The sequence below is a fragment of the Streptomyces sp. NPDC001599 genome, from assembly GCF_042893535.1.
Lineage (GTDB): Bacteria > Actinomycetota > Actinomycetes > Streptomycetales > Streptomycetaceae > Streptomyces.
The window spans coordinates 1-54,465 of the sequence record NZ_JBIAVA010000010.1; the positions used below are offsets into that span (position 1 = coordinate 1).

Sequence of the window (54,465 nt, forward strand, 5' to 3'; positions counted from 1 at the left end):
CCGAGCAGGCGGGTGTGGCACTCGCGCCGAGTCCGAGTGCCACTCCGGAGACCCTGCCCAGCAGCGCCGAGTCCGCGCCCGTCGAGCAGCCGCAGGCGCAGCAGCCGCCGGCCACCCAGGAGTCGGAGAAGGGCGAGGGCGGCGACGGCGGCGACAAGGGCGGAGGTGGGGAGGCCAAGAAGCCCGCCAAGCCGGCCGCGAAGCCGGTGGTCCCCGCCCAGAACATCCTGCTGCGGAACACCACCAGTCACATGTGCGCCGAACTCCCCGGACGGGAGAAGGGCGAGCTCGACGGTCCCGTCCAGCAGGCGGTCTGCGACGACACCGACGGGGACAACCAGATCTGGAACCTCGAGGTGAAGTACGCGAAGGCCGGCCCCGGCGGGGCGGACCTCTTCCAGATCCGGAACATCAAGGATCAGTACTGCATGGACCTGCCCAACCACGGTGCGGTTGCCGTGGGGACGCCCGTCACCGAGTTCAAGTGCGACAGCACCGGCGCGACGGACAACCAGTTCTGGTGGGTCGACAAGCAGGAGAGCGGGGCCTACTGGATCCGCAACTTCTCCAGCAACCAGAAGTGCCTCGGCGTCGAGGGCGCGAACGGCGGCGCCCTCTTCTCCAAGATGGTGCTCGACAACTGCAGCAGCGTCGACGACCAGGAGTGGGAGATCATCCACCCGAAGAAGGGCTGACGGCCGGAGGGGGCCCGGCGGCCGTCACCAGCCGCCTTCCCCCGGGACCAGCCTCCCGGCCTTGCGGTACTCGCGGCGGGCGCCCTCCAGGAGGTCGTCCGCCGTCACCATGTCGTCGCGTCCGGCGGCCAGGTACGCGGCCGTGACGACCGCGCTGCGGATCGAGCCGCCGGCCAGCTCGAAGTCCCGGGCCAGCACGCCCGGGTCGATGCCGTCGGAGGACGGGACCCGCGACAGGCTGTGCCGCCACAGCGCCAGGCGCTGCTCGACGTCCGGGAACGGGAAGTCGACGACCAGGTCGAGGCGCCGGGTGAACGCCTCGTCGATGTTGGCGCGCAGGTTGGTGGTGAGCAGGGCGATGCCGTCGAAGGACTCCAGCCGCTGGAGCAGGTAGGCGCTCTCCATGTTGGCGTACTTGTCGTGGGCGTCCTTGACCTCGGAGCGCTTGCCGAAGACGGCGTCGGCCTCGTCGAAGAGGAGTACGGCGTCCGTGCGGTCGGCCTCCGTGAAGATCCGCTCCAGGTTCTTCTCGGTCTCGCCGACGTACTTGTCGACGACCGACGACAACTGGACCACGTACAGGTCGAGCCCCAGGTCGGCGGCGACGACCTCGGCCGACAGCGTCTTGCCGGTGCCGGACTCGCCCGCGAACAGGCCGAGGACGCCCCGGCCCCGGCCACCGCCGGCGCTGAGCCGCCAGTCGCCGAGGACCCGGTCGCGGTGACGGGCGCGCAGGGCCAGCTCGCGGAGCTGGACCAGGGGTTTGTGGGGCAGTACCAGGTCCTGCCAGTCCACGTCGGGACGGATCCGGCGGGCGTGGCTCTCCAGCCCGGAGGCCGACTGACGCCGGGCGGCGAGCCGGACGTGCTCGGCCGCGACCGGGGTGCCGTCGAAGGCGGCGAGGGCCTGGGCGGTGTGCGCGGCCCGCTGGATGCGGTCGCCGCCGAGCCGGTACGGGGCGACGGCCGTGGCCAGGTCGAAGCCGTCGGCGTCGGCTCCCAGCGCGGCCCGCCAGACGGCCACACCACCGGCCCGGCGGCCCGGGGCGTCCAGGACGAGCGGGTCGGCCGGGGCCCAGTGGGGGTCGTAGGGGCGCGGGTCCGTCATGAGTACGGTCACGTCGGTCGCGGCGGTCAGCGCCCGCACGAACGGGCCCGGCTTCTCGGGCAGGCCGGACACCACGATCGCCCGGCCGCCGAGGCGGGCCTCGCGCAGCAACTCGGGTACGTGGTCCTCGGGGGCGGTGCAGCGCAACGCGTCGATACCCGCGGCTTCCAGGACGGTGGACAGGACGGCCAGGCCGTCGCCCTCGCGCGGTTCACGCAGATAGGCGGTGAGCGGGCCGTCCTTCAGCCGGGCGGCCAGGCGCCGGACGAAGACGTCGGCGTCGCCGCCCGCGGCGGGCAGCGGGTCCGGCAGCGGGAGCAGCAGGCCGAGGAGCGCGGCGTCCGGGGTGTCGTCGCCGAGGAGGTGGCCGATGAGCCGGTCCGGGACGCGCAGCGAACGGGTCAGGAACGGGCGCTCGGGTTCCTCGACCTCCAGCAGGCCCAGGGCGCGCAGCGGGGCCGAGGCGTGGAAGCGGGCCCGGGCCGTGGCCACGTGCGCGGGCACCCCGCACAGGTCGAGGGCGAGGCCCACGGTGGCGCGCCGGCGGCTCACGTCGTTGTTGAGGTAGCCGTAGAGCGGCTCGAACGTGCGGTCGACGTCGGGGGCGAGGGCGACGAGCAGGGCGCCGGTGTCCAGCTCCGTCAGCCGTGCCTGCTCGGCCAGCCGGGCCAGCCGGTCCCCGAGGCCGGCCGGAGCGCGGGCGGGGACGGACTCCACGGGCACGCCCACGCCCGCGGGCTCGGCGTCGGCGGACGGCCAGGTGCGCAGCAGGTGATGGACGGCCTCGTCGGGGAGGTACAGACCGCGCAGCGGATCGTCGGCCGTGGGGTCGTCGGTGGTGCGGTGCTCGACCAGCGCGGCCACCCGCTCCCGCAGGACCTCGAGCCGGGAGAGCAGCGCCCGGCCGGGACCGCCGGGGCCGGGCGGAGCGGCGGCCGGTGTGCCGGTGGTGGAGGCGGTGGCGGGGGTGCGGGTGTCGGCGGTCGTCACTGTCGTCACTGTCGTTTCGTGCGGCCGTCCGTTACGGCCTTGCGGGCCGCGCGGGCCGCCACCACCTGGTGCGGCCGGTGCGAGCGGCCCTCGGACATGGGCGGGTCGCCGTCGACGCCGCCGACCCGGACCGTCGCGCCCTCGGTGACCGGGGGCCCGGCGTCGTACTCGGGGTAGGCCGGGAAGGGCGCGGTCACCACCAGGTCGAGGGACGGCTTCAGCTCGCCGCCCAGGGCGGACCAGATCTCGGCGAGGGAACGGGACTCGGTCTGGACACCGGCCACCGACATCGGCACCGGGAGATTCATCGCGCCGAGCGCGCCGGGGAGTTCGTAGGGCGGCAGCTGCTCGCGGGGCAGCAGCGTCGCCAGTACGGCGGACAGCAGCCGGTGTTCGTCCTGCGGGGTCTTCGTCCAGGCGGTCACCAGGTACGACAGCCGGAACCAGCGGGGCGGCTGACGGCGCTTGACGACGATGTCGTCCTGGTCGCGCACCGCCACCTGACCGCGGTGCCGACGGCCCACGTCCTCGCGGATGTCGTACAAGTAGGCGTTGACCACGGGGGCGTTGCGCCGGGCCGCCCAGTCACGGGTGGGTGCCTCGAAGGCCACGTCGATGCCCGAGTCCGTCAACGCCCCACCCTTGAGGAGGGCCTTGAGGACCTCGTCCACCTCGTGGATCACGCTAGCGCTCCCGCCCTGCCCGCACTCGAGTCCGCGCGGCCCGCCCGCTGCCGCCGGTCACCGGTGCCTGCCACCGATGCTCTCACCGATCGTTCCTCCGGCCCGTCCCGCCCGCACGCGCCCCGGGGACGACGGACGGGCAGGATGCCGTGCCCGCGCGGACCGGTGGGTCCGCTCTCGATTGCCCGTTCGGTCAGATGTAGCCTTCCCGGAGGGCATAGGCCACGGCGTGGGCGCGGTTGCGCAGATGCAGCCGCGTGGTGAGTCCGTGCATCACGTTCTTGACGGTGCGTTCGGAGTAGGACAACTTGCCGGCGATCTCTCCGGTGTCGAGACCCTCGGCGACCAGCCGCAGGACGTCCACCTCTCGGGGTGCGAGGCCCAGCGAGGGGGCGCCGGGGCGGCCCGCCGCGCCTCGGTGCAGCGTGCCCACCTGGCTGATGAGCCGGCCCAGCAGGTCCGCGGGCAGGTCGCCGTCGCCGCGCGAGGCGGCCAGTACGGCCTGCACCAGCCGGTGGGCGGTGGCCTCGTGCCGCCAGACGATGGCGCCGACACCGCACTCGACGACGTCGAGCAGTTCGCTCTCGCGGATCGCACCGACCACGAGCACGGCGCGCGCGCCCTCGCTGCGCACGATCCGGCGCAGCCGGGTGAGCGCAGCGTCGTCCAGCGCGTCCTCGATGAGCAGGGCCACCGTGCCGGGCCCCGACTCCTCGCGCAGGTCGATCTCCGGGTGCCGGCGCAACTGGCTGACGGCGCCCTCGCGGCTGATCGGGTCCGGAGCGGACACCGCCACCGGGACCCGCCGGTCGATGCCGCCGACCGCTTTGCCCGGCCCGTGCGCGGACGTCGTGGATGTGGCGGATGTGATGGATGTGGTGGTGTTCCGGGGTGAGTTGAGCAACCGTTTCCCCCCTGTTCACGTGCCCGCACTCCGGCACAGGCCGGTAGCGGATGTGCGTGTTCCACACTTATGGGACTGCTGGGACTTCGCAATCGTGGAGCACCACGAGGCACACCACGAGACCAGCGCGCCGACCGTCACGAACGGCCGTCGCGCGGGTGTTCCGGCAGGTCACAGGGGGCCCCGCAAGGACGCGGGGCCCGTGGAGCCGGCCGCGGACCACCGTGACCCGCGCCACTTCGCACCACCGTTCACCGCAGTCGTTCGTCTCACACACCGGGGGAGCACCATCCACCACAGGAGGCACCGATGACCGGACCGCTCCGTGAACGCGACGACGCCCACGCGCTGTTGGCCGCCGAGATCGAGCGAGCACGGGCCGGCACCGGCCGCCTCGTCCTGCTGCGCGGCGCCAGCGGCACCGGACGCACCGCCGTACTGGACACCGCCGCCCGGCACGCCGAGGACCTCGGCCTGCGGGTGCTGCACGTGCGCTGCTCGCCCGAGGACACCGCGGTGCCCTTCGCCATGGTCCTCCACCTCCTCGGCCCGGTACCGGAATTCACGGACACGGCGCCCGGCGGCGACGACCGGGGCAGCGCCGCCCGGCTGTGGCGGCTGCTGCGCTCCTACGCGGCCGAGGGCCCGGTGCTGGTGGCCGTCGACGACGTCCACCTCGCCGACGAATCCTCGCGCCGCTGGCTGACGGAGGCGGCCCGGCACGTCGACCGATTACCGGTACTGCTGGTCGCCACCGAGCGCAGCCAGTACGACATCGACCCGCGGCCCGCCGGACTCACCCAGGCGCTGTCGCCGTCCCTGGTGCGCACCCACACCCTCGCCCCGCTCAGCGACTCGGCGGCGGCCGGGCTGGTCCGCGACGCCTTCCCGGACGCGTCCGCGCGCTGGACCGAGGAGTGCGTACGGGCCGGTGCGGGCAGCCCGCTGCTGCTGCACGCCCTGCTGGACGACCTCGGCGGCACCCCGCACCCCGACGGCGTCCCGTCCGTGCCGGACAGCTGCGCCGCGCTGTACCCCGGGTCCTACCCGGCCGCCGTCTCCTGGTGGCTGAACAGCGCGGGCCCCGCGACGGCCGACGTGGCGCGCTGCCTCGCGGCCCTGGAACAGGCCTGGCCCACGGGCCCGCCGGACCACCGGGCCGCACTCCGGCATGCCCTCCCACACCCGCAGGCGTCCCCGCCGGATGCCGCGTACCGGCAGGCACCGCCGTCGGACGGCGTGTACCGGGAGGCGTGGCCGTTGGCCGGCGCGGGCCGACAGGCGTCTCCGTCGGGTGCCGCGCACCCGCAGGCGTCCCCGTCGGGTGCCGTGTACCGGCAGGCTGCGCCGTCGGACGGTGTGTACCGGGAGGCGTGGCCGTTGGGCGGTGCGGACGGGCAGGCGTCTGCGTCGGGCGGCGCGTACGGGCAGGCATCTTCGTGGGACGGCGCGGACGGGGAGGCGTCCCCGTCGGGTGCCGTGTACCGGCAGGCTCCGCCGTTGGCCGGTGCGTACGGGCAGGCGTCGCCATTCGGTGCCGCTTACCCGCAGGCCCCGGCGTCGGACGGCGCGTACCCGCAGGCCCCGGCGTCGGACGGCGCGTACCCGCAGGCCTCGCCGTTGGACGGTGCGTACCGGCAGGGCTCGGTGTTCGGCGCCGTGCGTCGGCACACCCATGAGACGCCGACGGCGCGGACGCGTCGGCCCCGGGACGTCGCGCCGGGCTGCCGGGACGTGTGGAGCGCGGGCCCGGGGGGCGGCGGCGCGGATCCGCGGACACCGCTGCCAGGCGGTCCCGGCCCCGGAGCGGAGCTCCCGGAGCACGGCCCCTACCCGCACCCCGACGAGCCCGCCGACGGGTCGCCGTACCCGGCGTACCCGGCGTACCCGGTCCACGGGCCGTACGACGGACGACCGGAGTCAGCGCCCGGCGCCGCCCACGGCCGCACCGGACCGCCCGCCCACGCGCCGCACCGGACGACGCTGTGGCGCACCCCCTCCCCGCCCCCGGCGCGGGGGTCGGCCGGGGACCCGGTCGACGTGCTCGCCGAGGCGGCCGGGGCCGATCCCGCGCGGATCGAGGGCTGGCTCGCCGCCATGACGCGGCTCGGTCTGCTGCGCCCCGACGCGGGCGGCCGCCCCCGCTACGCCCACCCGCTGCTGCGCGACGCCGTACTGACCGGCTGGCCGAGGCCGCGCCGCGAGGCCGTGCACCGGTCGGCGGCGGAGGCGATGCTGCGCCGCGGTGACCGCGTCGAGGCGGTCGCCCGGCACCTGCTGCGCACCCCGGCCGTCGGTCTGTCCTGGGCGCTGCGCGTCCTGCGCGACGCCGTGACCGTCGCCGTGCACGACGCCCGTCCCGCCGACGCCGTCGGCTATCTGCGCCGGGCGCTGGACGAGCCGGTGTCCGACGATCTCAGGCAGCGGCTGCTGACCGAACTGGGCTCCCTGGAGTACGCGTCGGCCGACACCCCGGCCGCCATCGCCCGGCTCGCCGAGGCCCAGCACCTGCCGGCCGAGCCGCGCAACCGGGTGCGTACGGCCGTCGCCCTCGGCACCGCCCTGGCCGGCCGCGGCGAGATCCGTACGGCGATGGAGGTACTGCGCCGCACCGAGGGCAGGCTGTCCGGCCACCCGGGCCTGGCCCGCACCGTGCAGACCGCCACCGCGCTGCTGTCCGACGAGGACCTGGCGACCCGGCAGGAGGTGTACCGGTGGCTGTCCGAGACCGGCCGGCACTCCCCGGAACTGGTCGGCACCGCGGGGCTGGCCCTGCTGGTGCGGTACGCGGCGACGGCCGCGCTGATCTCCGCCGACGAGGCGATGGTCCGGGTGCGGGACCTGCTCGCCCAGCCCACCGACCCGCTCGCCGAACCCTTCCTCCTCGGCACGGCCGCCGCGGTCGCCCAGTGGGCCGACGAACTCGACGAGGCCGAACGGCTCGTGGAACGCGGCCTGGCCGGACAGCACCCCGCCCTGCTGCACCCGATGCAGCACGCGCTGCTCAACACCCGCGCCGACATCGTTGCCTCCCGCGGCGACCACGCCCGGCTGCTCGCCCTCGCCGCCGACCGCGGGCCCGGACGCAGCTCGGGTCCCACCAACCGGGACGCCCACGCCCTGATGGCGCTGGTGCACACCGGCCGCACCGACGAGGCCCTGCACCACGCCGCACGCTTCGACCTGCGCGAGGTGCCGGAGAACTGGGAGCTGAACCGCTACCTGTACGCGCGGGGCGTGCTGCGGGCCGCCACCGGCGATCCGGCGGGCGCCCTGCACGACTTCCTGGAGTGCGGGCGCCGCCAGGCGGCCCGGGAGGTGATCAGCCCGGTCGTCACTCCGTGGCGGACGGCCGTGGCGGAGTGCCGGCTGGCGCTGGGCGGCGGCCCGGAGGCGCTGGCCCTGGCGACGGAGGAACTGCGGCTGGCCCGGGTGTGGGGCACCCCGCGCACCGTGGGCCGCGCCCTGCGCGTGCTGGGCACCGCGACCGGCGGCCGCCGCGGCCTGGAGCTGGCCGAGGAGGCTGTACGGACCCTGCGGGACGCGCCCGCCGACACCGACATGGAGCTGATCCCCGCGCTGCTCGCCCAGGGCCGCCAGCTCCTCGACGCGGGTGAGCGCGGACGCGCCCGCGCCCGGCTGCGCGAGGCGGCGGAACTGGCCGAACGCAAGGGCGCCCTGCGCTGGCTCACCCTCGCCGGGCAGGCCCTGCGCGAGGGCGGCGCCCGCGGCCCGGTGGCGTCCCGCACCGGGGCCGGCGCACTGACCGGCAGCGAGCGCCGGATCGCCGAACTGGCCGCCGACGGCCGCACCAACACCGAGATCGCAGAGCTGCTGCACCTCGCCCGGCGCACCGTGGAGACCCACCTGACCAGCACCTACCGCAAGCTGCGGATACGGCGCAGGACGGAACTGCCGGCCGCCCTGGAGCGCGGCGGGCGCCGGGAGCGGGAGCCGCACCCCGACACCCGCGGCTGAGGACCGACGGTGACCCGCGCCGCCCTCACAGGCCGCGCAGCAGCCGCCCGATCTCCATCTGCTCCGTCTCCAGCGGGTCGCCGTCCTCGACGTTCCACAGACTGTTCTGCAGCACGCGGCCGAGGGACCAGGCGCGGGCCCGCGCCCGGTCGAGACCGAGGACGTCGGTCATGGCGTCGAAGCGCCACCGGGTCTCGCCCGGGTCGTAGCGGTTGTCCAGGGCGGGCAGCAGGTCGAACCCCGGGTCGCCGGCCAGCGGTTTGGGGTCGATGGCGAGCCAGGGGGCGCGGTCCGCGGCGAGGACGTTCTCGTAGTGCAGGTCCCAGTGCAGCAGCCGGTCGCCCGGCTCGTCGGCGACCTCCCGCACGGCCGCCGCGCAGTCGGCGACCAGCCGCCGGTCCGCCGGGTCCGCAATGCGCTCCAGGGTGCCGGGCGTGCGCTCCAGCATGCCCCGCGCGATGTCCCCGAGGCGGCGCACGCCGGGCGGTGCGGGGGTCGCCGTGAGGTGCGCGAGCATCCGGGCGATGACCAGGACGGCCTCGCGGGAGTCCTCGACGTGACTGAGCATCCGGCCGGAGTCCAGGCGCTCAAGCAGCATGGTCCCGGTGGCCGGGTCGTGGTCGAGCAGCCGGACCGCGCCGTCCCCGGCCCACACCCGCAGGGCCAGCGGCTCGCCCTCGGTCTCGGCGTCGAGGATCTGGAGCTTCAGCACGGCCTCGGTGCCGTCACGGCGCACGACCGGCAGGACCAGCGCCGCCCACCCGTGCATCGACGGCCCGTCCAGCCGCAGCTCCCACCGTTCGAGGAACCCGGCCGCCAGCGCGGGCAACCCGTCGACGAAGGCCCGCCCGGCCTCCCCGTTGTACTTCACCTGCGCGGCCACGAGCCCTTCGGGTACGTCGATCACACCGCCGGACGCTACCGGCGAGCGGGGCCCGCGGTCACGCGGATTTCCCCTCAGCCCACCGGCTCCCGCACCGCCCGATCCGCCGGCACCCCGTGCTTGGGCGCCTTCGCCGTCACCATCACCCCCGCCACGACCCCCGCCAGCAACATCACCCCGGCCGCCACCCAGATGGCGACCGTGTACCCGTGCACGATCCCCTCCCGCACGATCAGCTCCCGCTGCGCGGGGTCCCTCAGGTGCGCCGCGATCCAGGACGCGCTCGTGCTGGTCGCGATCGTGTTGAGCAGCGCCGTGCCGATCGAGCCGCCCACCTGCTGCGAGGTGTTGACCGTCGCCGAGGTCACGCCGGAGTCCTTCGGGGCGACCCCGGCGGTGGCCGTGGAGAACACCGGCATGAAGGTCAGGCCCATGCCGAGGCCCATCAGGAGCAGCGCCGGGAGGATCTCGGAGACGTACTCCGAGTGCACCGTCATCCGCGTGAGGATCACCATGCCGCCGGAGGCGAGGAGCATGCCGGGGACCATCAGCATGCGCGGGCCCACGTGCGGCAGCAGCCGGGCCGAGATCTGGGTGGAGCCCACGACGATCGCGGCGGTCAGCGGCAGGAACGCCAGGCCGGTGCGCACGGGGGAGTAGCCCAGGATGACCTGGAGGTAGTAGGTCATGAACAGGAACAGCCCGAACATGCCGATGACCGCCAGCATCATCGTCAGGAAGCAGCCGGCGCGGTTGCGCTCCCGGATGACGTGCAGCGGCAGCAGCGGCGTCGCCGCCCGGGTCTGCCACCACACGAAGGCGGCCAGCAGGACCACGGCCAGGCCGAACAGGGCCAGCACCAGCGGGTCCGTCCAGCCGCGGGGCTGGGCCTCGCTGAAGCCGTAGACGAGGGCGACGAGACCGCCGCAGCCGAGGACCACGCCGGGCACGTCGAGACGGGCGTCGGCGTGGCCGGGCCGGTCGTGCAGCAGGGCGAACGCGCCGATCACGGCGATGACGGCGATGGGGATGTTGACGTACAGGCACCAGCGCCAGTTCAGGTACTCGGTGAGCACCCCGCCGACGATGAAGCCGATCGCGGAGCCGCTGCCGGCCAGCGCGCCGTAGATGCCGAAGGCCTTGCCGCGTTCCCGCGGGTCGGTGAACGTGGTCGTCAGCAGGGACAGCGCGGACGGCGCGAGGACGGCGGCGAAGACGCCCTGGAGGGCGCGGGCGCCGAAGAGTATCGCCGAGGTGGTGGCGGCGCCGCCGATCGCGGAGGCGGCGGCGAAGCCGATCAGCCCGATGACGAAGGTGCGTTTGCGCCCCACCAGGTCCGCGACCCGCCCGCCCAGCAGCAGCAGGCCGCCGAAGGCGAGGGTGTACGCGGTGATCACCCACTGCCGGTTGGCGTCGGACATGTCCAGGTCGCGCTGGGCCGAGGGCAGCGCGATGTTCACGATCGTCGCGTCGAGGACGACCATCAGCTGCGCCAGGGCGATCACCACCAGCGCCCACCAGCGATGGGCATCGGCCTCCGCGGGCGCGGCGGGTCCGCCTGTCCGACCTGTCCGGGAGCCACTCATTTCGCCAGAAGACCACGATTCGGGACGTGTCGCATCCCGTTGCCCGAGCCGCCGCGCGGAACGCCGCGCCGGCCGCCGGTCATGGTTCGAGGACCACCTTCCCGGTGGTCCCCCGGTTCTCCAGGGCGCGGTGCGCGGCGGCGGCTTCGGCGAGCGGGAAGCGCCGCACGGCCGGGACCAGCCGGCCCTCGGCGGCCTCGGCGAGGGCGCGCAGTTCGAGGGTGCGTACGGGGTTGGCGCCGCCGGCCCGCTGCATCATCACCGGCCCGAGGACCTGCTGGGAGACGCCGTCGACGAGGTACGGGGTGCCGTCGTGCAGGCCCTTGCCCGACCAGCCGAAGACCAGGTGCCGGCCGCCGGGACCGAGCAGGGCGACCGCCTCCCGGGCGACGTCCCCGCCGACGCCGTCGAAGACGACGGTGGCCTCCCTGCCGCCCAGGTGGGCGCGGACCTTGCCCGGCCAGCCGGGATCCTTGTAGTCGACGGCGAGATCGGCACCGTTCGCGGCGACGAGCGCGGTCTTGTCCGGACCGCCCGCGAGGCCGACCACCGTGGCGCCGGCGTTCTTCGCGTACTGCACCAGCAGCGTGCCGATGCCGCCCGCGGCGGCCGGGACCACGGCCACCGAGCCGGGTCCGAGATCGGCGAACTGCACGATCCCCATCGCCGTACGCCCCGTGCCGATCATGGCGACGGCCTCGGCGAAGTCCAGGTTCGCGGGGATCTCGTGGACGCGGGCGAGGTCCGTGACGGCGAGCGCGGCATAGCCGCCCGGGGCGAAACCGAGGTGGGCGACGACGCGCCGGCCCAGCCAGCTCTCCGGCGTGCCCTCGCCGAGGGCGTCGACGACCCCGGCGACCTCGCGGCCGGGGATGGTGGGCAGCTCCGGAAGCGCGGGCGAAGGCCCCTGGATGCCCTCGCGCAGGGCGGTGTCCAGGAGGTGGACGCCCGCCGCGCGGACGGCGACCCTGACCTGTCCGGGACCCGGGGCCGGGTCCTCGACCTCGTCCAGGACGAGGTTCCCGGCCGGGCCGAAGGCGTGCAGTCGGATGGCGTGCATGGCGGAACCCCCAGGGTGAGGAGCGGAGCTGTTGCGGGCCCCACTCAACGACCTCAAGCACGCTTGAGGTCAAGCTCGCGCCGTCCGAGGGCGAGGGAGACCGCCGTCAGGGCGCTGTTGAAGGAGACCTCGGAGAGCAGACCGGGCGAGGCGACCTGGTCACCTGCGAGGTAGACGCCGTCGCCGCGGTCGACGGCCGGCCGGTCGCGCCAGGTGGTGCCGGGCAGATCGACGGCGCCGGTACGGCCGTTCGCGACCGCCTCGCGCCGCCAGGTCAGCCGCTCGCGCCAGCCGGGGAAGCCCAGGTCGAGCAGTTGCTCGGCGCGTGCGGTGCCGTCCGCCTTGGACTCGTGCGGCGCGATGGGGAGCTGCCCCTGGATCAGCTGCTCGCCCGCCGGCGCGAGCGTGCGGTCCTGCGCCGTGAACCGCTCGATCCACCCCGGCGCGTCCAGGTCGGACACGGCGAAGGCGTCGCCGCGCCGGGTCCGTACGGCCAGGTCGACCAGGGTGGTGCGGCCGCTCGGCCAGGTCAGCGCGGGGTCGTCCAGCAGCGTGCGGGCCGCGTCGAGGGACGTGGCGACGATGACGGGGGCGTCGGTGGGCAGCGTGTCCACGCGCGAGAGCGTCTCCATCCGCACCCCGAGGTTCCAGGCCAGGGCGGCCATCCGGTCCACGACCCCGGCCCAGCCGCCGCGCGGGTAGTGCGCCTCGGGCGGCAGCTTGGCGGCCCGGCGCAGCCGCTCCTGCACGAAGGCGGCGGACAGCGACCCCGGATCGTGGTGGAAGAGGGCGACGGCGCAGTAGTGGGCGGCGGCCCGGGCCCCCTCCTCACCCGCGATCCCGGTCGCCCAGGTCAGGAAGTCGACGTCGACCGGCGCGGGCCCGACACCGCGGCGCAGCAGCTTCAGCATGGCGAACGGCGGAGTACGGCGCAGCGCCCCCTTGTGCCGCAGCCGCAGCCGGGCCGCCTCCAGCGGCGGGATGGGCGCGAGCGGACCGATCAGGTCGCGCCGGCGCAGCCAGGCCCAGTGCGGGCCGCCGTTGTAGAGGGCGTGCGGGCCGTCATTGGTCCGGTAGGGGCCGTCGGCGGTCCGGGCCCGTCCGCCGAGCGTGTGGTGGGCCTCGTGGACGGTGACCTTGGCGCCCGCCTCGGCGGCGGTGATGGCCGCGGTCAGTCCGGCGAAGCCGCCGCCGATGACGGTGATGCGATGCATGGCTCGGGTTCTCCCTCGGTTCGGGGTCGCGGTCGGGTCGCCTGGCACGGCGCCTGTCTGCCCGTACGACGGCCGAGGGGGCGCCGGATGTGACATGCGGCCGGAGGAAGGGAGATTTCCGCAGGTCGGAGCGGGTTGTCAGTGGCGGGGTGCAGCATGTTCCCATGGCGAGGAGAACGGCGGGAACGGCGGGCGGGCGCGGTACGACGACGGTCCGGCGGGCGAGACGCCCGGAGCTGCGCCTGCCGCCGCTCACGCCGTACGAGGACGACGGCGGCCTGGCGCCGGACGGGGACTACGACGCGCTGGACTTCCGGGAGACGGACCTGACCGGCCAGGACGGCGCGGGCGCCCGGTTCATGGACTGCGCGCTGACCGGCTGCGCGCTGGACGAGGCGTCACTGCGCGCCGCCCGGCTGCTCGACACGCGCCTCACCGGCGTCCGGGGCGTCGGCACGAACCTCGCGGAGGCGACCCTGCGCGACGTCGAGCTGCTCGACGCCCGCCTGGGCGGCACCCAGCTGCACGGCGCCGTCCTGGAACGGGTCCTGATCCGCGGCGGCAAGATCGACTACCTCAATCTGCGCCGGGCCCGCCTCAAGGACGTCGTCTTCGAGAGCTGCGTCCTGGTCGAGCCGGACTTCGGGGGCGCCCGCCTGGAGCGGGTCGAGTTCGTGGACTGCGCCCTGAAGCAGGCGGACCTCAGCGCGGCCACCCTCACCGACGTCGACCTGCGCGGCGCCGCCCCGCTGGACCTGTCCCGCGGCGTGGACCGCCTCGCGGGCGCGGTGATCAGCCCCACCCAACTCCTCGACCTGGCCCCGGTGCTGGCGGCGGAGCTGGGGGTGCGGGTGCTGGGGGAGGCGTAGCACGCCGCGGGTCCCCCTACGGGATCCGCGGGAAGCGGGCCTGGAGGGACCAGATCGCCGGGTTGTCCGCGAGGTCCTCGTGGAGGTCGGTGAGGTCGGCGAGCAGATCGTGGAGGAAGTCCCGGGCCTCGCGGCGCAGTTCGGTGTGGGAGAAGGAGAGCGGGGGCTCGCTCTCCGGGAGCCACTCCGCCTCGATGTCGACCCAGCCGAAGCGGCGCTCGAAGAGCAGGCGGTCGGTGGACTCGGTGAAGTCCAGCTCCGCCCGCTGCGGCCGGGCGGCCCGGGAGCCCGCCGGGTCCCGGTCGACGTGCTCCACGATGTCGCACAGCGCCCAGGCGAAGTCGAGCACCGGCACCCATCCCCAGGCTGTGGACAGCTCACGGTCCGCCTTGGTGTCGGCGAGGTACACGTCCCCGCAGAACAGGTCGTGGCGCAGCGCGTGGACGTCCGCGCGGCGGTAGTCCGTCTGCGGCGGGTCCGGGAAGCGGGTGGAGAGGGCGTAGCCGATGTCGAGCACGCAGGTGATGGTGTCACGGACAGCGGCGCCGAGACGGACAGCGGTGCGGAGACGGACGGGTGCGCGTCCGCGACCACGGCAGCCTCGGGCCGTGACGGGGCCAACTGCGCGGGGAGCACCGGCTTTTACCCGCGTCACCTCCGGTCTCTATCCTCGTCCCCAATCCCGGTGCGCACGGTGTCGTCGGGGGAGAGGGAGCAAGCATGGACGGGTTGATTCCGGACGATCCCGAACGGATCGGCAGGTACCGGTTGCTCGGCAGGCTCGGTGAGGGCGGCATGGGCCGGGTGTATCTGGCGCGCTCCGACCGGGGCCGGACGGTGGCCGTCAAGACCGTCCGGGAGGAACTGGCCCGCATGCCGGACTTCCGGCGGCGCTTCGCGCAGGAGGTGAGGGCGGCACAGCGCGTCGGCGGCGAGTGGACCGCGCCGGTGCTGGACGCCGACACCGACGCAGCCACCCCCTGGGTCGCCACCGGGTACGTCGCCGGGCCCTCGCTCGCCGAGGTCGTCGACCGGCAGTACGGGCCGCTGCCCTCCCCCACCCTGCGGGTGCTGGCGGCGGGACTGACGAGGGCGCTTCAGGCCGTCCACGGCGCCGGCCTCGTCCACCGCGACCTCAAGCCCTCCAACGTCCTGGTGACGATCGACGGACCCCGCGTCATCGACTTCGGCATCGCCCGCGCCCTGGACGCGTCCACGCAGTCCGCCGAGGGCCTCACCAAAGCCGGCGCCGTCGTGGGGTCGCCCGGCTTCATGTCCCCCGAGCAGGTGCGCGGGGAGAAGGTGTCGTACGCGAGTGACGTCTTCTGCCTCGGCGCGGTGCTGGCCTACGCGGCTACGGGCCGGATGCCCTTCGGCACCGACGAGGGCGGGTTGCACTCGCTGCTCTTCCGCATCGCGACCGAGGAGGCGGACCTGACCGGGGTCCCCGAACCCTGGCAGGGCCTCGTCGCGGCCTGCCTGGAGAAGGAGCCCGAGAAGCGCCCCACCCCCGAAGAGCTGCTGACGTCGATCGAGGACACGGCGGGCGCGGACGGCGCCCCGGGCGGCGCGTGGCTGCCCGGCGAGGTGCTGGCGGAGCTGGGCCGGCACGCCGTGCAGCTCCTGGACAGCGAGGACCCGGAGGACCGGGTGCCGGCCGGAGCGGCTCCCGCCGCGGGCTTCGGGCCGCCGCCCGCCGCGTACGGCCCGGCGAGGCCCCCGTGGCAGGGCCGCCCGCCGCTCGACGCGGGTCCCGGGGCCGCGCGGCCCTCGCCGTACGCCACCCCGGCCCCCGCGGCCGCGCCCGTCGCCCCGTCGCCGTACGCCCCGCCGCCCGCCCGCCCGGCGAAGGGGCTGGCCACGGCGCTGAACGTCCTGCTCATCCTGTTCGTCGTGCCGGTGCTGTTCAATTTCAACGTCCTCATGGCCGTCCACGGCGAGCTCGGCAGGCTGCCCGGATCGTCGTCCCCCAGGGGCATCGACGGCTTCCGGACGCTGCAGGTGACGGGTTTCGTGGCCGAGGGCCTGAGCCTGCTGGTGCTGCTCGCGGCGGCGACCGTGTGGGTGTGCTGGTTCCGCCGGATGCGGCAGAACGCCGAGTCGTTCGCGCCGGGCCGTATCCGCTACCGGCCGGGCCTGGCGGCGGGTTCCTGGTTCATCCCCGTCGTCAACTTCTTCCTGCCCAAGCAGATCGCCAACGACATCTGGACGGCGACGACCGGACGCCCGGCGGGCGCCGGACGGTGGCTGATGCACACCTGGTGGTGGCTGTGGGTGGTCCACCTCGCGTCGGAACTGAGCGCCTACAGGACCTGGGACGAGGAGAAGACCGTCGAGGACGCCGGCGCGACCGTCGTCAGCGCCCTGGGCGGCGACGTCGTCGCCGTCGTGAGCACCGTGTTCGCCGTGCTCTTCGTCTCCCGGCTCACCAGGCTCCAGGGGGACCGCGCCGCAGGGGGCGGCCGAGTCGCCGGGGCCCGCTGAGGTCAGTCCGGTGCCGTGGCGCGCCGGACCGCGTCGCGGAGCAGGGCGCGTCGGCGGTCGTGCACGTCCGCGGGCTCGTCGGCGGTCGCCGCGTAGACGTTGCTGACCGGTGACCAGGCCATGGACATGGCGATGACGAGGGCCAGCACGTCGAACGGGTCGCCCGGCCGCACCCGGCCCGCCGCCTGCGCCTCGGCGATCGCCCGCAGCTTGGCGTCGTCGCGGCGGTCGGCGTCGTCGACCAGGTGCCCCGCCGGGCGCCGCTCCAGCCGCGCCCAGGTGGCCAGCCGGATCAGGTCGGGGCGGCGCAGGTACTCGTCGTAGAGGCGTACGGCCCAGTCCGCGAGGTCGTCGGCGTCGATCGGCACGACGTTCACGATGCGGTCCAGCGAGCCGAAGAAGATCGCGTCGAACAGCCCGTCCTTGCTGCCGAAGTACGCGTAGAGCTGGGCCTTGTTGGTGCGTGCGGCGGCCACGATCCGCTCGACGCGCGCCCCGGCGATCCCGTGTTCGGCGAACTCCCGGGTCGCGACGTCCAGGATGCGCCGGTGGGTGGCGGCGCCGCGGGAGGTCAGGGGCTGGTCGGGGGTGCGGTCGGGCATGGCCTCAGGGTAACCCACAGGAAAACAGAACAGTTGGTTTGCCTGGTGCCGCGAAGACGCCTACGCTCAAATAGACCGAACAGTCTGTCTGAGGAGCTGGAAAGAACCATGAGGACCACAGTGGGCTGGCAGGCGGAGCCCGGGAACGGCACCGCGACGACCCCGGTGCTGCGCCGCGCCCCGTTGGAACGGCGCGACCTGCGCCCCGACGACCTCGCCGTCCGGGTCGACTACTGCGGCGTCTGCCACACGGACCTGCACGCCCTCCGGGCCCGCGGCGGCACGGACGGGGGGCCGGACCCCCTCGTCCCCGGACACGAGTTCACGGGCGTGGTGACCGCGACCGGGACGGAGGTCACCCGCTTCCGGACCGGTGACCCGGTCGCGGTCGGCAACATCGTGGACTCCTGCGGTGCGTGCGCCATGTGCCGGATCGGCCAGGAGAACTTCTGCCACGCCTTCCCCACCCTGACCTACGGCGGCACCGACCGCGTCGACGGCTCGACCACCCTCGGCGGCTACTCCCGCGAGTACGTGCTCGGCGAACGGTTCGCGTACGCCCTCCCGGCCGTTCTGGACCCGGCCGCCGCCGCCCCGCTCCTGTGCGCCGGGATCACCGTCTGGGAGCCCCTGCGCGCCCTGGGCGCCGGGCCCGGTACCCGTGTCGCCGTGGCCGGTCTCGGCGGCCTCGGCCACCTCGCCGTGAAGTTCGCGGTCGCGCTCGGCGCCGACACCTCGGTGATCAGCCGGTCGCCGGACAAGGCCGAGGACGCGCGCCGACTGGGCGCCCGCGGGTTCGTCGTCTCGACGGACCCCGGGGAGATGGCCGCCGCCCGCGACCGGTTCGACATCGTCGTCGACACCGTCTCCGCCCCGCACGACCTCGGCGCCTACCTCCGCCTGGTCGCACTGGACGGCACGCTCAGCCATCTCGGGCACCTGGGACCGGTCACCCTGGAGACCCTCGACCTGCTCATCGGCCGCAAGAAGCTCAGCTCCGCGGGCAGCGGCGGCCGGAAGGGGACCGCCGAGATGCTGGCCTTCTGCGCCGCGCACGGCATCACCGCCGACATCGAACTCCTCCCCTCCGCCCGCGTGCACGAGGCCCTCGACCGCCTCGACCGCGGCGACGTCCGCCACCGCTTCGTCCTCGACCTCTCCGACCTGGACCGGCCCGGGGCGCAGGGCCCGACGGACGGATAGGTTGCCGGGGTGATCCTCACCCCGCTCGCCCTCACCCCCGACCACGACATCCCGGGCCCCGTTCTCACCGAACTCACCGCCCTCTACGCCTCCCACCGGGCCTTCCACGCGCTCAGCGGCGACTTCCCCGACCCTCAGGACATCCGTCCGGAGCAGGTCGCGACCGCGCTCGCCGACGAACTGGCGCGGCCCGGCGCCGAGGTGCTGCTGGCCAGGGACGCGGGCCGGCTGGTCGGGGTCGCGGTGACGCTCGCCCGGCATCCCGACCCGTCCGACCCGGAGCCGTGGATCGGGCTGCTGATGGTGGACGCGGGGCTCACCCGGCAAGGGCTGGGCAGACGGCTCGCGTCCCTCGTCGAGGACCGTTTCCGCGCCGCGGGCCGCACCGCCGTACGGCTCGCCGTCCTCGACGGCAACACCGAGGCGCTCTCCTTCTGGACCGCGCTCGGCTACACGGCCGTCGACCACCGTCGAGACCTCCGGTCCGACCGCCCCTGCGCCGTGCTGCGCAGGGAGTTGGAGAGCGACCGGCCGCGCACCCCGCGCCGCGCCGCCCGCGTCGCCGTGCTCGACCCCGAGGGCGCCGTCTTCCTCCTGCGCTACGACAACGTCGAGGTCGGCGTGCACTGGGCGATGCCCGGCGGCGGCCTGGAGGCGGACGAGAACCCCCGCGAGGGCGCCCTGCGCGAGGTGCGCGAGGAGACCGGCTGGACCGACCTGGAACCGGGCCCGCTGCTCTGCACCTGGGAACACGACTTCACCCACCTGAGCGTCGGCCCCGTCCGCCAGTACGAGCACATCTACGTCGCCCGGGGCCCCCGCCGGGAGCCCACCGGCCCCCACCTTGCCGCCGCGCACGCCGCGGACGGCATCCTCACCTGGCGCTGGTGGAGCCGGGCCGAACTCGCCGCGGCGCCCGAGCCGCTCTGGCCGCCGGACCTGGCCCTGCTGCTCGAAACCTTCGGCGGCTACCAGGGATGAGGCGGCGGCGGACGAGTCGGGCGGTTCACGGGGAGTCCGGCCGGCCGTCCCCGCGCAGCCAGTCCGCCCAGATCTCCGAGAAGTCCTCGTCCGGCGCCGACTTCTCCACGTACGCCGTGAAGTCGTCGGTGTCCGCGTTGCCGTGGCGGTGCGCGGCGGCCCAGCCGTGCAGCAGGTCCCAGAAGGCGTCGTCGCCCACCGTCTCGCGGATCTTGTGCAGGACCATCGCGCCCCGCTGGTAGACGGGGCTGTCGGAGATGTGCGCCGCGTCGGGCGGGTCCGCGGGCGGGAACGCCCAGATCGAGTCGTTCGCGTCCTCGTCGTCGTAGTACGTGCCGTCGTAGAGCGCCTCGAAGGTCTCCCGGGCCGTGTCGCCGCCGTGGTCCTCCTCCCACAGCCACTCCGCGTAGGTGGCGAAGCCCTCGTTGAGCCACATGTCCCGCCAGGTCTTCGGGCTGACGGAGTTCCCGTACCACTGGTGGGCGAGTTCGTGGACGAGCAGGACGGTGTCGGGGGCACCGGGGAAGTAGGGCCGGTTCTGGGTCTCCAGGGCGTACCCGGCGTCCTCGTCGCGGTCGACGATCGCGCCGGTGGAGGAGAAGGGGTAGGGGCCGAAGTTCTCCCGCGCCCAGTCCATGATCTCGGGGATCCGCTTCAGGACCTTCCGGCTCGCGTCGGCCTGCGTCGGGTCGACGGCCGTGTACACCGGCAGACCGTCGTCCGTGGTGGAGCGGGCGGTCTCCCACTCGCCGACCGCGACGGTGACGACATGGCTCGCCATCGGCTCGCCGGTGTGCCAGGTGAACGTCGTACGGCCGTCCCGGGTCCGCTCGTCCCGCAACTCGCCGTTGGAGACCACACCGAGGCCCTCCGGCACGGTCATCGCGAGGTCGTACGTCGCCTTGTCGGAGGGGTGGTGGCTGCCGGGGAACCAGGCCATCGAGCCCGTCGGCTCGCCCAGCCCGACCGCGCCGTCGGCGGTGGGCAGCCAGCCCTCCTCGGAGTCGTCGGGGTCGGTGATCGTCTCCGGCTCGCCGGAGTACCGGACGGTCACCCGGAACGTCTCCCCGTCGTTCAGCTCCTCGGCCGGGCGGACCGTCAGTTCCTGTCCGGCCCGGTTGAACCGGGCGTCCCGGCCCTCGACCGCGACCTCCTCGACGTCCAGGCCCTCGAGGTCGAGGTCGAAGGCCGACAGGTCACGGGTCGCGCGGGCGGTGATCGTCGCGGTGCCGGTGAGGTGCCCGGCGCCGGATCCGGCATCGTCGTCGGCAGCGGGGTCGTAGTCCAGCTTCAGGTCGTAATGGCCGATGTCGTAGCCCCCGTTGCCCGCCTTGGGGAAGTACGGGTCGCGCACGCCCGAGCCGCCGGGGGTGCCGTCGACCGCGCCGCCGCCACTGCATGCCGCGAGGGCGACGACGGTGGCGGCGGCTACGAGCAGACGAGGGGTGCGCACCTCGTGATCCTATGGGGCGTTTCACGTGAAACGCCCGCTGGGGGCGGCTGTTGGGACCGAGGGGGACCGAGAGCGGCGAGGCGGACAGGTTCTAGCGCAGCGCCGCCGCCCCGGCCTGGGCGAACTTCTCGTCCAGGGTGCCGGACGGGGCGCCCGCGACGCCGATACCGGCGATCGGCGCCTTGCCCGCGGTGACCGGGACGCCGCCGCCCAGGAACAGGGTGCCCGGGATGTCCTTCAGGTTCGGGGCGTTCTCCAGACGGCCCTCCAGCTCGCTGGTCGGAGCGTTCCAGGAGACGGCCGTGTACGCCTTCTTCTCGGCCGACGCGTAGGACTGCGGACCGGCGCCGTCGCCGCGCATGGTGAGGATCGTGTTGCCGTTGCGGTCGACGACCGCGACCGTGATCCGCTGGCCCTCCTTCTTGGCGGCCTTCAGCGCGGCCTGCGCGGCCTCGGTGGCGGCGTCGATCGTCAGGTGGGTGGAGGTGGTGGTGTCGCGCTGGCCGGCCGCGGCGGCCGGGGCGGCCGACACCGCGGAGTCCTGGGCCGCCTCAGGGGCGGAGGCGTTGGCGGCCACCGTGCCGAAGGTGCCGGCGGCGACGGCGGCGAGCACGGCACCGCCGGTGGCGATGCGGGCACGACGGGAGAGGGTCTTCTTCATGGTGAGCTGCTCCTGCGGGTGAGGCGGTCGGCTTCGTGCTCTCCACTCTCCGGCCCGCACCGGGGACCCACGGTCGCCGTTCCGGCTGCTCGTGGCCGACGGAACGGGCGACGGAGGGGTCGTCCGATCGGTTGACCCGCAGGACGTCCGAAGGGGGCACCATAGGAGTGTTCGCCCAGCTCAGCGGTCTTCTGCGGCACGTTGTAGGACAGCGAAGCAGGAGAGACGGGCGAGAGTACGGACGAGAGACGGGCGAGAGACGGACGAGAGGAGGCGGGTGCCGGATGCAGAAGCCGTACGACGCGGCCGGAGTGGACGGCCGGTGGCTCGGGGCCGTCATGCACGTGGCGTTCTTCCTGCTGCTCGGCGGTGCCCTGACCCGCTTCCTGATGCGCCACCCCGGGGAGCCACGCACCCCGTGGATCCTCGCCCTGTCCCTCGCCCTCGCCGTGCTGCACCTGCTCGGGCCCCTTCTGAGCGGGGCCGCGCCGTCCGCTCCCGCCGTCCCGCCCGCCCGGCGGCGCCTGGCGTGGCTGGGCCTGGTCGTCGTGGTGTGGATGGTGCTCGTCGTCCTCGCACCCAGCTTCTCCTGGTGCGCAGTGCCCCTCTTCTACACCGGCCTGCGCACCCTGCCCGCCCGGGCGGCGCTGGTGCTGGTCACCGTCCTGACGGTGTTCGTCGTCGCCGCGCAGTTCCGTCTCGCCGGGCGCTTCGACCCCAACCTGCTGCTCGCCCCGCCCGCCGTCGCCGCGATCGCCGCGTCCGTGTTCCTGCACACCGAACGGCAGGCGGCCCGGCAGCGCGCCCTGATCGACGACCTGATCCGCACCCGCCGCGAACTCGCCGCCTCCGAACGCCGCGAGGGCACCCTCGCCGAGCGCCAGCGGCTCTCCATGGAGATCCACGACAGTCTCGCCCAGGGCCTGTCCAGCCAGCGGATGCTGCTGCAGGCCGCCGAACGGGTCTGGGAGTCCGACCAGGACAAGGCCCGTACCCACGTCCGGGGCGCCGCCTCCGTCGCCGAGCACAACCTGGCCGAGGCCCGCCGCTTCGTCCACGACCTGGCCCCGGCCGACCTGGCCCGGGGCGGCGGCCTGGAGGCGGCGCTGCGTGCCCTGGCCGCCCGGGAGTCCGGCGACCACCTCACCGTCCGCGTCCACGTCGACGACGACGCCCGCGTCCCGCCGCTGCCCGACCGCGTCCAGTCGGCCCTGCTGCGCATCGCCCAGGGCGCCCTGGCCAACGTCCGGGAGCACGCGGGCGCGTCCACCGCCGCGCTCAGCCTCACCCTCCTCGACGACGAGGTCGTCCTGGACGTCACCGACGACGGGCACGGATTCGACCCCACCGAGCCGTCCGACGCCCCCGCCGGGACGCGCGGGCACGGCCTGCCCGCCATGCACGCCCGCCTGCGCCAGCTCGGCGGCACCCTGACCGTCGAGTCCGCGCCCGGCGAGGGCACCGCCCTGTCCGCCGCGATCCCCCTGGACCCGCCCCGAACCGACCCGGCAGACCCGGCCGGACCGGCCGGCCCGGCCGGTCCGCAGGAGGCCCCCCGATGACCGACCCCGCCGCGCCCCGCCCGGCCTCCGCCCCCGTGCGCATCCTGGTCTGCGACGACCACGTCGTCGTACGCGCCGGGCTGCTCGCCCTGCTCGACAGCGCCCCCGGCATCGAGGTGGTCGGCGAGGCGGGCACCGGCGAGGAGGCGCTCGCGCTCGCCGCACGGCTGGCGCCGGACGTCGTCCTGATGGACCTTCAGCTCGGCGCGGGCATCGACGGCGTGGAGACCACCCGCCGCCTCACGGCCGCCACCGCGGACGCCCCCGCCCGGACCCCGCACGTCCTGGTCCTGACCACCTACGACACCGACGCCGACATCACCCGCGCCATCGAGGCGGGCGCGACCGGATACCTGTTGAAGGCCGAACGCCCCGAGGAACTGTTCGCGGCCATCCACGCCGCCGCCCAGGGCCGTACGGCCCTGTCCGGGCCGGTCGCCGGCCGGGTCATGGCCAACCTGCGCAAGCCGCGCCCCGCCCTCACCGACCGCGAGCGCGACATCCTGGCCCAGCTCGCCACCGGTCTCGGCAACCGGGAGATCGCCCGCGCCCTGTTCATCAGCGAGGCCACGGTGAAGACGCATCTGCGCCGCATCTACGACAAGCTCGGCGTCGACACCCGGGCCGGCGCGGTAGCGGTGGCCAAGGAGCAGCGCCTGCTGCCGTGACGGCACGCCCCGCCCGTCCGACGGCACGCCGAAGGCCCCCCGGCCGGACGTCCGGGGGGCCTTCGTACGGAACAACGGGCGGGTGAACCTCAGACGTTCACGCCGAAGTCCTGGGCGATGCCCGTCAGGCCCGAGGCGTAGCCCTGGCCGACGGCGCGGAACTTCCACTCGGCGCCGTTGCGGTACAGCTCGCCGAAGACCATGGCGGTCTCGGTGGCCGCGTCCTCGGACAGGTCGTAGCGGGCGATCTCGGCGCCGCCGGCCTGGTTGAGGATGCGGATGTAGGCGTTGCGCACCTGGCCGAAGTTCTGCGAGCGGTTCTCGGCGTCGTAGATCGAGACCGGGAAGACGATCTTCTCGATGTCGGCCGGGAGACCCGCCAGGTTGACGTTGATCGCCTCGTCGTCGCCGGCGCCCTCACCCGTGCGGTTGTCACCGGTGTGGACGATGGTGTTGTCCGGCGTCTGCTTGTTGTTGAAGAAGACGAAGTGGGCGTCGGAGTAGACCTTGCCCTGCGTGTTGACCGCGATCGCGGAGGCGTCGAGGTCGAAGTCGGTGCCGGTGGTGGTGCGGACGTCCCAGCCGAGCCCCACGGTGACTTCGGTCAGGCCCGGAGCCTCCTTGGTGAGCGAGACGTTGCCACCCTTGGACAGGCTTACAGCCATTGTTGGGAGTCCCTTCCCTCGTTTACGTACGGCAAGAAAGCTACAGCTACCACCATGAACGTCGAGAGGGGTCCACAAGGTTCCACCTCTCTTTACTTTCTTTACCAAGAGCGGGATCAGGATATTCGAGTGACGCGGCCCGCCCGTGGACGGGAACATGGAGGGCATGTCCGGTCCCCATGTCATCCGCGGCTCCGTCTCCCTGCCCGAGGCCGAGCTGGTCTGGCGTTTCTCGCGCTCCTCGGGGCCCGGCGGACAGCACGTCAACACCACGGACACGGCCGTGGAGCTGCGCTTCGACCTGGCGCGGACCGAGGCCCTGCCCGAGGTGTGGAAGCAGCGGGCGCTGGAGCGGCTGGCCGGGCGCCTGTCCGACGGGGTCGTCACCGTCCGCGCCTCCGAGCACCGCTCCCAGTGGCGCAACCGGGAGACCGCCGCCGTACGCCTGGCCGCGCTCCTCGCCGAGGCCACCGCGCCCCCGCCCAGGCCCCGCAGGCCGACCCGCATCCCGCGCGGCATCAACGAACGCCGGCTGCGGGAGAAGAAGCAGCGCTCGGACACCAAGCGCGGGCGCTCCGCGCGGGGCTGGGACTGACCGGGAAGCCCCGCTTCAGTCCAGCTCCAGCACGCCGACCGTCTCCTCCTCGGCCTTCTCGCCGTTCGGACGGAAGCCGAGGCCCAGGTAGAAGTTCTCGGGACCGTGCTCGCCGGGGTGCCAGGTGACGAAGCACTCCGTGCCGCCGCGGCGCCGTATCTCGGCGGCCACCGACTGCACGGCGAAGCGGCCGTATCCCCGGCCCTGCTCCTGGGCGGCGATGTTCAGGCGCCACAGGCCGGAGCGCAGCGCGCTGCCGTCGTCGTACCAGTCGACGCCGAAGAAGCCCATGAGGAAGCCGACCGGACGGTCGCCGTCGAGGATCAGGCGCGGCCAGGCCTTCTCACCGTGGACGTAGGCCTCGGCGAGGGACTTCACCACCGGGTCGACGGCGAATTCCTGCTCCGGGCGCACCCGGACGGCGAGGGCGGCCTCGATGTTCGCGGGAGTGATCGGCTCCAGTCGGGGCCCGGTGCTGGTCGTCATGCGCGCACCCTAGGCGAGCGCCCGCGCTGCGGACGAGCCGATCACCGCTCAGCCCAGCTGCCGGTACCGGCCCCGGAAGTACGTCAGCGGACCCCCGTCCGCGCTCGGCAGTGTGGCGGTCAGGACCCTGCCGATCACCAGGGTGTGGTCGCCGGCCGGCACCCGCTGTTCGGTGCGGCACTCCAGGGTCGCCAGGGCGCCGCCCGCCAGGGGTGCTCCGGTCGCCTCCCCCCGCGCGTACGGGATGTCCGCGAACAGGAGGCGGTCGCTGACGCGGCCCTTCATCGCGAAGCGGCCCGCGATGTGCCGCTGGCTCTCGGAGAGGACCGACACGGCCCACAGGGGCTGTTCGTCCAGCAGGTCGTCCATGCGGGAGCCCTCGCGCAGACTGACCAGGACCAGTGGCGGGTCCAGGGACACCGACATGAAGGCCGTGGCCGTCATTCCGACGTCCTCGCCGCGTGGCGCCAGCGGGTCGTCCGGGTCCAGCGGCGGCTCCTGCGCGGTCACCAGCACCACGCCCGAGGCCAGCCGGGACATGGCGGCACGGAACTCCTCGTTGCTCACCCCCTCAGCATGCCCGGAGGCGGGCGACGGCAACGGGGACGCGGGGGCCGCGGGGGACCCGGGATACGTGAGAGGCGGAGTGTTCGGCACACCGTCACGCTAATCTCCGGGGCGTGGACCGGGCATCGGGCCCCGGTCCGAACCGGGACCTAGGACCACGGGAGGAGGCGGGGGGAGGAGACGTGCGCATACCCACAAACTTTGCGTTCGGTAAACGCACAGGGAAAGCGCAGAAACCCCACTCAATTGTTCATGTTTCGCTGTGACTTGAGTCACAAGGGGCGGTAATTGTTGACCCTGTGTACCGAGTGGGGAGCGCGCTGTGATTCAGTGGCGGGGAACCTGCAAGGGCACCATCAGTAAAGGCGCCGAAGAGAACCCTTGATTCACTGCGAGGTCTCGGGGGGAGGGCGAGCATGGAGACCGACTCGGAGCCCTATGTCCGCCTTGCCTCCCTGCGGCAGCTGCACCAGGCCATGGCCGACATGAACAAGGCCCGCAGCCTGGCCGACACCCTGCAGGCCGTCGCGGACGGCGTCGTCCAGGCCCTCGGCTACGAACTGGCGTGCGTCAACCTGGTCGGCCCCGACGGAGACCTCGTCGTCGCCGCCTTCGCGGGCAACCCGGCCGCCGAGGCGCTCATCACCGGCCGCTCGGGCTCCCGCGAGTCCTGGGACCGGCGCCTGGGCATGGGCGAGCAGTGGGGCGACCTGATCTTCATACCCCACACCGAGGGCTGGGTCCTCGACGACGACGACGTCCCGCAGTGGTACACCGACGGGCCCGCGCCCCGTTTCGAGGACGAGTGGCACCCCTCGGACCGGCTCTTCGCCCCGATGTACGCGCCGGGCCCGCAGGGCGGCGGCAACAGCGGCGAGCTGATCGGCGTCCTGTCCGTGGACCGGCCGCGCAACGGCCGTCGCCCCGGCGCCTGGGGGCGCGAGGCTTTGCAGATGTACGCGTTCCAGGCCGCCATCGCGATCAGCAACGCCCGGCTCCGCTCCAACATGCAGCGCGCCCTGGTCCGCCTGGAACGCGACCAGCAGGCCCTCAGGGCCAGCGAGGAGAGCTTCCGGCAGGCCTTCGAGTACGCCCCCTCCGGCATGGCCATCGCCGAGATGGGCGGCGACCAGCACGGCCGCATCCTGCGCACCAACGACGCCCTGTGCCGGCTGCTGGGCCGCCGCGCCTCCTCGATGCGCCGCTACGCCTTCTCCGACCTCGTGCACCCCGAGGACATCGGCACCCTGCTGCGCACCTCCGCCGAGGGCGGCCGGGCCGAGCTGCGCCTGGGCCGCCGCGACGGCACCTACGTCTGGGTCTCGCTGCGCAACAGCGTCGTCGCCGACGCCGCCGACGGACCGCGCTTCCTGCTCACCCACGTCGAGGACATAGAGGAGCGCAAGCGCCGCGAGCTGCACCTCGCCCACCGCGCCTCCCACGACTCCCTCACCGGCCTGCCGAACAGCGCCGAGCTGCGTTCCCGGCTGGCCGCCCGGCTGTGCCAGCGTCCGCAGTCGTCGCACGCGGCGGTGGCCGACGCCATGGACGCCGCCTACGGGAACTCCGCCGTGTTCGACTCCGGCGGCCACACCTTCGACTTCTCCGCCGCCGCCGAGCCGTACGGCGCCTTCGACCACCACGTGCACGCCGTGGCCCCCGAGGACGGGCGCGACGACGGCACCAAGGGGCTCGCGGTCCTCTTCTGCGACCTGGACGGCTTCAAGTCGATCAACGACCGGTTCGGGCACAACGCGGGCGACGCCGTCCTGATCGAGGTCGCCCGGCGGCTCAGCGGCGGCGTCCGTGACGGCGACACCGTGGCCCGGCTCGGCGGCGACGAGTTCGTGATCCTCGCCAACGGGCTCGGCCGGGCCGACGCCCAGGACCTCGCCGTACGGCTGCGGGGCGAGATCATCCAGCCGATCCGGGCCGAGGGCCGGGCCGTCCGGGTGGGCGCCAGCTTCGGCATCGGCTGGGCCCACTGCGGCATGACGGCGGACGAGGTGCTCAAGTCCGCTGACGAACGGATGTACGTCGAGAAACGATCTCGTCCCAAACAGCACCGCCGCGCCGGATGATCACCAGGTCAGCGCGTTGATGCGGTCCGAGTCACCCTTTTGGGTCAGTGGGAGCGGGTAGGCTCGCCCTCTCACGACCCGTACCGCACCACGCACCGCATCTGGTTAGGAGACCTAGGGATGACGCCCGGCAACAACGGCGCGAGCACGCCCGAGGACGACGACCCCTTCGGCTACCTCTACGCCGACGGGCAGGCCAACGGGGCCCAGCCGCCGTCCGGTGGCTACGGCTACCCGAACTCCGTCAACCGGGTGCGTCCCGTCGGCACACGGCAGTACGGGGCACCGCAGGGCCAGGGCGCGCAGACCGCCGCCTACGGCCAGGCCGCCCCGCCCCAGCAGGGCGCCTACGGCCAGCCGCAGGGGGCGTACGGGCAGCCGAACGCGCACTACGCCGCGCCGGAGACCTTCCCCGGCGGGGGCGGTCCCGGGGGCCCGCAGCAGCCCTCCGGGCGCGGCGGGGGCGGCGGACGCCGCGGCCCCAACACCAAGGGCCTGCTGATCGGCGCGGTGGCGGTCGTCGCCGCCGTGGTCATCGGCATCGCCGTGGCCATGACGAGCAGCGGCTCCGACGACGACAAGGGCGGCAACGAGGCGGGCGGCGACCCGACCCCCACCCAGTCCGCGAGCACCGAGCCCAGCCCGTCGGCGAGCGAGGGCGCCGAGGAGGAGGCCGAGCTGCCCTCCGTCGAGGCGAAGGCGATGCGGCTGGGCGGCGCGGCCTCCCTCGCGTCGGAGGTCGAGGGCGCAGAGTCGGCCGGCGGCGTCTACGTGGCCAACCTCAACCAGCCGGGTTCCTCGGTCACCTGGACCGTGGACGGCATCCCCGAGGAGGGTCTCTACACCCTCTTCACCACGTACAGCACGGCCGACGAGGACCAGTCGATGACTCTCACGGTCAACGGCAAGGAGTTCGGCAGCAAGCTGAACCTGGGCAACTTCGCGCAGGCCAAGGACGGCGACTTCGCCAAGGGCTGGACCAAGACCTACGCCTGGCCCACCCTCAACAAGGGCACCAACACGATCACGCTGTCCTGCGCCGACGGCGACAAGTGCAACGTCCTGCTGGACCAGTTCTCCCTGAAGAAGGGGCAGGTCAAGGACTAGAGGCCCCCTAGGCCGCGCCCGCCTCCGCGGTCACCGCGACCCCGCGCCCGAGCAGCTCCTCGTACGCCGCCCGGTCGAACTCGCCCGCCACCGGCGCCAGCACCGTCGCCGCCGACAGGGCGACCGCGCGGGCCAGCCGGTCCGGCCAGGGCAGGTGCTCCACCAGGCCGGAGAGCAGGCCGGCGACCGCGGAGTCGCCCGCGCCGGTCGGGTTGCCGCGCACGTGGGCCGGCGGGGCGGCCCGCCAGCGGCCCTCCGGGGTCACCGCGAGCAGCCCCTCGGCGCCGAGCGAGGCGACCACCGAGCGGGCACCGCGGCGCCGGGCGGCCTGCGCGGCCCGCTGCGGCTCGTGCGAGCCGGTCAGCTCGGCCAGTTCGTCGGCGTTCGGCTTGATCAGGTCCGGGCGGGCGGCCAGCCCCCGCCGCAGCGGCTCCCCGCTCGTGTCCAGGAGCACCGGTACGCCCGCGGCCCGCGCGACCCGCACCAGCCCGGCGTAGGCGCCCACCGGGACGCCCGGCGGCAGGCTGCCGCACAGCGCCACCGCGGCCACGCCGGCCAGCAGATCCTCGTACGCCTCCTGGAAGGCGTTCCACTCGGCGGGCGCCACGGCCGGGCCCGGCTCGTTGAGCTGGGTGGTGTCGCCGGTGCGCTCGTCGACGACGGCGATGGTGCGCCGGGTGGCCCCCGCGACCGGCACCAGCGCGTCGGTCACCCCGGGAACGCCGGTCAGCCCCTCGCGCACGACGCCCCCGGTGGTGCCGCCCGCGAAGCCGGTGACCGTCACCTCGTGCCCGAGGGCCGCCAGCACGCGGGCCACGTTGAGCCCCTTGCCGCCGGGCCGCTCGGTCACCTCCGTCACCCGGTGCGAGGCGTGCGGCCTCAGGCCCTGGACTCGGTAGGTGATGTCGAGCGCGGTGTTGAGAGTGACGGTGAGGATCACCGTGCCGACCTCCCCCGATCGTCTGCGGCTGGGTGTGCCCGCGGAGCCGTGCTCCACGACACGATCATGCCAAACGGGAGACGGTCGGCCCAGTCCCCAGGTCCGACCGGTGACGTCCGGCCTCCGGCAGCGGAGTCGGGGACGGGTCAGCCCAGTCGGGGATCGACCACCCATTCGCCCCGGCGCATCACGCCCACCAGGTCGAAGGCGTCGTCCAGGACGACCAGGTCGGCGTCCTTGCCGGGCTCCAGCGAGCCGATCCGGTCGTCGAGGCCGAGGAGCCGCGCCGGGTTGGCGGAGATCGCCGCGACGACGTCCCCGACGGGCAGCCGGTCCACCGTCACCGCCCGCTTGAAGGCGCGGTCCAGGGTGAGCGTGGAGCCCGCGATCGAGCCGCCCTCCACCAGCCGGGCCACGCCGTCCGCGACCTCGACCTCCAGTGGGCCGAGCAGGTAGCGGCCGTCGCCGAAGCCGGCCGCGTCCATCGCGTCGGTGATGAAGGCGACCCGGGCGGCACCCGCGTGGTGGAAGGCCAGCTGGAGCGCGGCCGGATGCAGGTGCGTGCCGTCGTTGATCAGCTCGACGGTGATCCGCTCGTCCTCGAGGAGCGCCGTGATCGGACCCGGGGCGCGGTGACCGACCGGGGGCATCGCGTTGAAGAGGTGCGTGGCGACGGTGGCGCCCGCGTCGATGGCCTGCACGGTCTGCTCGTACGTCGCGTCGGTGTGCCCGACGGCCGCGATGACGCCGTGCTCGACGAGCAGCCGTACGGAGTCCAGGCCGCCCGGCAGCTCGGTCGCCAGCGTCATCATCTTCGCGTGGCCGTGCGCCGCGTCGACCAGCTTGCGCACCTCGGCCGGGTCCGGGTCGCGCAGCAGCTGCTCGTCGTGCGCGCCCTTGCGGCACGGCGAGATGAACGGCCCCTCGAAGTGGATGCCAACGATGTCGCCCTGCTGCGCCAGCTCGGCGAGCATCCCGGCGTGCCGGGCGAGGAAGTCCAGGTCACCGGTGACGGCGGAGGCGACCACCGTGGTGGTGCCGTGCCGGCGGTGGGTCTCGACGCCGGCCAGGACCTGCTCGGCCGTGCCGCCGGCGAAGGAGGCGCCGCCGCCGCCGTGGTTGTGGATGTCGACGAAGCCGGGGACCACCCAGTGGCCCGACAGGTCGACGGTCTCGGCCTGCGGGGGAGCCGTGTCCGCGATCCGCGTGCCGTCGACGATCACGCGGCCGTCGTCCACGGTCCCGGTGGGCAGTACCACCCGGGCACCGGCGAGAACCTTGCTTGGGGCCATCAGGTGGTTACCTCCGGGGGAGTCGCGGCCGTGGCGGCCGTGGAAGCTGTCGAAGCTGTGGAAGTCGGAGCAGGCGGATCAGCCGAAGCAGGCGGAGCAGGCGGAGCAGGCGGAGCAGGCGAAGCAGCGGTGTCCAGCAGGTCCCAGGCCATCAGCCCGGCACCCAGGCAACCGGCGGTGTCCCCGAGTGCGGCGGGGACGATCTCCGGCAGTTTCTGGAAGGTGACGCGCCGCCGGACGGCGTCCCGCAGCGGTGTGAACAAGGTTTCCCCCGCCTCGGCGAGGCCGCCACCGATGATCAGGACGCGTGGGTCCAGCAGGGTGAGCGCGGTGACCAGCCCGTCGGCGAGCGCGTCCACGGCGTCCTGCCACACGGCGAGCGCGCGGGCGTCCCCCGACTCGACGGCCTTGGCGCAGTCGGCCGCGTCCGCCTGCGGGTCGCCGCAGGCCTGGGCCCACGCCTGGCTGACCGCCGACGCGGACGCGAACCGCTCCAGGCAGCCGCGCTGACCGCACGGACAGGCGATGCCGCCGGGGCGCACGACGACGTGGCCGATCTCGCCCGCGAAGCCGTGGGCGCCCGCCTCGACCCGGCCGTCGATGCCGATGGCGCCCGCGATCCCCGTGCCCAGCGGCACGAACAGGAACCGGTCGGCGCCCTGCCCGGCCCCGATCCGGCCCTCGGCGAGGCCGCCGGTGCGCACGTCGTGGCCGAGGGCGACCGGAATGGAGCCGAGCCGTTCGCCGAGCAGCGTCCGCAGCGGCACGTCGCGCCAGCCGAGGTTGGCCGCGTACACGGCGACGCCGCGCTCGGCGTCGACGATGCCGGGGACGGCGACACCGGCGGCGCGGGCCGGCTCGCCGAACCGGTCCGCCCCGTAGGCCCGCAGCTCGGCGGCGAAGTCCAGGATGCCCGCGACGACCGCCTCGGGTCCCCGCTCGCGGCCGGTCGCCCGGCGCGCCTGGTGCAGCAGCTCGCCCCCAGGCCCCGCCAGGGCGGCCTTCATCCCGGTGCCGCCCACATCGAGGGCGATGACATGTCTCACGGGGACAGTGTGGCCCGTACACCCGGGAGAGGTCTAGTCCACTGCGGTGGTGTAGACCTTAATCCGGTAAGCGAACGCGCGAACGAGCAGTCAGGGTTGGGGAACAGGGTGCAGCGGCGTAGGACAGGAACGATCGCGGTGGTGTCCGCACTGGGCATGACGGCGGTCCTCGGCGGCTGCGGTCTCACCGGCGACTCCGACGGGGTGACCCTGAAGCTCGTCGCCGCCGACTACGGCGACAGCAAGGACAACAGCTCCCAGAAGTACTGGGACGAGCTGGTCAAGTCCTACGAGGCCAAGAACCCCGACGTGCAGGTGGACGTCACCGTCTACTCCTGGAACGACGTCGACCGCAAGGTCCGCGAGATGGTCGACGCGGGCGAGGCGCCCGACATGGCGCAGATCGGCGCCTACTCCGACTACGCGGACAAGGACATGCTCTACCGGGCCGACGACGTGCTCTCCATCCCGGTCCAGGCCGACTTCGTCTCCCAGCTGGCCGCCGCCGGCCAGGTCAACGGCGTGCAGTACGGCCTGCCCTTCGCCGCCTCCACCCGCGTGCTCTTCTACAACAAGACCCTCTTCGACAAGGCCGGGGTCCAGCCGCCCAAGTCCTGGGACGACCTCGCCGAGGCCGCCGAGGCGCTCAAGGAGAAGGGCGTGAAGTACCCCTACGCCCTGCCGCTGGGCGCCGAGGAGGCGCAGGCCGAGACGATGCAGTGGATGCTCAGCGGCGAGGGCGGCTACACCGACGACGTCGGCACCTACTCCGTCGACTCCCCGCAGAACGTCACCACCTTCACCTGGCTGCGGGACGAACTGGTCGGCAAGGGCCTCACCGGCCCCGTCGCCCCCGGCAAGCTCAACCGCGCCGACGCCTTCGCCGCCTTCGCGGCCGGCGACGTGGGCATGCTCAACGGACACCCCTCCCTGATGAAGATGGCGTCCGACAAGGGCGTGAAGTACGGCATGGTGACCACCCCCGGCATCGACGGCGAGAGCAAGAACACCCTCGGGGTCTCCGACTGGATGACGGCCTTCAAGAAGAACGGCCACCAGGACGAGGTCGGCGACTTCCTCGACTTCGTCTACAGCGAGGAGAACGTCCTCGACTTCTCCCGCGAGTACGACCTGCTGCCGGTGACCACCTCCGCCTCCCAGACCATGAGCACCGCGGCGGAGGACGAGAACCTCAAGCCGTTCCTGGACGAGCTGCTGCTCTCCGAGCTGTACCCGGTCGGCAAGACCTCCTGGGCCTCGGTCAGCGCGGACGTCAAGAAGCGCATCGGCCAGGCGGTCGCCACGGGCGCCAGCCCCAAGGAGGTCCTCGGCCAGATCCAGGCCACGGCGATGAAGGCGGGCAGCGCGGAGTAGCGGCCGCTGTCGGCGGCGGGCGTTACGGTGCCGTACATGGACCCGGGAGAGCTGGCCGAGCGGGAGCGGAGCATCCTCGCGCTGGAACGCCGGGGCTTCACGGGCCCCGGCGCCAAGGAGCGTGCCATCCGCGAGGAGCTGGGCCTGGCCCCCGTCCGCTACTACCAGCTCCTCAACGCCCTCCTGGACGACCCCCGCGCCCTGGCGGCCGACCCGGTGACGGTCAACCGCCTCCGCCGCATACGCCAATCCCGCCGCACGGACCGCTGAGCCCGCCCCGCGCGGGCCGGGGGCTCCGGCCGGGGAGGGGCCGCCCCGGGACGACGGGCCGGGCGGCTCGGGCGCGCCGGGCGGCGGGGTGGGGCCCGCGGGTGACGCGTGGGGCGCGCCCCGGCGGGATAGGTTCGCGGTATGGGCAGCCACCAGGACTCCACCCGAGACGACTCCCCACCGCCCCTGCCGACGCCCGCGACGGCGGCCGGACGCGAGGGGCTCGACGCCCTCCTCGCCGACCCCGGCCGCGCGGTGGTCGCGCTCGACTTCGACGGCACGCTCGCCCCGATCGTGCCCGACCCCGACCGGGCCCGCGCCCACCCGGAGGCCGTACCGGCGCTCGCCGCCCTGGCCCCGAAGGTCGCCTCGATCGCCGTGATCACCGGGCGCCCCGCCGAGGTCGCCGTCCACCACGGCGGCTTCGCGGACGTCCCGGGCCTCGACCGCCTCGTGGTCCTCGGCCACTACGGCGCCGAGCGCTGGGACGCCGCCACCGGCACCCTGACCACGCCGGAACCGCACCCCGGTGTCGCCGCCGTCCGCGCCGAGCTGCCGGCACTGCTGGAGCGGTCCGGGCCGGCGGCGCAGGGCGCCTGGACGGAGGACAAGGGCCACGCGGTCGCCGTCCACACCCGCCGCGCCCCCGACCCGCAGGCCGCCTTCGACGCCCTGCGCGCCCCGCTCACCGGCCTGGCCTCCCGGCACGGCCTGATCGTCGAGCCGGGCCGCCTGGTCCTGGAGCTGCGCCCGCCCGGCATGGACAAGGGCGCGGCGCTGCGGTCGTACGTCCACTCCCTCGGCGCCGCCTGCGTCCTCTTCGCCGGCGACGACCTCGGCGACCTCCCGGCCTACGCGGCCGTCGACACCCTCCGCACCGAGGGCACCCCGGGCCTCCTGGTCTGCAGCGGCAGCGACGAGGTGACGGAACTGAGGAAGCGCGCGGACGTCGAGGTGCCCGGCCCCGCCGGAGTGGTCGCCCTGCTGGCGGCCCTCGCGCGCCGGCTGGCCTGAGACAACGTCACGGACGGTTCCGCCGCCTGTCACAGGCGTGTCCGGACACCGCGGGCGGGGCAACCCGGTCCGCCGCACCGGCTGTCTTGCACGCCGTAAAGCCTGCTCAGTGAGGCCCACGACCGTGGAGGAACCCGTCATGTCCGCTCGGAAGACCCCGATGCTCGCCCTCGCCGCCGTGGCCCTCGGCCTGGCGCTGACCGCCTGCGGCAACAGCGGCGACAGCGGGAACGGCGGCACCGACGACGGCGCCGCTCCCGCCGCGACCGTGACCGCGACGAGCACCGCACAGCCCTCCGCCGCGGACGACGGGACCGCCACCGGCGGCGCGTCCTCGCAGCCCGCGGAGGGGTCGAAGCCGGACCAGGAGACGGGGGAGAAGTGCACGGACCAGCTGGACTACGCCGGTGACCCGCGGTCGAACGCCGAGATCAACTCGATCGGCGCGGACACCGGCGCCTGCCCCGAGCCGCAGTCGGGCGGCACGTCCTCCGGCACCCCCAAGGAGGACGGGGTCAAGTGCACGGACCAGGTGGACTACGCCGGTGACCCGCGGCCGAACGCCGAGATCAACTCCATCGGCGAGGAGACCGGCACCTGCCCGCCGGTGCAGGACAAGTAGCCCCCGTCAGCCGCGCAGCGCGTCCAGCTGCTCCAGGAACCACCGCGCCGGGGGCAGTGCGGTGCCGGCGGCCGCCAGCCGCTTCGAGCGCTCGGCCCGGTCCCCCGCCGGCAGCCCGAGCGCCGCGTGCAACGCGTCCGCCGTGCCCACGACGTCGTACGGGTTCACCACCACCGCGTCCTCGCCCAGCTCCTCGTACGCCCCCGCCTCCCGGGACAGCACCAGCGCGCACCCCGCGTCGGAGACGACCGGGACCTCCTTCGCGACCAGGTTCATCCCGTCCCGGACGGGGTTGACGAGTGCCACGTCGGCCAGCCGGTACGCCGCCAGCGACCGCGCGAAGTCGTCCTCCAGATTCAGCACGACCGGCGTCCACCCCGGTGTGCCGAACTCCTCGTTGACCGCCTCCGCGACCCGCCGCACCTCGGCCGTGTAGTCCCGGTACACGGCGAGATCCTGCCGCGAGGGGTAGGCGAAGGCGACGTGCACGACCCGCTCGCGCCACTCCGGCCGCCCGGCCAGCAGCTCCCGGTAGGCCAGCAGACCGCGCACGATGTTCTTGGACAGCTCGGTGCGGTCCACCCGCACCACGGTGCGGCGCGCGCCGCCGTCCGGCGCGGTGCCGATCTCCGCCCGCAGGTCCGCCAGCCGCTCCTCGACGTCGGCCTCGTGCGACCGCTTGCGCAGGAAGTCGCCGTCGGCACCCAGCCCGTGCACGCCGATCTCCGTGCCGCCGAGCCCGCCCACCACGGCGTCGCAGCAGGCGGTGAACGCGTCCGCCCAGCGCCGGGTGAGGAACCCGAGCCGGTCGGCGCCCAGCATCCCGCGCAGCACCTGCTCGGCGATGTCGTCCGGCAGCAGCCGGAAGTAGTCGACCGGCGCCCAGGGCGTGTGCGAGAAGTGGCCGATGCGCAGGTCCGGGCGCAGCTCGCGCAGCATCCCCGGCACCAGCGTCAGGTGGTAGTCCTGCACGATCGCGACCGCGCCCTCGGCCGCCTCCTCGGCCAGCGCCTCGGCGAAGGCCCGGTTGTACGCCTCGTAGGAGGCCCACTGCCGCCGGAACTCCGCGTCGAAGACCGGCTCCAGGGGCGTCTGGTAGAGCATGTGGTGCACGAACCACAGCACCGAGTTGGCGATCCCGTTGTACGCGTCCGCGTGCACGTCGGCCGGCACGTCCAGCATCCGCACGCCGTCCTCGCCGACCCCGCGCCGGACCGCCTCGCGGTCGCCGTCGCCCAGCGCCGAGCACACCCACAGCGTCCCGGCGTCGGGCCCGATGGCCGACAGCCCCGAGACGAGCCCGCCACCACCCCGTTTGGCGTGCAGCGAGCCGTCCCCGCGCACCTCGTACGAGACCGGCCCCCGGTTGGAGGCGACCAGCACCTGAGCAGCACCGAAGCTTGAAGCCATACGCCTCAACCTAGCCCGGCCCCTCGAACCTCAAACGTTTCCCCGGGTCACGTCGGCGGCGATTCGGTCACGCGCCTTGTGCAGGAAGTGTGAACAGGTTGAGGATGTGCGGTGCACATTTCAACTTCTTGGGGGGCGGGCGAACCATGCCCATACGTATACGCACACGGCACCGGCGCACGGGCAGACTCGCGGCCACGGCGGCACTGATCGCGGCCTCCGCGCTGGCTCTGGCCGGCTGCGGGGAGGGCGACGCGAGCACCAAGGCGGACGAGGCTCCCGCGAAGGCCACCACCTCCGCCACCGACACCGCCACGCCGAGCAGCAGCCCCACTCCCGAGGCGTCCCCCAGCACCGAGACCCCGACCTCCACCCCCACTCCCACCGCCGTCACGCTGCCGGACCTCACCGGCGGCAGCATCGGGGCGGCCGTCAGCGCCGCCGAGAAGGCGCACGTCGGCTACACCGTGCGCCTTGAGGGCAGCGGGCAGCGGGCCTCCTCCTGGGGCAGCGGCGAGAAGGTCTGCGAGCAGAGCGGCGGCTCCGGCGCCGTGACCTTCACCGTCCCCCGCGACGGCCGCGACTGCGTCGGGCGCCTGCTGCACACGCCGGAACCCGCCCCGAAGCCGTCGAAGACCCGGGCCGACGGCACCGGCGGCACGAGCGGGAGCGGCGGGACCGGCGGCGGCTCCGGGGCCTGCGAGCTGATGAGCCCGGCCGGAAACTGCTACGCCGACGGCCAGTTCTGCGCCAAGAAGCACCGGGGCCTGAGCACCCACGGCCGCGGCGGCGAGTACCTGACCTGCGAGCGGGACTCCGGCGGCAGGTGGCGTTGGTCGGACGGCGTCTCCGGCTGAGGCGCCCGGGTCACGCCACCTTCCGGGCCGCGTACTCCGCGATCTCCGTCATCGGGGGCCGTTCCTCGGTGTCCACGGCGTAGGTGCGCGGCTCGAAGCCGTCGACGCCCCGCTCGAACTGGGTGAGGGCCGGGCGGACCAGGTGGCCGCGGGCCAGGCGGAGCTGGGCGGTGCGGTAGATCGCCGCGGCCATCCGGCCCAGCGCCCGCCCGTCCTGGTGGCGGTGGACGCGGACCCCGACGTCGACCTGCGCGAGCGCGTCCAGACCCACCAGGTGCAGGGCGTCGACCAGCATGCCCAGCTCGACGCCGTAGCCGACCGGGAAGGGGAGCCGTTCGAGCAGCGAGCGGCGGGCCGCGTACTCACCGCCCAGCGGCTGGACGAAGCCGGCCAGCTGCGGCCAGTGCATGTTGAGCAGCGGGCGGGCCATCAGCTCGGTGACCCGGCCGCCCTGCCCGGCCGCCCCGGCCAGCGGGCGGTCGTACATGGCCTTGACGAGGTGCACCTCCGGATCGGTGAGCAGCGGGCCCACGATCCCGGAGACGAAGTCGGCGGAGAACTCGCGCAGGTCCGCGTCGACGAAGCAGACGATGTCCCCGGCGGTGACCAGCAGGGAACGCCACAGCACCTCGCCCTTGCCCGGCACGGCGGGGATGCGGGGCAGGATCGCGTCACGGTGCACGACGCGCGCCCCGGCCGCCGCGGCCACCTCCGACGTACGGTCGCTCGACCCGGAGTCCACGACCACGATCTCGTCGACGAGCGGGACTGCGAGCACCAGCTCCCGCCGGATCACCGACACGATGTCGCCGACCGTCGCCTCCTCGTCCAGGGCGGGAAGCACCACGCTCACCGACTGCCCGGTGGCGTGCTTGGCGGCCAGAAGGTGCTGGACCGGCCGGTCCGCGGCCGACCAGGAGCGTGCGTTCAGCCAGCGCTCGACTTCTTCCAGCACGTCCCGTGGTCTCCTTCGTGATCCGTTGTGATCCATCTCGCGGTACGGACGACTGTCTCGACCGCCCTGGCCTTCGGTTACAGTCTTGAACAACGCGTGGGGCCACCGCATGCCGGGGTCGCCGCGTGTACCAGCGCGAAACAACTTCATACCGCTCATCCAGAGGGGCAGAGGGATACGGCCCGATGAAGCCCCGGCAACCCTCCAGTCGGTTCTTGTCACACGGACGTGGCGAGGCTCCCGGCTAGGGAAGGTGCCAAATCCGTCTCACGGCGAGATGCGTCGTGAGGAAGATGAGGAGAAAGGGCCTCGCCTCCATGGCTGTGCAGACTGCCGAAACCTCCACGAACCCCACCGACGCCGCCGTCGACCTCGGCCCCGCCGCCGCGCTGAGCTGCCGGGAATGCGGCCACCGGGTTCCGCTCGGACCGGTCTTCGCCTGCGAAGAGTGTTTCGGCCCCCTCGAGATCGCCTACGACTACTCGGCCTACGACACCGAGGAACTGCGTAAGCGCATCGAAGCGGGCCCCGCGAACATCTGGCGCTACGCCCCCCTGCTGCCGGTCCCGGCCGACGTCGCGACCAAGCCGAACATCAACCCCGGCTGGACCAAGCTCGTCCAGGCCGACAACCTGGCCCGCGAACTGGGCGTCACCGGCGGCCTGTACGTCAAGGACGACTCCGGCAACCCCACGCACTCCTTCAAGGACCGCGTCGTCGCCCAGGCCATCGAGGCCGCCCGCGCCTTCGGCTTCACCACCCTGTCCTGCTCCTCCACCGGCAACCTCGCCGGGGCCGTCGGGGCCGCCGCCGCCCGCGCCGGCTTCCGCTCCTGCGTGTTCATCCCGCACGACCTGGAGCAGGGCAAGGTCGTCATGGCCGCCGTCTACGGCGGTGAGCTGGTCGGCATCGAGGGCAACTACGACGACGTGAACCGCTTCTGCTCCGAGCTGATCGGCGACCCGGCCGGCGAGGGCTGGGGCTTCGTCAACGTCAACCTGCGCCCCTACTACGCCGAGGGCTCCAAGACCCTCGCGTACGAGATCTGCGAGCAGCTCGGCTGGCGGCTGCCCGACCAGATCGTCGTGCCGATCGCCTCCGGCTCCCAGCTGACGAAGATCGACAAGGGGCTCAAGGAACTGATCGAGCTGGGTCTGGTCGAGGACCGGCCGTACAAGATCTTCGGCGCGCAGGCCGAGGGCTGCTCGCCGGTCTCCACGGCGTTCAAGGCCGGTCACGACGTGGTCCGCCCGCAGAAGCCGAACACCATCGCCAAGTCGCTGGCCATCGGCAACCCGGCCGACGGCCCCTACGTCCTCGACATCGCCCGCCGCACCGGCGGCGCGGTGGAGGACGTGACCGACGAGCAGGTCGTGGACGCGATCAAGCTGCTCGCCCGTACCGAGGGCATCTTCGCGGAGACGGCGGGCGGCGTGACGGTCGGCGTCACGAAGAAGCTGATCGAGAACGGCGTCCTCGACCCGTCGCTCACCACCGTCGTCCTCAACACCGGCGACGGACTGAAGACCCTCGACGCGGTGGCCGGCACCGGCCTCACCGCCACCATCCGCCCGAACCTGGACTCCTTCCGAGAGGCTGGCCTCGCATGAGCGTGACCGTTCGCATCCCGACCATCCTGCGCACCTACACCGGCGGCAAGGCCGAGGTGAGTGCCGACGGTGCCAACCTCGGGGAGGTCATCTCCGACCTGGAGAAGAACCACACCGGCATCGCCGCCCGCGTCCTGGACGACCAGGGCAAGCTGCGCCGCTTCGTCAACGTCTACGTCAACGACGACGACGTCCGCTTCGAGCAGGGCCTTCAGACCGCGACGCCGGACGGCGCGGGCGTCTCGATCATCCCGGCGGTGGCCGGCGGCTGACGCGGTCACCGATGCGGGACTGATCCACCGCAGATACACCTTGTAGTGCGTATTGCCCTCTCCGTAAGAGAAACGGAGGGGGCAATTCCATGTGGTTGAGCGCGGTAGAGTTGGGGAACGCGCTCCCGATCGGCACAACGGGAACCGTTAATTCCTGCCGCCCGCCCGACAAGAAGTAGCCAAAGTGCGAGCGTATTCTGCGGCTTTTGTTCTCTTTGCGTGACCCGACTTGACCCGAATTCAGGCGAATTCTCGCCACATTCCGGACCGGGTGCGTCCAGATTTCTCGTCCGATTGACCTGTTGCAGACGGCAGTTGGACAGATACATTCAGCCGCGGTCGACGCGTTCCGGCGCACGCCCCCAGTCGTGAGGGGGCGAGGTCTGACCCGGGTCCGCGAAGTGCGGATCTGTGCAAGGGCCAGTAATAGGGGAGTTAGGCATGGCTCAGGGCACCGTCAAGTGGTTCAACGCGGAGAAGGGGTACGGCTTCATCGCGGTCGACGGTGGTGCGGATGTTTTCGTCCACTACAGCGCGATTCAGATGGACGGCTACCGCACCCTCGAAGAAGGCCAGCGGGTCGAGTTCGAGATCTCGCAGGGTCAGAAGGGCCCGCAGGCCGACATGGTTCGCCTCAGCGCCTGAGACGCGCGGCCACCGCAACCCGGTCTTCATCCGAAGGGCCCGTACCCGCTGGGTACGGGCCCTTCGGCCTGCCCGGATGCCCCTCGCCCCCTTGTTCGCGGGTGGCTGACGGCCGGGCCCGATCCCCGAGAGGCGCTTGCACTCGACCATGCCGAGTGCTAATCATTGGCGTTAGCACTCTGAAGGTGAGAGTGACAACGAAGGACCGGGTCGGTGAGGCCCGCAGGCCGGGTGGGGAAGGAACCACAAGGCCGGCGAGCCGTCCGTCGCGGGCGCGGGCGCGGTCCGAAGGAATCACCCCCAGTCCTGGAGGGACCACTTCACATGGCCAAGATCATCGCGTTCGACGAGGAGGCGCGGCGCGGCCTCGAGCGCGGCATGAACCAGCTCGCGGACGCCGTCAAGGTGACGCTCGGCCCCAAGGGCCGCAACGTCGTCCTCGAGAAGAAGTGGGGCGCCCCCACGATCACCAACGATGGTGTCTCCATCGCCAAGGAGATCGAGCTCGAGGACCCGTACGAGAAGATCGGCGCCGAGCTGGTCAAGGAAGTCGCCAAGAAGACGGACGACGTCGCCGGTGACGGTACGACCACCGCGACCGTCCTCGCCCAGGCCCTGGTCAAGGAAGGCCTGCGCAACGTCGCGGCCGGCGCCAACCCGATGGCCCTGAAGCGCGGTATCGAGAAGGCCGTCGAGGCCGTCTCCGCCGCCCTGCTGGAGCAGGCGAAGGACGTCGAGACCAAGGAGCAGATCGCCTCCACGGCCTCCATCTCCGCCGCCGACACCCAGATCGGCGAGCTCATCGCCGAGGCCATGGACAAGGTCGGCAAGGAAGGCGTCATCACCGTCGAGGAGTCCCAGACCTTCGGTCTGGAGCTGGAGCTCACCGAGGGTATGCGCTTCGACAAGGGCTACATCTCGGCGTACTTCGCCACCGACATGGAGCGTATGGAGGCGTCGCTCGACGACCCGTACATCCTGATCGCCAACTCCAAGATCGGCAACGTCAAGGACCTGCTGCCGCTCCTGGAGAAGGTCATGCAGTCGGGCAAGCCGCTGCTGATCATCGCCGAGGACGTCGAGGGCGAGGCCCTGTCGACCCTGGTGGTCAACAAGATCCGCGGCACCTTCAAGTCCGTCGCCGTCAAGGCCCCGGGCTTCGGCGACCGCCGCAAGGCCATGCTCGGCGACATCGCCATCCTCACGGGCGGCGAGGTCATCTCCGAGGAGGTCGGCCTCAAGCTCGAGAACGCCACGCTGGACCTGCTGGGCAGCGCGCGCAAGGTCGTCATCACCAAGGACGAGACCACGATCGTGGACGGCGCCGGCTCGGCCGACCAGGTCCAGGGCCGCGTCAACCAGATCCGCGCCGAGATCGAGAACAGCGACTCGGACTACGACCGCGAGAAGCTCCAGGAGCGCCTGGCGAAGCTGGCCGGCGGCGTGGCCGTCATCAAGGCCGGTGCCGCCACCGAGGTCGAGCTCAAGGAGCGCAAGCACCGCATCGAGGACGCCGTTCGCAACGCGAAGGCGGCCGTCGAGGAGGGCATCGTCGCCGGTGGTGGCGTGGCCCTGCTCCAGGCCTCCCAGGTCTTCGAGAAGCTGGAGCTGTCGGGTGACGAGGCGACCGGCGCCAACGCCGTGAAGCTCGCCCTGGAGGCCCCGCTGAAGCAGATCGCCGTCAACGGCGGTCTCGAGGGCGGCGTCGTCGTGGAGAAGGTCCGCAACCTGACCGTCGGCCACGGCCTGAACGCCGCCTCCGGTGAGTACGTCGACATGATCGCCGAGGGCATCATCGACCCGGCGAAGGTGACCCGCTCTGCCCTGCAGAACGCCGCCTCCATCGCCGCGCTGTTCCTCACCACCGAGGCCGTCATCGCCGACAAGCCCGAGAAGGCCGCTCCGGCGGGCGCCCCGGGCGGCATGCCGGGCGGTGACATGGACTTCTGATCGACCGGTTCCGGTTGATCGACCGTCCAGCACGGACCGAGGGCGGCACTCCCCGACAGGGGGGTGCCGCCCTCGGGCGTGTCCGGCCCCCGACCACCCCTCGCTCCCTTCCGCCCCTCACCCTTCCGCTGTGGCCCGGGTCACATCGGGGCGCCGGACGGAATGGTCCGGCGGGGCCGGCCCGTTCCCGTTGGAGTGCGATGCATGCGCGCGCACATACCGACTGGTACCCCATCCCAGGAGCCCCCACGTGACCGTCACCCCCGCCGAGGCCGCCACCCGCGCCGCCCAGCTCCTCGCCCGCCCGGCCACCATCAACGGCCTCACCGTGCCGAACCGCATCGCGATGGCGCCGATGACCCGGATGTTCTCCCCGGGCGGCGTCCCCGGCGAGGACGTGGTGTCGTACTACTCCCGCCGCGCCGCCGCCGGAGTCGGACTGATCGTCACCGAGGGCACCTACGTCGGCCACGACTCGGCCGGGCAGAGCGACCGCGTCCCGCGCTTCCACGGCGAGGAGCAGCTCGCCGGGTGGGCGAAGGTCGCCGAGGCGGTGCACGCGGCGGGCGGCACGATCGTGCCGCAGCTGTGGCACATCGGCATGGTCCGCAAGGCCGGGGAGCAGCCCTTCCCGGACGCCCCCGCCGTCGGCCCGTCCGGTCTGCGCATCGGTGAGGACGAGCCCACCGGAAAGGCGATGACCCAGCGCGACCTGGACGACGTCATCGGCGCCTTCGCCGAGTCCGCCGCGGCCGCCGAGCGCATCGGCTTCGACGGCGTGGAGATCCACGGTGCCCACGGCTACCTCGTCGACCAGTTCCTGTGGTCCGGCACCAACCGCCGCACCGACGCCTACGGCGGCGACCCCGTGTCCCGGACGAGGTTCGCCGCCGAGATCGTGGCCGCCGTACGGGAGACGGTCTCCGCCGACTTCCCCGTGATCTTCCGGTACTCCCAGTGGAAGCAGGACGTCTACGGCGCCCGCCTCGCCGAGACCCCCGAGGAGCTGGAGGCCGTCCTCGCCCCGCTCGCCTCGGCCGGTGTCGATGCCTTCCACGCCTCCACCCGCCGCTACTGGCTCCCGGAGTTCGAGGACTCTGACCTCAACCTCGCGGGCTGGACCAAGAAGCTCACCGGCAAGAGCGCCATCACCGTCGGGTCGGTCGGTCTCGACGGCGACTTCACCAAGGCCTTCCAGGGCGAGGGCGCTCCCGTCGGCAGCCTCGACAACCTCTTCGACCGCATGGAACGCGACGAGTTCGACCTCGTCGCCGTCGGCCGCGCGCTGCTCCAGGACCCGCGGTGGGCCGAGAAGGTCCTCGGCGGCCGCTTCGACGAACTCGCCCCGTACGACGCGGCATCGCTGAAGACCCTCAGCTGAACGCGGTGCGCACCACGGCGTAGGGTCCGGAGGATGACGATCCCTGGACCTGCCGAGTCAGTGGAACCCGTGGTGCGCACCTCCTCCGGCGCGGTGCGCGGCCGGACCGAGGACGGCCTGACCGTCTTCCGCGGCATCCCCTTCGCCCAGCCCCCGGTGGGGGACGCCCGCTTCGCCGCCCCGCGCCGCCCCCGCCCCTGGGACGGCATACGCGACGCGTACGCCTTCGGCCCGCCACCCCCGCAGGACCTCGGCGTCGCGGGCACCGCCGGCCCCTCGGACGTCCCCGGGGGCGACGACTGGCTGACGGTCAACGTCTGGACGCCCGCCCCCGACCCGGCCGCCCACCGTCCGGTCATGGTCTGGATCCACGGCGGCGCCTACAAGATGGGCCACTCCGGCAGCCCCGCCTACGACGCCCGCCGCATAGCCGCCGACGGCGACCTCGTCGTCGTCACCCTCAACTACCGCCTCGGCATGGAGGGATTCGCCCACATCGAGGGCGCCCCCGCCAACCGGGGCCTGCTCGACCAGATCGCGGCGCTGGTCTGGGTGCAGGAGAACATCGCCGGGTTCGGCGGTGACCCCGACCAGGTCACGGTCTTCGGCGAGTCGGCCGGTGCCGGTTCCGTGGCCGCCCTGCTCGCCATGCCCCGCGCGGCCGGGCTCTTCCGGCGGGCCGTCGCCCAGAGCGTGCCGGGCACGTTCTTCTCCACCGGACTCGCCGCCGACGTCGGCGCCGCCCTCGCCGCCGAGCTGGGCCTGCGCCCGACCGTCGAAGACCTCTCGGAGGTCACGCCGGACCAGCTCGTCAAGGCGGGACAGGCCCTCGCCCCGAAGATGCCGGGCAACGTCCCCCGCTGGGGCCAGGCGGCGCCCACGGTCACCCCGTACGCGCCCGTCGTGGACGGCGAGTTCCTCCCCGTCACGCCCTGGCAGGCGCTCGCCTCCGGCGCGGCCCGCGACGTCGAGCTGATCGCCGGTCACAATCGCGACGAGAACCGCCTGTTCACCGCCATGGCGGGCAAGCTCGGCGAGATCGGCGAGGACCGCGCGAGCGCCGCGCTGCGCCTGTACGCCCCGGGCGGCGAGGCCGCCTACCGCGCCGCGTTCCCGGACGCGTCGGCCAACGACCTCTACGAACGCGTCCAGACCGACTGGCTGTTCGCCATGCCGTCCCTCCACCTGGCCGAGGCCCACCTCGCGGGCGGCGGCCGCGCCCACGTCTACGAACTCACCTGGCCCGCCCCGGCCTTCGACGGCGCGCTGGGCGCCTGCCACGCCCTGGACATCCCACTCCTCTTCGGCACCTTCCAGGCGGACCTGGCACTGCTCCAGTTCGGCGGTGCGGAGCCGTCCGCGGAGGCGCTGGCCCTGTCGTCCCGCTTCCGCGCCGCCTGGACGGCCTTCGCCGGCACCGGCGACCCGGGCTGGCCCGCGTACGACACGGAGTGGCGCCTGGTCCAGGTCCTGGACGCCGAGGCGACGGTCGTGCCGTACCCGCAGGAGACTTCCCGGCGCCTGTGGGAGGGCTACGAGTTCGCGCCGCTGCCGCTGGTGGACCCGAAGGCGTGAGCTTCCGAGGACTCCTGCTGGGTCTGTTCGCCGTCCCGGTCGTCGTCGGCGGGTACTTCCTGACCGAGGCGGCGACCGCCGACGGCACCCCGCAGTGCGACGGCATCATCGAGGAGTACGAGGACGCGGAGCGCTCCGGACCCATGAGACCGGGGGAGACGTGCGACTTGTACGACTTCGCCGACGGCCGCTCGGCGGGCACGCGGACGTACGAGCAGCAGAGGAAGGCGCAGGAGGAAGGGGCGGCGGACGACTACCGGACCGGGGGCTGGTGGCTGGCGTACGGCGCTGCCGGGCTGGCCGTGGTCACCACCCACCTCGGCCTGGGACGCCGCCGCGGCTGACTCCGTCGACGAAGACCGACCATGCCTCGGCCTGGAAGCGGAGGGTGGGTCCGGCGGGGTTCTTCGAGTCCCGGACCGGGATAGTGGTGTTGCCGGTGGCGACTTCGAGGCAGTTGCCACCGCTGCCGCCGCTGTAGCTGGACTTGTACCAAGTTGCCTCAGTGTCGCTCCTCATGAGCGTAATCCTGCGCCATCGCCTCGATAAGAGCCAGGGAGTTCTGCGGGGGCAGGGCGTAGGCCGAGAGGAGGTCGTAGGTCTGGCGCTGGTAGCGGACGATTGCGGGATCGTCCTCCAGTCGTCCCGTCCCTACGCCCTCGAAATAGGCCAGCGGCGGGGCGGCGTCGAAGTCCATCAGCTTGATGGCCCCCTCCAGCGCCGCGTGCGCCCCCGCTTCGAAGGGAAGTACCTGCACGATGATTCGGTTTCGGCGGACCAGGGCGACGATGTGGCCAAGCGCCTCGGCCATCACTTTGCGTCCTCCCGTCGACCGACGCAACGCGGCTTCGTCCAGCACCACCCACAACAGGGGATCTGTTGGATCGTCGAGCAACTGGGCCCTCTCCATCCGGGCCGTCACGAGCGCCTCGATCATGTCGTCCGGCGCGGTGGGCTGGTAGGCGCGGCATACGGCTCGCGTGTACGCAGGAGTTTGCAGCAGCCCTGGGATCAGCAGGGGCGCGTACTCCCTGATTTCCGCGGCCTGCGCTTCCGCCTCCGCCGCCTGCGCGAAGTGCTCCGGATACTTGGACTTGGCCGACGCCCCGCAGTTCCGCCGGAAGAAGTCCTCCGTGCCGAGGACGTCGTCCAGCAGGCGGGCGTACTCCGGCTGCATCCGACGCGTGCCGGACTCCAACTGCCCGATGAACGAACCGCTGACGAACAGCCGCGCGCCCAGTTCCTCCTGGCTCAGGCCGGTCTTCTCGCGGGCGTGGCGCAGCTCGGCACCGAGGAGGGCGCGGGGGGACGAGGACGGGTCGAGGTCTTTCGGTCCTGGCATGGTGACGGAACTCCTGGTCGCACAGCAGGGGTTGTTGGAGCACCCTGTATGGCCAGGTTAGGGGCGGAACGGACACGCTGTGTCGCGAATCACGAACTCAGCGTGGAGGTGAGGAAGGGTGCGGTCGACCGAAGAAGTCGTCGAGTCCCTGCGGCAGGCCCTCGTGGGCGCCGGTGTCGTACTGCCGTCCCTGTGCGTCGATCCGGTGACCGGCGCGAGTGACGAGCCGTTCGCCCTGGTCGACCTGGGGCGGTGCAACGTCCGGGTCGCGGAGCGGCTGGCGTCGGTGGTGCGGGGCGAGCGGCCGGCCGTCGGCACGCATGCCGTGGACGCGAGGGACGGGCGGGTGGGGGAGGTGATGGGACACGTCGGAGGCAACGTGCAGTTGCGGCCGGTTGCCGGGGGCCGGGAGTGGGACTGCCCGCGGGCGTCGGTCGACGTGGCGCGGCCGGAGGAGGTGCTGAAGGCGCGGCTGCGCAGGACGAACCGCGAGAGTGCGCACCCCTGAGGTCGTGGCCCTCCGCGTGATTCAATGACCGTATGGGGGAGGACTGTGCATCTCTGGGACCGCTGGAACTGACCGACGGCCGTTGGCGAGTCGGGGACGCCACGCGGCCGGACGCTCACTGGGTGGAGTTTCGCCCGGAAGGGCTTCACCAGCACGAGCCGGACTCCGAGGGGCAGTTGGTCCCGTGGTCCAGGGTCATGAACGGCATCAGGATCACCTGGGGCAAGCACCCCTGGGACACGAACAACAGGGGCCTGTACACGCTGAGGGGCATGGTCGCCACGCGTGACGGCGGCTGGTTGCACATGACGCTGCGCCACCCCTACGAGGACCACCAGCTGCGCTTCGACCAGCACACGCGCCCCTACCGGGCGGTTGACGCGCTCCGGCTGGAGGCCTTGCTGCGGCAGCTCGCCGATGACGGGAAGCTCCAGCTTCTCGGCGACCCGGAATGGGTGGGTCGTGCCGCGGCTCACCTGGCCGACGGGGAGAACCGCTGGATCACCAGCCGTTCGCTGCGGCGGGCGGTGGCGGAGGCCCTGGCGGCGGCCGGCCCCGTCAGCCCCTGACGGATCACGCGGGCGGCCAGGTGCGCAGGGCCGTGTCGGCCACCCGCTGGAGGTCCTCCCGGGTGGCGCCGCCGGTGGCCTGCACGGAGATGCCGTTGGCGAACGTCATGAGGTACCGGGCGATGTGCAGGGGGTCCGTGCCGGGCGGCAGGTCCCCGTCGTCGACGGCCTGCCGGAACCGGTCGCGGAGTTGCTCGACGCCCCCTTCGCGCCAGTCGGCGAGCAGGTCACGGGCGGAGCGTCCGGTCTCGCCGGCGGCGAGTGAGCCCTGGACGCCCAGGCAGCCGGACGGGCAGTCGGGGCGGGTGCTGACCTCCACGGCGCCGCTCAGGAACGCCGTGGCCACCTCGCGGGCGGTGGGCCTGCGCAGGGCGCGGGCGACGTAGGACGCGGGGCCCTCCTCGTAGCGTTCCAGCGCCTTGCGGAACAGGTCCTCCTTGTTGCCGAAGGCCGCGTACATGCTGGTGCGGGTGATGCCCATGGCGCCGGTCAGGTCGGTGAGGCTGGCGCCCTCGTAGCCCTGCTCCCAGAAGACCCGCATGGCCCTCTCCAGCGCCTCGTCGGCGTCGAAGCCCCTCGGCCGGCCGATCGACCCCTTCTGTCGCGTCTCCATGCCCCACAGTCTACGTCTTCCGTATCGGTCGGTACAGATGTGCTACGGTCGCTTTCAGTACCGATCGGTACTGAATCTCGCGGAACTTTGCGGAGGTCTTTCGCCATGGGGCAGCTCGAAGGCAAGACGGCCGTCGTCACGGGCGGCGGCACGGGGATCGGCCTGGCCAGCGCGGTGCGGCTGGCGGACGAGGGCGCGCACGTGTTCATCACCGGGCGGCGCAAGACGGCGCTGGACGCGGCCGTGGAGGTCATCGGGGCGGAGCGGGTCACGGCGGTGGCCGGTGACGTCTCGGACCCGGCGGACGTGGACCGGCTCTACGAAGCGGTCCGCGCCCGCGGCCGGGGGCTCGACGTGGTCTTCGCCAACGCGGCGACCGCGTCCCTCGTGCCGCTGGAGGAGATCACCGCGGAGCGGTACGAGGAGATCTTCGGCGTCAACGTGCGGGGCACGCTCTTCACCGTGCAGAAGGCGCTGCCGCTGCTCAACGACGGCGCTTCGGTGATCCTCAACGCCTCCACCGCCGCCGACAACGGCGCGGAGGCGTTCAGCCTGTACGCCGCCTCCAAGGCCGCCGTCCGGACCTTCGCGCGGGGCTGGGCCAACGAACTCAAGGGCCGCGGCGTCCGGGTCAACGCGATCTCCCCGGGCCCGGTGGACACCCCCGGGATCACCAATCTCTTCGGCGGACCGGATCTGCCCGCCGTCCACACGAAGCTCGCCGGGGACACGGCGATCGGCCGGATGGGGCGCCCCGAGGAGGTCGCCGCGGTGGTCGCCTTCCTCGCCTCGGACCAGAGCAGCTTCGTCCTCGGCGCCAACTGGTACGTCGACGGCGGCGAGAACCAGATCTGACTCGGCGGCGGGATCAGTCCCGGTCCGGTCCGTCCGGCACCACGACGCGTTCGACCGCCGCCGTCACCAGCCGGTCCCGCTCCTCCTCGGTGAACACGTCCGGCAGGGTGAGCTGTTCGACGATCAGCCAGTTCAGGGCGAGGATGAGCAGCTTGACGGCCATGGCGTCGCCGGGGAGGCCGGACGCCTCGTGGTAGGCCACGTTGGCGGCGACGTCCTCGCGGACGCGCTCGGTCAGCACCGCGCGCAGACCGGGGCGCCGGGTGGCCTCCAGACGCAACTCCAGCAGGGCGAGGTAGCCGGTGCGGAACGAGGCGACGCGGTCGACCAGTTCGCGCATCAGCTGGACGTAGGTGTCCCGGTCGCGGCCGGCCGTGCGCTGGCGGGCGAGGGTGGCCTCGTCGGGGTGCAGGCGCTCGTAGACGCGGGCGCCCGCCTGCGTGAGCAGGTCGTCGCGGTTGGCGAAGTAGTTGGACGCGGTGCCGGGCGGGACGGCGGCCTCCGTGTCCACCGCCCGGAAGGTCAGGCCCCGGGCGCCCTGCGCGGCCAGCACCTCGATCGCGGCGTCGACCAGGGCGGCGCGGCGCTGGTCGTTCCGTCTCACCATGAGCATGACTCCATTGACGCCACTCCACGTGTGGTACTACGTTCAAACCACTTCAAGCAGAGTACTACGTCGGGGGCCCGCTGCGCCTCGGCGGCGGCGTTCAGAGGCCGCCCATCGGCTCGATGTCCACCCGTACCGGCGTGCCCCACACCCGCAGCACCTCGTAGTCCGTGAACTCGTGGACCAGCCGGTACGCCATCGCGGCGTGCGGGCCGCGCAGTTGGGCCGCGATGTACAGCTCGGCCTCCCGACGGTCACGGCGCGGGGTGCCGCACAGCTGCCACGCCTGGCCGTTCCACAGCTCGGGCAGCCAGCGCTGCTGGGGCTGCGGCCGGTCGCCCCGGACGCCGTAGCGGGACGGGACCGGCTCGGCGGGCCGGGTCGGCACCGGGCCGCCGTTGTACTCGGCGCGACGGGCCGTGCGGCGGCGGGTCTCGCACAGCAGGCACAGGTCGGGGGCGGCCTTGTCGACCGGCCCGTTCGGGTGCTCTGGGCAGCGGGTGCTGGGGGCCGCCGTGGTGACGCTCTCCTCCAGCTGGTCCAGCGCGCGCTTCAGGTCCGCGCGGACCTCGTGGAGCTTGGTCTCCGGGGTGTCGGCGGTCAGGGCCTCGCCGTGCTCACCGAGGAGACGCAGGGCGCGGCCCAGGGCGGTCAGCTGGGCGTGGTTCATGTCCCTCAGAATCGCACACAGAGCGGACGGCCCCGGGCGCGCGGCCGGACGGGAGGCGCTGCGGCGGTCAGCCGAGCGCCGCCGCCAGCGCCGCCCGCAGATGACCGCCGGACTCGGTCAGCAGGCGGGCGGCCGTCGGGCCGTCCACGTCCGCCAGCAGAACCAGGATCGCGTGCTTGACCTCGCCGTCGGTCTCCGTCAGGGCGCGCTCGATGTCGTCGTCGGCGGCGCCGGTGGCGAGCGCGACGATGCGCCGCGAGCGGGCCCGCAGCTTCTCGTTGGAGGCGCGCACGTCCACCATCAGGTTCCCGTACGTCTTGCCGAGCCGGATCATCGTGATCGTCGACAGCATGTTCAGGACCAGCTTCTGCGCCGTGCCCGCCTTCAGCCGGGTCGAGCCGGTGAGCAGCTCCGGCCCGGTGACCACCTCGATGCCGTGCTCGGCCGCGGCGGCCAGGGCGCTGCCCCGGTTGCAGGCGAGGCCGACGGTCAGGGCGCCGCGCGCGCGGGCGTACTCGACGGCGCCGACGGCGTACGGGGTGCGACCGGAGGCGGAGACGCCGACCACCGTGTCGTCGGCGGTCAGCGCGAGGGCGTCCAGGTCGGCGCGGGCCAGCTCGGGGGAGTCCTCGGCGCCCTCGATGGAGGTGACCATGGCGTCCGGGCCGCCCGCGATCAGGCCGACGACCTGGCCGGGGGCGGTGTTGAAGGTGGGCGGGCACTCCGAGGCGTCCAGCACGCCCAGCCGGCCGGCCGTACCGGCGCCCGCGTAGATCAGCCGCCCACCGCGCGCCATCCGGACGGCCACGGCATCGATGGCGGCGGCGATCTCCGGCAGCCGCTCGGCGACGGCGGCGGGCACGGCGGCGTCCTCGCCGTTCATCAGCCGCGCGATGTCGAGCGTGTCCAATTGGTCGATCTCGGCCAGCTCCGGCCGGAACGCCTCGGTGGTCAACGTCTCCAACTGCGAACGCAGATCGGGGTGATGGGGGGTGGAGGTCATGAAGATACGGCCCTTTTCAACTTGCGATGCCTGTACTAACCCAGGGGCGCGGGGAACTGCGCGATCAACCACAACGGACCCGCAGCCGCCCGCAAAGCTCAAGCCCTACGGTCCCCCGCAACCCCGCGGAGCGCCCCGTGCCGATGCGCCAACGCCTCGTAGGACGCCGCCAGAGCCGGCGCGGCCGACTCGTACGTCCGCTGCGCCACCCCCACGAAGAGGCAGTCCACGACGAGCAGCTGGCTGGTCCGGGACGACATCGCCGCCGGTCGCAGCTCGCTCTCCCGGGCGGTGGACGTGGTCAGTACGTGGTCGGCGTACTGGGTGACGGGACTGTCGGGGCGGCCGGTGATGGCGATGGTCGTCGCGCCCCGTTCGAAGGCGACCCGGAGCGGTTCGATCACGTCGCCCGTGGAGCCGGAGTGCGTGATCGCCAGGGCCACGTCCCCCGCGCGCAGCTGCACCGCGTTGGTGACGGCGAGGTGCGGGTCGCCCGGGGCGTGGGCTATGAGCCCTATGCGCAGCATCTTCTGGGTGAGATCCTGGGCGACCAGGTTGGACGCGCCGATGCCGTACACGTCGGTGCGCCGGGCGGCGGTCAGTGCGGCGACGGCCGCGCCGAGCTGGACGGTGTCCAGACCGGCGGCGGTGTCCGCGAGGGTCTGCTGCTCGTCGTAGGCCAGCTTGGCCACCACGTCGGCGATCGGGTCGTCGACCGCGATGTCGGTGGTGATGGCGGGCGCACGGCCGGACTGCTGCTGGGCGGCCAGCCCGGCGAGCGCGAGGCGCAGATCGCGGTAGCCGGGGTAGCCGAGCAGCCGGGCCGTGCGGACGACGGTCGCCTCGCTGGTGCCGGTCAGCTCGGCCAGGCCGGTGACCGTGAGGGCCGCGCAGCCGGCCGGGTCGCCCGCGACGGCCTCGGCGACCCGCTGCATGGAACGGGTCATCGACGGCGCCAGGGTGCGGACCTTGGCCGCGAGGGCGGCGGGCGCGGGCGGCGCGGGGGGTGCGCTCCCGCCGCCGGTGGCACGGCGGCCCCCGGAAGCGTTCACGAAAGTTTCCTTCACTTCATCGGTCACTCATGAAAGATATTTTCGTTTCGGTCCGCGGGTCAAGAGTGCGCACAATGGGTGCATGAACCCCATCAGCCCCCTGGAGCAGGCGCTGCACGCCGCGCGCGCCCTCGTGCTCGCCGATCTGGTGGCGGGCGAGGTCGCCGAACCGGACGTCGTCTCGCTGGTCGAGGAGTCCGTCGTGCAGCGGCGCTGGTGGGTCGAGCAGTGGCCCGAGGGTGTGGAGTTCGTGGCCGGGCTGGTCGCGCAGGACGTGCAGGACGCGCTGCTGGAGCGGTACGGCCGCTGGCCGCTGTGCCCGGTGTGCGGCTCCGGCGACCCGCACGCGCTGGACGTCGAGCCCGAGCTGGGACCCGACCCGCACTGGGTGTGCGGCAAGGCGGGCGTGAAGGTCGCGGCGGTCGGCTCGCTGGGCGCGGCCGCCGGCGGAGCCCCCTCGTGAGGACTCCGCGATGACCCTCTACATCGACCCGCCGACCTGGCCGGGCCACGGCCGCCTCTGGTCCCACCTGGTGAGCGACGCCTCCTACGCCGAACTGCACGCCTTCGCCGAGGCCCTGGGCGTGCCGCGCCGCGCCTTCGAGCGCGACCACTACGACCTGCCCGCCCACCGGTACGCCGACGCGGTGTCCGCCGGGGCGCTGGAGGTCAGCAGCCGCGAGGTGGTGCGGCTGCTGCACGGCGCGGGACTGCGCCGCCGCAAGGGTTCGTACGGGAGCGGGACCGGTGCTCAGCCGCGCAGCTCGTAGGCGTACTGCCCGGCGGCCTCGGCGGAGTCCCCGGCCGCCCGGGTGAACCCGGCGCGGACGATGACCGCCTGCGACGCCGTGTTCTCCGGATCCGTCGTCGCGCGCACGGACGTCACCGTCTCCCGCCCCAGCGCCCACGCGGACAGCGCGCGCAGTGCCTCGGTCGCGTAGCCGTTGCC

Annotated in this window: 55 protein-coding genes and 1 riboswitch (1 of these 56 only partly in view); of the genes, 28 read left to right on the forward strand and 27 right to left on the reverse strand. The window is 73.3% G+C overall.

The window, feature by feature from the left end:
- Positions 1-695: RICIN domain-containing protein (locus ACFYZ3_RS24550; RefSeq protein ID WP_388521546.1), on the forward strand; the 695-nt coding region annotated here is incomplete at its 5' end.
- Between the two features lie 24 nt (positions 696-719).
- Here the strand turns inward: ACFYZ3_RS24550 and ACFYZ3_RS24555 are convergent.
- The 3 genes from ACFYZ3_RS24555 to ACFYZ3_RS24565 form a co-directional block, all read right to left on the reverse strand.
- Complete coding sequence (locus ACFYZ3_RS24555) at positions 720-2,792, reverse strand: ATP-binding protein (RefSeq protein ID WP_388521549.1); 2,073 nt, start codon at positions 2,790-2,792, stop codon at positions 720-722.
- Between the two features lie 5 nt (positions 2,793-2,797).
- Positions 2,798-3,475 (reverse strand): DUF4255 domain-containing protein, encoded by a 678-nt coding sequence (locus ACFYZ3_RS24560; RefSeq protein WP_388521552.1) that lies wholly within the window; start codon positions 3,473-3,475, stop codon positions 2,798-2,800.
- A 193-nt stretch (positions 3,476-3,668) separates the two neighbouring features.
- Positions 3,669-4,379, reverse strand: coding sequence for a LuxR C-terminal-related transcriptional regulator (locus tag ACFYZ3_RS24565; RefSeq protein ID WP_388521555.1), 711 nt, complete (start codon positions 4,377-4,379; stop codon positions 3,669-3,671).
- 309 nt (positions 4,380-4,688) lie between these two features.
- Between ACFYZ3_RS24565 and ACFYZ3_RS24570 the strand changes: the two genes are divergently transcribed.
- Positions 4,689-8,357 (forward strand): AAA family ATPase, encoded by a 3,669-nt coding sequence (locus tag ACFYZ3_RS24570; RefSeq protein ID WP_388521558.1) that lies wholly within the window; start codon positions 4,689-4,691, stop codon positions 8,355-8,357.
- A 25-nt stretch (positions 8,358-8,382) separates the two neighbouring features.
- On the opposite strand, the gene ACFYZ3_RS24575 is transcribed toward ACFYZ3_RS24570, so the two are convergent.
- The 4 genes from ACFYZ3_RS24575 to ACFYZ3_RS24590 form a co-directional block, all read right to left on the reverse strand.
- On the reverse strand, positions 8,383-9,318 hold the full coding sequence (locus ACFYZ3_RS24575; RefSeq protein WP_388522240.1) for an aminoglycoside phosphotransferase family protein: 936 nt from the start codon (positions 9,316-9,318) through the stop codon (positions 8,383-8,385).
- The gene (locus tag ACFYZ3_RS24580) at positions 9,315-10,826 is read right to left on the reverse strand and encodes an MFS transporter (RefSeq protein WP_388521561.1); all 1,512 of its coding nucleotides are present in this window, start codon (positions 10,824-10,826) and stop codon (positions 9,315-9,317) included. Before ACFYZ3_RS24580 ends, ACFYZ3_RS24575 begins: the two co-directional genes overlap by 4 nt.
- Before the next feature lie 79 nt (positions 10,827-10,905).
- Positions 10,906-11,886 (reverse strand): zinc-binding dehydrogenase, encoded by a 981-nt coding sequence (locus tag ACFYZ3_RS24585; protein ID WP_388521563.1) that lies wholly within the window; start codon positions 11,884-11,886, stop codon positions 10,906-10,908.
- Positions 11,887-11,939: 53 nt separating this feature from the next.
- The gene (locus tag ACFYZ3_RS24590) at positions 11,940-13,100 is read right to left on the reverse strand and encodes an NAD(P)-binding protein (protein WP_388521566.1); all 1,161 of its coding nucleotides are present in this window, start codon (positions 13,098-13,100) and stop codon (positions 11,940-11,942) included.
- 164 nt (positions 13,101-13,264) lie between these two features.
- Here ACFYZ3_RS24590 and ACFYZ3_RS24595 point away from each other — a divergent pair, with 164 nt between their 5' ends.
- Positions 13,265-13,969, forward strand: a complete 705-nt coding sequence (locus ACFYZ3_RS24595) for a pentapeptide repeat-containing protein (protein WP_388521569.1) — start codon at positions 13,265-13,267, stop codon at positions 13,967-13,969.
- Positions 13,970-13,985: 16 nt separating this feature from the next.
- Here the strand turns inward: ACFYZ3_RS24595 and ACFYZ3_RS24600 are convergent, their stop codons facing one another.
- Positions 13,986-14,486, reverse strand: a complete 501-nt coding sequence (locus ACFYZ3_RS24600) for a hypothetical protein (protein WP_388521572.1) — start codon at positions 14,484-14,486, stop codon at positions 13,986-13,988.
- Between the two features lie 203 nt (positions 14,487-14,689).
- On the opposite strand from ACFYZ3_RS24600, the gene ACFYZ3_RS24605 reads away from it, so the two are divergent.
- Entirely contained in the window at positions 14,690-16,453 is a 1,764-nt protein-coding gene (locus ACFYZ3_RS24605; protein WP_388521575.1) for a DUF4328 domain-containing protein, read from the forward strand.
- 2 nt (positions 16,454-16,455) lie between these two features.
- Here ACFYZ3_RS24605 and ACFYZ3_RS24610 read toward each other — a convergent pair whose 3' ends face one another.
- A complete protein-coding gene (locus ACFYZ3_RS24610; RefSeq protein ID WP_388521577.1) occupies positions 16,456-17,055 on the reverse strand; it encodes a TetR family transcriptional regulator in 600 nt (199 codons plus the stop codon).
- 108 nt (positions 17,056-17,163) lie between these two features.
- Here ACFYZ3_RS24610 and ACFYZ3_RS24615 point away from each other — a divergent pair, with 108 nt between their 5' ends.
- Positions 17,164-18,258, forward strand: coding sequence for an NAD(P)-dependent alcohol dehydrogenase (locus ACFYZ3_RS24615; RefSeq protein ID WP_388521580.1), 1,095 nt, complete (start codon positions 17,164-17,166; stop codon positions 18,256-18,258).
- 9 nt (positions 18,259-18,267) lie between these two features.
- Positions 18,268-19,239, forward strand: a complete 972-nt coding sequence (locus ACFYZ3_RS24620) for a GNAT family N-acetyltransferase (protein ID WP_388521583.1) — start codon at positions 18,268-18,270, stop codon at positions 19,237-19,239.
- Between the two features lie 25 nt (positions 19,240-19,264).
- Here the strand turns inward: ACFYZ3_RS24620 and ACFYZ3_RS24625 are convergent, their stop codons facing one another.
- Both ACFYZ3_RS24625 and ACFYZ3_RS24630 read right to left on the reverse strand, forming a co-directional pair.
- A complete protein-coding gene (locus ACFYZ3_RS24625) occupies positions 19,265-20,692 on the reverse strand; it encodes a M1 family metallopeptidase (protein WP_388521586.1) in 1,428 nt (475 codons plus the stop codon).
- Between the two features lie 91 nt (positions 20,693-20,783).
- Complete coding sequence (locus ACFYZ3_RS24630) at positions 20,784-21,353, reverse strand: heme-binding protein (protein WP_388521589.1); 570 nt, start codon at positions 21,351-21,353, stop codon at positions 20,784-20,786.
- 284 nt (positions 21,354-21,637) lie between these two features.
- Between ACFYZ3_RS24630 and ACFYZ3_RS24635 the strand changes: the two genes are divergently transcribed.
- Together ACFYZ3_RS24635 and ACFYZ3_RS24640 are read left to right on the forward strand one after the other, a co-directional pair.
- Entirely contained in the window at positions 21,638-22,915 is a 1,278-nt protein-coding gene (locus tag ACFYZ3_RS24635) for a sensor histidine kinase (RefSeq protein ID WP_388521592.1), read from the forward strand.
- The gene (locus ACFYZ3_RS24640; protein ID WP_388521595.1) at positions 22,912-23,583 is read left to right on the forward strand and encodes a response regulator; all 672 of its coding nucleotides are present in this window, start codon (positions 22,912-22,914) and stop codon (positions 23,581-23,583) included. The genes ACFYZ3_RS24635 and ACFYZ3_RS24640 overlap by 4 nt, the downstream gene beginning before the upstream one ends.
- Before the next feature lie 89 nt (positions 23,584-23,672).
- On the opposite strand, the gene ACFYZ3_RS24645 is transcribed toward ACFYZ3_RS24640, so the two are convergent.
- A complete protein-coding gene (locus ACFYZ3_RS24645) occupies positions 23,673-24,248 on the reverse strand; it encodes a TerD family protein (protein ID WP_003974698.1) in 576 nt (191 codons plus the stop codon).
- A gap of 157 nt (positions 24,249-24,405) precedes the next feature.
- Between ACFYZ3_RS24645 and arfB the strand changes: the two genes are divergently transcribed.
- Positions 24,406-24,843, forward strand: a complete 438-nt coding sequence (gene arfB, locus ACFYZ3_RS24650; protein ID WP_003974697.1) for an alternative ribosome rescue aminoacyl-tRNA hydrolase ArfB — start codon at positions 24,406-24,408, stop codon at positions 24,841-24,843.
- A gap of 15 nt (positions 24,844-24,858) precedes the next feature.
- Here the strand turns inward: arfB and ACFYZ3_RS24655 are convergent, their stop codons facing one another.
- Both ACFYZ3_RS24655 and ACFYZ3_RS24660 read right to left on the reverse strand, forming a co-directional pair.
- On the reverse strand, positions 24,859-25,329 hold the full coding sequence (locus ACFYZ3_RS24655) for a GNAT family N-acetyltransferase (RefSeq protein WP_388521599.1): 471 nt from the start codon (positions 25,327-25,329) through the stop codon (positions 24,859-24,861).
- A 48-nt stretch (positions 25,330-25,377) separates the two neighbouring features.
- Positions 25,378-25,986: a flavin reductase family protein gene (locus tag ACFYZ3_RS24660; RefSeq protein WP_109035270.1), complete on the reverse strand. Its 609-nt coding sequence runs from the start codon at positions 25,984-25,986 to the stop codon at positions 25,378-25,380.
- A gap of 326 nt (positions 25,987-26,312) precedes the next feature.
- Here ACFYZ3_RS24660 and cdgB point away from each other — a divergent pair, with 326 nt between their 5' ends.
- Positions 26,313-27,977 carry a diguanylate cyclase CdgB gene (gene cdgB, locus ACFYZ3_RS24665; RefSeq protein WP_361012781.1) on the forward strand — a complete coding sequence of 555 codons (1,665 nt, stop codon included), beginning with the start codon at positions 26,313-26,315 and terminating at the stop codon, positions 27,975-27,977.
- Between the two features lie 120 nt (positions 27,978-28,097).
- Positions 28,098-29,084 carry a carbohydrate-binding protein gene (locus ACFYZ3_RS24670; RefSeq protein WP_388521604.1) on the forward strand — a complete coding sequence of 329 codons (987 nt, stop codon included), beginning with the start codon at positions 28,098-28,100 and terminating at the stop codon, positions 29,082-29,084.
- A 7-nt stretch (positions 29,085-29,091) separates the two neighbouring features.
- Here the strand turns inward: ACFYZ3_RS24670 and ACFYZ3_RS24675 are convergent, their stop codons facing one another.
- The 3 genes from ACFYZ3_RS24675 to ACFYZ3_RS24685 form a co-directional block, all read right to left on the reverse strand.
- Positions 29,092-30,024 carry a 1-phosphofructokinase family hexose kinase gene (locus ACFYZ3_RS24675; RefSeq protein WP_388522243.1) on the reverse strand — a complete coding sequence of 311 codons (933 nt, stop codon included), beginning with the start codon at positions 30,022-30,024 and terminating at the stop codon, positions 29,092-29,094.
- A gap of 146 nt (positions 30,025-30,170) precedes the next feature.
- Positions 30,171-31,316 carry an N-acetylglucosamine-6-phosphate deacetylase gene (gene nagA, locus ACFYZ3_RS24680; protein WP_388521607.1) on the reverse strand — a complete coding sequence of 382 codons (1,146 nt, stop codon included), beginning with the start codon at positions 31,314-31,316 and terminating at the stop codon, positions 30,171-30,173.
- A complete protein-coding gene (locus ACFYZ3_RS24685) occupies positions 31,316-32,362 on the reverse strand; it encodes an ROK family protein (RefSeq protein ID WP_388521610.1) in 1,047 nt (348 codons plus the stop codon). Before ACFYZ3_RS24685 ends, nagA begins: the two co-directional genes overlap by 1 nt.
- Positions 32,363-32,470: 108 nt before the next feature.
- Between ACFYZ3_RS24685 and ACFYZ3_RS24690 the strand changes: the two genes are divergently transcribed.
- From ACFYZ3_RS24690 to ACFYZ3_RS24705, 4 genes are all read left to right on the forward strand, one after another.
- Complete coding sequence (locus tag ACFYZ3_RS24690; protein WP_388521613.1) at positions 32,471-33,736, forward strand: ABC transporter substrate-binding protein; 1,266 nt, start codon at positions 32,471-32,473, stop codon at positions 33,734-33,736.
- Between the two features lie 36 nt (positions 33,737-33,772).
- Positions 33,773-34,006 (forward strand): DUF3263 domain-containing protein, encoded by a 234-nt coding sequence (locus tag ACFYZ3_RS24695; RefSeq protein WP_388521615.1) that lies wholly within the window; start codon positions 33,773-33,775, stop codon positions 34,004-34,006.
- A 141-nt stretch (positions 34,007-34,147) separates the two neighbouring features.
- The gene (gene otsB / locus ACFYZ3_RS24700; protein ID WP_388521618.1) at positions 34,148-35,020 is read left to right on the forward strand and encodes a trehalose-phosphatase; all 873 of its coding nucleotides are present in this window, start codon (positions 34,148-34,150) and stop codon (positions 35,018-35,020) included.
- 139 nt (positions 35,021-35,159) lie between these two features.
- Positions 35,160-35,642 (forward strand): hypothetical protein, encoded by a 483-nt coding sequence (locus tag ACFYZ3_RS24705; protein ID WP_388521620.1) that lies wholly within the window; start codon positions 35,160-35,162, stop codon positions 35,640-35,642.
- Positions 35,643-35,648: 6 nt separating this feature from the next.
- Here ACFYZ3_RS24705 and ACFYZ3_RS24710 read toward each other — a convergent pair whose 3' ends face one another.
- Entirely contained in the window at positions 35,649-37,052 is a 1,404-nt protein-coding gene (locus tag ACFYZ3_RS24710) for a trehalose-6-phosphate synthase (RefSeq protein WP_388521623.1), read from the reverse strand.
- A 146-nt stretch (positions 37,053-37,198) separates the two neighbouring features.
- On the opposite strand from ACFYZ3_RS24710, the gene ACFYZ3_RS24715 reads away from it, so the two are divergent.
- Positions 37,199-37,909 (forward strand): hypothetical protein, encoded by a 711-nt coding sequence (locus ACFYZ3_RS24715; protein WP_388521625.1) that lies wholly within the window; start codon positions 37,199-37,201, stop codon positions 37,907-37,909.
- A gap of 10 nt (positions 37,910-37,919) precedes the next feature.
- Here the strand turns inward: ACFYZ3_RS24715 and ACFYZ3_RS24720 are convergent, their stop codons facing one another.
- Positions 37,920-38,864, reverse strand: a complete 945-nt coding sequence (locus ACFYZ3_RS24720) for a glucosyl-3-phosphoglycerate synthase (protein WP_388521628.1) — start codon at positions 38,862-38,864, stop codon at positions 37,920-37,922.
- A 152-nt stretch (positions 38,865-39,016) separates the two neighbouring features.
- A riboswitch (SAM riboswitch) is annotated at positions 39,017-39,164 on the forward strand.
- 17 nt (positions 39,165-39,181) lie between these two features.
- Between ACFYZ3_RS24720 and thrC the strand changes: the two genes are divergently transcribed.
- The 7 genes from thrC to ACFYZ3_RS24755 all read left to right on the forward strand — a co-directional run bounded on the left by thrC (position 39,182) and on the right by ACFYZ3_RS24755 (position 46,641).
- Positions 39,182-40,474, forward strand: a complete 1,293-nt coding sequence (thrC, locus tag ACFYZ3_RS24725) for a threonine synthase (protein ID WP_388521631.1) — start codon at positions 39,182-39,184, stop codon at positions 40,472-40,474.
- Complete coding sequence (locus ACFYZ3_RS24730) at positions 40,471-40,746, forward strand: MoaD/ThiS family protein (protein WP_003974680.1); 276 nt, start codon at positions 40,471-40,473, stop codon at positions 40,744-40,746. The genes thrC and ACFYZ3_RS24730 overlap by 4 nt, the downstream gene beginning before the upstream one ends.
- A gap of 441 nt (positions 40,747-41,187) precedes the next feature.
- The gene (locus ACFYZ3_RS24735; protein ID WP_004929928.1) at positions 41,188-41,391 is read left to right on the forward strand and encodes a cold-shock protein; all 204 of its coding nucleotides are present in this window, start codon (positions 41,188-41,190) and stop codon (positions 41,389-41,391) included.
- A gap of 324 nt (positions 41,392-41,715) precedes the next feature.
- The gene (gene groL / locus ACFYZ3_RS24740; RefSeq protein WP_030399380.1) at positions 41,716-43,341 is read left to right on the forward strand and encodes a chaperonin GroEL; all 1,626 of its coding nucleotides are present in this window, start codon (positions 41,716-41,718) and stop codon (positions 43,339-43,341) included.
- A gap of 250 nt (positions 43,342-43,591) precedes the next feature.
- Positions 43,592-44,722, forward strand: coding sequence for an NADH:flavin oxidoreductase (locus ACFYZ3_RS24745; RefSeq protein ID WP_388521637.1), 1,131 nt, complete (start codon positions 43,592-43,594; stop codon positions 44,720-44,722).
- Between the two features lie 33 nt (positions 44,723-44,755).
- Positions 44,756-46,297, forward strand: coding sequence for a carboxylesterase/lipase family protein (locus ACFYZ3_RS24750; protein ID WP_388521640.1), 1,542 nt, complete (start codon positions 44,756-44,758; stop codon positions 46,295-46,297).
- Positions 46,294-46,641, forward strand: a complete 348-nt coding sequence (locus ACFYZ3_RS24755) for a hypothetical protein (RefSeq protein ID WP_388521642.1) — start codon at positions 46,294-46,296, stop codon at positions 46,639-46,641. Before ACFYZ3_RS24750 ends, ACFYZ3_RS24755 begins: the two co-directional genes overlap by 4 nt.
- Here the strand turns inward: ACFYZ3_RS24755 and ACFYZ3_RS24760 are convergent.
- Both ACFYZ3_RS24760 and ACFYZ3_RS24765 read right to left on the reverse strand, forming a co-directional pair.
- Positions 46,604-46,816, reverse strand: a complete 213-nt coding sequence (locus ACFYZ3_RS24760; protein ID WP_388521645.1) for a DUF397 domain-containing protein — start codon at positions 46,814-46,816, stop codon at positions 46,604-46,606. The genes ACFYZ3_RS24755 and ACFYZ3_RS24760 overlap by 38 nt on opposite strands.
- Complete coding sequence (locus ACFYZ3_RS24765; RefSeq protein WP_388521647.1) at positions 46,800-47,639, reverse strand: helix-turn-helix domain-containing protein; 840 nt, start codon at positions 47,637-47,639, stop codon at positions 46,800-46,802. Before ACFYZ3_RS24765 ends, ACFYZ3_RS24760 begins: the two co-directional genes overlap by 17 nt.
- A 118-nt stretch (positions 47,640-47,757) precedes the next feature.
- On the opposite strand from ACFYZ3_RS24765, the gene ACFYZ3_RS24770 reads away from it, so the two are divergent.
- Both ACFYZ3_RS24770 and ACFYZ3_RS24775 read left to right on the forward strand, forming a co-directional pair.
- On the forward strand, positions 47,758-48,147 hold the full coding sequence (locus ACFYZ3_RS24770) for a hypothetical protein (protein ID WP_388521649.1): 390 nt from the start codon (positions 47,758-47,760) through the stop codon (positions 48,145-48,147).
- Between the two features lie 32 nt (positions 48,148-48,179).
- On the forward strand, positions 48,180-48,716 hold the full coding sequence (locus ACFYZ3_RS24775; RefSeq protein WP_388521652.1) for a hypothetical protein: 537 nt from the start codon (positions 48,180-48,182) through the stop codon (positions 48,714-48,716).
- Between the two features lie 4 nt (positions 48,717-48,720).
- Here ACFYZ3_RS24775 and ACFYZ3_RS24780 read toward each other — a convergent pair whose 3' ends face one another.
- Positions 48,721-49,329, reverse strand: a complete 609-nt coding sequence (locus ACFYZ3_RS24780) for a TetR/AcrR family transcriptional regulator (RefSeq protein WP_388521655.1) — start codon at positions 49,327-49,329, stop codon at positions 48,721-48,723.
- A gap of 105 nt (positions 49,330-49,434) precedes the next feature.
- Here ACFYZ3_RS24780 and ACFYZ3_RS24785 point away from each other — a divergent pair, with 105 nt between their 5' ends.
- Entirely contained in the window at positions 49,435-50,184 is a 750-nt protein-coding gene (locus ACFYZ3_RS24785) for an SDR family NAD(P)-dependent oxidoreductase (RefSeq protein WP_388521658.1), read from the forward strand.
- Between the two features lie 13 nt (positions 50,185-50,197).
- Here the strand turns inward: ACFYZ3_RS24785 and ACFYZ3_RS24790 are convergent, their stop codons facing one another.
- The 4 genes from ACFYZ3_RS24790 to ACFYZ3_RS24805 all read right to left on the reverse strand — a co-directional run bounded on the left by ACFYZ3_RS24790 (position 50,198) and on the right by ACFYZ3_RS24805 (position 53,543).
- Positions 50,198-50,791: a TetR/AcrR family transcriptional regulator gene (locus ACFYZ3_RS24790; protein ID WP_388521661.1), complete on the reverse strand. Its 594-nt coding sequence runs from the start codon at positions 50,789-50,791 to the stop codon at positions 50,198-50,200.
- 100 nt (positions 50,792-50,891) lie between these two features.
- A complete protein-coding gene (locus ACFYZ3_RS24795) occupies positions 50,892-51,461 on the reverse strand; it encodes a hypothetical protein (RefSeq protein ID WP_388521664.1) in 570 nt (189 codons plus the stop codon).
- Positions 51,462-51,528: 67 nt separating this feature from the next.
- Positions 51,529-52,464 carry an N-acetylmuramic acid 6-phosphate etherase gene (murQ, locus tag ACFYZ3_RS24800; RefSeq protein ID WP_388521667.1) on the reverse strand — a complete coding sequence of 312 codons (936 nt, stop codon included), beginning with the start codon at positions 52,462-52,464 and terminating at the stop codon, positions 51,529-51,531.
- 98 nt (positions 52,465-52,562) lie between these two features.
- Positions 52,563-53,543 carry a MurR/RpiR family transcriptional regulator gene (locus ACFYZ3_RS24805; protein WP_388521670.1) on the reverse strand — a complete coding sequence of 327 codons (981 nt, stop codon included), beginning with the start codon at positions 53,541-53,543 and terminating at the stop codon, positions 52,563-52,565.
- A gap of 55 nt (positions 53,544-53,598) precedes the next feature.
- On the opposite strand from ACFYZ3_RS24805, the gene ACFYZ3_RS24810 reads away from it, so the two are divergent.
- Both ACFYZ3_RS24810 and ACFYZ3_RS24815 read left to right on the forward strand, forming a co-directional pair.
- Positions 53,599-53,979, forward strand: coding sequence for a hypothetical protein (locus ACFYZ3_RS24810; protein ID WP_388521673.1), 381 nt, complete (start codon positions 53,599-53,601; stop codon positions 53,977-53,979).
- Positions 53,980-53,989: 10 nt separating this feature from the next.
- On the forward strand, positions 53,990-54,286 hold the full coding sequence (locus ACFYZ3_RS24815) for a DUF4031 domain-containing protein (RefSeq protein WP_388521676.1): 297 nt from the start codon (positions 53,990-53,992) through the stop codon (positions 54,284-54,286).
- Here ACFYZ3_RS24815 and ACFYZ3_RS24820 read toward each other — a convergent pair.
- Positions 54,268-54,465, reverse strand: the end of a protein-coding gene (locus tag ACFYZ3_RS24820; protein ID WP_388521678.1) for a GNAT family N-acetyltransferase. It continues 900 nt past the right edge of the window; only the last 198 of its 1,098 coding nucleotides appear in the window; its start codon lies off the right edge, out of view; it ends in the stop codon at positions 54,268-54,270. The genes ACFYZ3_RS24815 and ACFYZ3_RS24820 overlap by 19 nt on opposite strands.

Excerpts from the sequence above, each read along its gene's own strand:
- ACFYZ3_RS24570 (WP_388521558.1), top strand. The coding sequence starts at position 4,689 with ATGACCGGACCGCTCCGTGAACGCGACGACGCCCACGCGCTGTTGGCC.
- ACFYZ3_RS24580 (WP_388521561.1), bottom strand. The coding sequence starts at position 10,826 with ATGAGTGGCTCCCGGACAGGTCGGACAGGCGGACCCGCCGCGCCCGCG.
- ACFYZ3_RS24585 (WP_388521563.1), bottom strand. The coding sequence starts at position 11,886 with ATGCACGCCATCCGACTGCACGCCTTCGGCCCGGCCGGGAACCTCGTC.
- ACFYZ3_RS24590 (WP_388521566.1), bottom strand. The coding sequence starts at position 13,100 with ATGCATCGCATCACCGTCATCGGCGGCGGCTTCGCCGGACTGACCGCG.
- ACFYZ3_RS24595 (WP_388521569.1), top strand. The coding sequence starts at position 13,265 with ATGGCGAGGAGAACGGCGGGAACGGCGGGCGGGCGCGGTACGACGACG.
- ACFYZ3_RS24605 (WP_388521575.1), top strand. The coding sequence starts at position 14,690 with ATGGACGGGTTGATTCCGGACGATCCCGAACGGATCGGCAGGTACCGG.
- ACFYZ3_RS24610 (WP_388521577.1), bottom strand. The coding sequence starts at position 17,055 with ATGCCCGACCGCACCCCCGACCAGCCCCTGACCTCCCGCGGCGCCGCC.
- ACFYZ3_RS24615 (WP_388521580.1), top strand. The coding sequence starts at position 17,164 with ATGAGGACCACAGTGGGCTGGCAGGCGGAGCCCGGGAACGGCACCGCG.
- ACFYZ3_RS24630 (WP_388521589.1), bottom strand. The coding sequence starts at position 21,353 with ATGAAGAAGACCCTCTCCCGTCGTGCCCGCATCGCCACCGGCGGTGCC.
- ACFYZ3_RS24635 (WP_388521592.1), top strand. The coding sequence starts at position 21,638 with ATGCAGAAGCCGTACGACGCGGCCGGAGTGGACGGCCGGTGGCTCGGG.
- ACFYZ3_RS24640 (WP_388521595.1), top strand. The coding sequence starts at position 22,912 with ATGACCGACCCCGCCGCGCCCCGCCCGGCCTCCGCCCCCGTGCGCATC.
- ACFYZ3_RS24645 (WP_003974698.1), bottom strand. The coding sequence starts at position 24,248 with ATGGCTGTAAGCCTGTCCAAGGGTGGCAACGTCTCGCTCACCAAGGAG.
- arfB (WP_003974697.1), top strand. The coding sequence starts at position 24,406 with ATGGAGGGCATGTCCGGTCCCCATGTCATCCGCGGCTCCGTCTCCCTG.
- ACFYZ3_RS24655 (WP_388521599.1), bottom strand. The coding sequence starts at position 25,329 with ATGACGACCAGCACCGGGCCCCGACTGGAGCCGATCACTCCCGCGAAC.
- cdgB (WP_361012781.1), top strand. The coding sequence starts at position 26,313 with ATGGAGACCGACTCGGAGCCCTATGTCCGCCTTGCCTCCCTGCGGCAG.
- ACFYZ3_RS24670 (WP_388521604.1), top strand. The coding sequence starts at position 28,098 with ATGACGCCCGGCAACAACGGCGCGAGCACGCCCGAGGACGACGACCCC.
- nagA (WP_388521607.1), bottom strand. The coding sequence starts at position 31,316 with ATGGCCCCAAGCAAGGTTCTCGCCGGTGCCCGGGTGGTACTGCCCACC.
- ACFYZ3_RS24695 (WP_388521615.1), top strand. The coding sequence starts at position 33,773 with ATGGACCCGGGAGAGCTGGCCGAGCGGGAGCGGAGCATCCTCGCGCTG.
- otsB (WP_388521618.1), top strand. The coding sequence starts at position 34,148 with ATGGGCAGCCACCAGGACTCCACCCGAGACGACTCCCCACCGCCCCTG.
- ACFYZ3_RS24705 (WP_388521620.1), top strand. The coding sequence starts at position 35,160 with ATGTCCGCTCGGAAGACCCCGATGCTCGCCCTCGCCGCCGTGGCCCTC.
- ACFYZ3_RS24710 (WP_388521623.1), bottom strand. The coding sequence starts at position 37,052 with ATGGCTTCAAGCTTCGGTGCTGCTCAGGTGCTGGTCGCCTCCAACCGG.
- ACFYZ3_RS24715 (WP_388521625.1), top strand. The coding sequence starts at position 37,199 with ATGCCCATACGTATACGCACACGGCACCGGCGCACGGGCAGACTCGCG.
- thrC (WP_388521631.1), top strand. The coding sequence starts at position 39,182 with ATGGCTGTGCAGACTGCCGAAACCTCCACGAACCCCACCGACGCCGCC.
- ACFYZ3_RS24730 (WP_003974680.1), top strand. The coding sequence starts at position 40,471 with ATGAGCGTGACCGTTCGCATCCCGACCATCCTGCGCACCTACACCGGC.
- ACFYZ3_RS24735 (WP_004929928.1), top strand. The coding sequence starts at position 41,188 with ATGGCTCAGGGCACCGTCAAGTGGTTCAACGCGGAGAAGGGGTACGGC.
- groL (WP_030399380.1), top strand. The coding sequence starts at position 41,716 with ATGGCCAAGATCATCGCGTTCGACGAGGAGGCGCGGCGCGGCCTCGAG.
- ACFYZ3_RS24750 (WP_388521640.1), top strand. The coding sequence starts at position 44,756 with ATGACGATCCCTGGACCTGCCGAGTCAGTGGAACCCGTGGTGCGCACC.
- ACFYZ3_RS24760 (WP_388521645.1), bottom strand. The coding sequence starts at position 46,816 with ATGAGGAGCGACACTGAGGCAACTTGGTACAAGTCCAGCTACAGCGGC.
- ACFYZ3_RS24765 (WP_388521647.1), bottom strand. The coding sequence starts at position 47,639 with ATGCCAGGACCGAAAGACCTCGACCCGTCCTCGTCCCCCCGCGCCCTC.
- ACFYZ3_RS24775 (WP_388521652.1), top strand. The coding sequence starts at position 48,180 with ATGGGGGAGGACTGTGCATCTCTGGGACCGCTGGAACTGACCGACGGC.
- ACFYZ3_RS24780 (WP_388521655.1), bottom strand. The coding sequence starts at position 49,329 with ATGGAGACGCGACAGAAGGGGTCGATCGGCCGGCCGAGGGGCTTCGAC.
- ACFYZ3_RS24785 (WP_388521658.1), top strand. The coding sequence starts at position 49,435 with ATGGGGCAGCTCGAAGGCAAGACGGCCGTCGTCACGGGCGGCGGCACG.
- ACFYZ3_RS24790 (WP_388521661.1), bottom strand. The coding sequence starts at position 50,791 with ATGGTGAGACGGAACGACCAGCGCCGCGCCGCCCTGGTCGACGCCGCG.
- ACFYZ3_RS24795 (WP_388521664.1), bottom strand. The coding sequence starts at position 51,461 with ATGAACCACGCCCAGCTGACCGCCCTGGGCCGCGCCCTGCGTCTCCTC.
- murQ (WP_388521667.1), bottom strand. The coding sequence starts at position 52,464 with ATGACCTCCACCCCCCATCACCCCGATCTGCGTTCGCAGTTGGAGACG.
- ACFYZ3_RS24810 (WP_388521673.1), top strand. The coding sequence starts at position 53,599 with ATGAACCCCATCAGCCCCCTGGAGCAGGCGCTGCACGCCGCGCGCGCC.
- ACFYZ3_RS24815 (WP_388521676.1), top strand. The coding sequence starts at position 53,990 with ATGACCCTCTACATCGACCCGCCGACCTGGCCGGGCCACGGCCGCCTC.